At 69.8% G+C, this 53,775-nt stretch carries 60 protein-coding genes, 1 tRNA gene and 2 pseudogenes (2 of these 63 running past the window's edge); 43 read left to right on the top strand and 20 right to left on the bottom strand.

Going from position 1 to position 53,775, the window contains the following annotated elements; genetic code table 11:
* The 7 genes from Leucomu_RS11350 to Leucomu_RS11320 form a co-directional block, all read left to right on the top strand.
* Positions 1–345 carry the end of a CYTH domain-containing protein gene (locus Leucomu_RS11350; protein ID WP_164884548.1) on the top strand. It extends 402 nt beyond the left edge of the window, so only the last 345 of its 747 coding nucleotides appear in the window; its start codon lies beyond the left edge, outside the window; the stop codon is at positions 343–345.
* Positions 342–551 carry an HPP family protein gene (locus tag Leucomu_RS11345; RefSeq protein WP_017883512.1) on the top strand — a complete coding sequence of 70 codons (210 nt, stop codon included), beginning with the start codon at positions 342–344 and terminating at the stop codon, positions 549–551. The genes Leucomu_RS11350 and Leucomu_RS11345 overlap by 4 nt, the downstream gene beginning before the upstream one ends.
* An 84-nt stretch (positions 552–635) precedes the next feature.
* A complete protein-coding gene (locus Leucomu_RS11340; protein ID WP_017883511.1) occupies positions 636–2,054 on the top strand; it encodes an NAD(P)/FAD-dependent oxidoreductase in 1,419 nt (472 codons plus the stop codon).
* Positions 2,051–2,410 (top strand): cupin domain-containing protein, encoded by a 360-nt coding sequence (locus tag Leucomu_RS11335; RefSeq protein WP_164884547.1) that lies wholly within the window; start codon positions 2,051–2,053, stop codon positions 2,408–2,410. Before Leucomu_RS11340 ends, Leucomu_RS11335 begins: the two co-directional genes overlap by 4 nt.
* Before the next feature lie 201 nt (positions 2,411–2,611).
* Complete coding sequence (locus tag Leucomu_RS11330) at positions 2,612–3,973, top strand: uracil-xanthine permease family protein (RefSeq protein WP_128387297.1); 1,362 nt, start codon at positions 2,612–2,614, stop codon at positions 3,971–3,973.
* Positions 3,974–4,147: 174 nt separating this feature from the next.
* Positions 4,148–7,855 (top strand): AAA family ATPase, encoded by a 3,708-nt coding sequence (locus Leucomu_RS11325; protein ID WP_128387296.1) that lies wholly within the window; start codon positions 4,148–4,150, stop codon positions 7,853–7,855.
* Complete coding sequence (locus Leucomu_RS11320; RefSeq protein ID WP_017883507.1) at positions 7,852–8,070, top strand: hypothetical protein; 219 nt, start codon at positions 7,852–7,854, stop codon at positions 8,068–8,070. Before Leucomu_RS11325 ends, Leucomu_RS11320 begins: the two co-directional genes overlap by 4 nt.
* A gap of 118 nt (positions 8,071–8,188) precedes the next feature.
* Here Leucomu_RS11320 and Leucomu_RS11315 read toward each other — a convergent pair whose 3' ends face one another.
* Entirely contained in the window at positions 8,189–8,497 is a 309-nt protein-coding gene (locus tag Leucomu_RS11315) for an FmdB family zinc ribbon protein (protein ID WP_128387295.1), read from the bottom strand.
* Between the two features lie 49 nt (positions 8,498–8,546).
* Positions 8,547–9,143 (bottom strand): 5-formyltetrahydrofolate cyclo-ligase, encoded by a 597-nt coding sequence (locus tag Leucomu_RS11310; RefSeq protein ID WP_128387294.1) that lies wholly within the window; start codon positions 9,141–9,143, stop codon positions 8,547–8,549.
* 128 nt (positions 9,144–9,271) lie between these two features.
* Here Leucomu_RS11310 and galU point away from each other — a divergent pair, with 128 nt between their 5' ends.
* The 4 genes from galU to Leucomu_RS11290 all read left to right on the top strand — a co-directional run bounded on the left by galU (position 9,272) and on the right by Leucomu_RS11290 (position 12,462).
* Entirely contained in the window at positions 9,272–10,198 is a 927-nt protein-coding gene (gene galU / locus Leucomu_RS11305; protein ID WP_128387293.1) for a UTP--glucose-1-phosphate uridylyltransferase GalU, read from the top strand.
* 3 nt (positions 10,199–10,201) lie between these two features.
* Positions 10,202–10,807, top strand: coding sequence for a GNAT family N-acetyltransferase (locus Leucomu_RS11300; RefSeq protein WP_128387292.1), 606 nt, complete (start codon positions 10,202–10,204; stop codon positions 10,805–10,807).
* A gap of 190 nt (positions 10,808–10,997) precedes the next feature.
* Entirely contained in the window at positions 10,998–12,134 is a 1,137-nt protein-coding gene (locus Leucomu_RS11295) for a hypothetical protein (protein ID WP_128387291.1), read from the top strand.
* Between the two features lie 252 nt (positions 12,135–12,386).
* Positions 12,387–12,462, top strand: a tRNA-Ala gene (locus Leucomu_RS11290).
* Between the two features lie 131 nt (positions 12,463–12,593).
* Here Leucomu_RS11290 and Leucomu_RS11285 read toward each other — a convergent pair.
* The 3 genes from Leucomu_RS11285 to Leucomu_RS11275 form a co-directional block, all read right to left on the bottom strand.
* Entirely contained in the window at positions 12,594–13,781 is a 1,188-nt protein-coding gene (locus Leucomu_RS11285; RefSeq protein WP_128387290.1) for a tyrosine-type recombinase/integrase, read from the bottom strand.
* Positions 13,782–13,843: 62 nt separating this feature from the next.
* On the bottom strand, positions 13,844–14,320 hold the full coding sequence (locus Leucomu_RS11280) for a hypothetical protein (protein WP_128387289.1): 477 nt from the start codon (positions 14,318–14,320) through the stop codon (positions 13,844–13,846).
* 78 nt (positions 14,321–14,398) lie between these two features.
* Positions 14,399–14,818 (bottom strand): helix-turn-helix domain-containing protein, encoded by a 420-nt coding sequence (locus Leucomu_RS11275; protein WP_164884546.1) that lies wholly within the window; start codon positions 14,816–14,818, stop codon positions 14,399–14,401.
* A 123-nt stretch (positions 14,819–14,941) separates the two neighbouring features.
* On the opposite strand from Leucomu_RS11275, the gene Leucomu_RS11270 reads away from it, so the two are divergent.
* On the top strand, positions 14,942–15,130 hold the full coding sequence (locus Leucomu_RS11270; protein ID WP_164884545.1) for a helix-turn-helix domain-containing protein: 189 nt from the start codon (positions 14,942–14,944) through the stop codon (positions 15,128–15,130).
* A 134-nt stretch (positions 15,131–15,264) separates the two neighbouring features.
* Here Leucomu_RS11270 and Leucomu_RS11265 read toward each other — a convergent pair whose 3' ends face one another.
* Positions 15,265–15,498, bottom strand: a complete 234-nt coding sequence (locus Leucomu_RS11265) for a hypothetical protein (protein WP_128387286.1) — start codon at positions 15,496–15,498, stop codon at positions 15,265–15,267.
* Between the two features lie 406 nt (positions 15,499–15,904).
* On the opposite strand from Leucomu_RS11265, the gene Leucomu_RS11260 reads away from it, so the two are divergent.
* The 8 genes from Leucomu_RS11260 (at position 15,905) to Leucomu_RS11225 (ending at position 19,814) form a co-directional block, all read left to right on the top strand.
* A complete protein-coding gene (locus tag Leucomu_RS11260) occupies positions 15,905–16,657 on the top strand; it encodes a phage antirepressor (RefSeq protein ID WP_128387285.1) in 753 nt (250 codons plus the stop codon).
* Between the two features lie 77 nt (positions 16,658–16,734).
* The gene (locus Leucomu_RS11255) at positions 16,735–16,995 is read left to right on the top strand and encodes a hypothetical protein (RefSeq protein ID WP_128386356.1); all 261 of its coding nucleotides are present in this window, start codon (positions 16,735–16,737) and stop codon (positions 16,993–16,995) included.
* A gap of 6 nt (positions 16,996–17,001) precedes the next feature.
* Positions 17,002–17,232, top strand: a complete 231-nt coding sequence (locus Leucomu_RS11250; RefSeq protein ID WP_017883493.1) for a hypothetical protein — start codon at positions 17,002–17,004, stop codon at positions 17,230–17,232.
* 395 nt (positions 17,233–17,627) lie between these two features.
* Positions 17,628–18,350: a hypothetical protein gene (locus Leucomu_RS11245; RefSeq protein ID WP_128386357.1), complete on the top strand. Its 723-nt coding sequence runs from the start codon at positions 17,628–17,630 to the stop codon at positions 18,348–18,350.
* Positions 18,351–18,390: 40 nt separating this feature from the next.
* Positions 18,391–18,717 carry a hypothetical protein gene (locus Leucomu_RS11240; RefSeq protein WP_228407082.1) on the top strand — a complete coding sequence of 109 codons (327 nt, stop codon included), beginning with the start codon at positions 18,391–18,393 and terminating at the stop codon, positions 18,715–18,717.
* A complete protein-coding gene (locus tag Leucomu_RS11235) occupies positions 18,714–19,190 on the top strand; it encodes a hypothetical protein (RefSeq protein ID WP_228407081.1) in 477 nt (158 codons plus the stop codon). The genes Leucomu_RS11240 and Leucomu_RS11235 overlap by 4 nt, the downstream gene beginning before the upstream one ends.
* A gap of 9 nt (positions 19,191–19,199) precedes the next feature.
* Positions 19,200–19,598 (top strand): hypothetical protein, encoded by a 399-nt coding sequence (locus Leucomu_RS11230; RefSeq protein WP_128387283.1) that lies wholly within the window; start codon positions 19,200–19,202, stop codon positions 19,596–19,598.
* A gap of 3 nt (positions 19,599–19,601) precedes the next feature.
* Positions 19,602–19,814, top strand: a complete 213-nt coding sequence (locus Leucomu_RS11225) for a hypothetical protein (protein WP_128387282.1) — start codon at positions 19,602–19,604, stop codon at positions 19,812–19,814.
* A 45-nt stretch (positions 19,815–19,859) separates the two neighbouring features.
* Here Leucomu_RS11225 and Leucomu_RS11220 read toward each other — a convergent pair whose 3' ends face one another.
* On the bottom strand, positions 19,860–21,113 hold the full coding sequence (locus Leucomu_RS11220; RefSeq protein ID WP_228407350.1) for an IS256 family transposase: 1,254 nt from the start codon (positions 21,111–21,113) through the stop codon (positions 19,860–19,862).
* A gap of 195 nt (positions 21,114–21,308) precedes the next feature.
* Here Leucomu_RS11220 and dnaN point away from each other — a divergent pair, with 195 nt between their 5' ends.
* The 4 genes and pseudogenes from dnaN to Leucomu_RS11200 all read left to right on the top strand — a co-directional run.
* Complete coding sequence (dnaN, locus tag Leucomu_RS11215) at positions 21,309–22,406, top strand: DNA polymerase III subunit beta (RefSeq protein ID WP_164884503.1); 1,098 nt, start codon at positions 21,309–21,311, stop codon at positions 22,404–22,406.
* A gap of 136 nt (positions 22,407–22,542) precedes the next feature.
* Positions 22,543–22,980, top strand: coding sequence for a hypothetical protein (locus Leucomu_RS11210; protein WP_128386360.1), 438 nt, complete (start codon positions 22,543–22,545; stop codon positions 22,978–22,980).
* Positions 22,981–23,425: 445 nt separating this feature from the next.
* Positions 23,426–23,635, top strand: a complete 210-nt coding sequence (locus Leucomu_RS11205) for a hypothetical protein (protein ID WP_128386361.1) — start codon at positions 23,426–23,428, stop codon at positions 23,633–23,635.
* 182 nt (positions 23,636–23,817) lie between these two features.
* A pseudogene (locus tag Leucomu_RS11200) lies at positions 23,818–24,474 on the top strand (IS256 family transposase); the annotation flags it as partial.
* A 37-nt stretch (positions 24,475–24,511) separates the two neighbouring features.
* Here the strand turns inward: Leucomu_RS11200 and Leucomu_RS11195 are convergent.
* A protein-coding gene (locus tag Leucomu_RS11195) for an IS3 family transposase (protein ID WP_128387728.1) occupies positions 24,512–25,734 on the bottom strand; the annotation gives its coding sequence in 2 pieces (ribosomal slippage) (positions 24,512–25,449 and positions 25,449–25,734; 1,224 coding nt in all).
* A 227-nt stretch (positions 25,735–25,961) separates the two neighbouring features.
* Between Leucomu_RS11195 and Leucomu_RS11190 the strand changes: the two genes are divergently transcribed.
* The 6 genes from Leucomu_RS11190 (at position 25,962) to Leucomu_RS11170 (ending at position 29,463) form a co-directional block, all read left to right on the top strand.
* Entirely contained in the window at positions 25,962–26,432 is a 471-nt protein-coding gene (locus tag Leucomu_RS11190) for a hypothetical protein (RefSeq protein WP_128387281.1), read from the top strand.
* Positions 26,429–26,962: a hypothetical protein gene (locus Leucomu_RS11185; protein ID WP_128387280.1), complete on the top strand. Its 534-nt coding sequence runs from the start codon at positions 26,429–26,431 to the stop codon at positions 26,960–26,962. The genes Leucomu_RS11190 and Leucomu_RS11185 overlap by 4 nt, the downstream gene beginning before the upstream one ends.
* Positions 26,963–26,965: 3 nt before the next feature.
* Positions 26,966–27,214: a hypothetical protein gene (locus Leucomu_RS11180; protein WP_017883455.1), complete on the top strand. Its 249-nt coding sequence runs from the start codon at positions 26,966–26,968 to the stop codon at positions 27,212–27,214.
* Positions 27,215–27,218: 4 nt separating this feature from the next.
* On the top strand, positions 27,219–27,542 hold the full coding sequence (locus Leucomu_RS11175) for a hypothetical protein (RefSeq protein WP_128387230.1): 324 nt from the start codon (positions 27,219–27,221) through the stop codon (positions 27,540–27,542).
* Between the two features lie 192 nt (positions 27,543–27,734).
* Positions 27,735–28,370, top strand: a complete 636-nt coding sequence (locus Leucomu_RS15210) for a hypothetical protein (protein WP_164884540.1) — start codon at positions 27,735–27,737, stop codon at positions 28,368–28,370.
* On the top strand, positions 28,357–29,463 hold the full coding sequence (locus Leucomu_RS11170) for a helix-turn-helix domain-containing protein (protein ID WP_164884541.1): 1,107 nt from the start codon (positions 28,357–28,359) through the stop codon (positions 29,461–29,463). Before Leucomu_RS15210 ends, Leucomu_RS11170 begins: the two co-directional genes overlap by 14 nt.
* Before the next feature lie 88 nt (positions 29,464–29,551).
* Here the strand turns inward: Leucomu_RS11170 and Leucomu_RS11165 are convergent, their stop codons facing one another.
* The 4 genes from Leucomu_RS11165 to Leucomu_RS11150 form a co-directional block, all read right to left on the bottom strand.
* Positions 29,552–30,196: a hypothetical protein gene (locus tag Leucomu_RS11165; RefSeq protein ID WP_128387278.1), complete on the bottom strand. Its 645-nt coding sequence runs from the start codon at positions 30,194–30,196 to the stop codon at positions 29,552–29,554.
* Positions 30,197–30,232: 36 nt separating this feature from the next.
* Positions 30,233–30,478 (bottom strand): hypothetical protein, encoded by a 246-nt coding sequence (locus tag Leucomu_RS11160; protein WP_128387277.1) that lies wholly within the window; start codon positions 30,476–30,478, stop codon positions 30,233–30,235.
* Positions 30,479–30,533: 55 nt separating this feature from the next.
* Entirely contained in the window at positions 30,534–30,809 is a 276-nt protein-coding gene (locus tag Leucomu_RS11155; RefSeq protein ID WP_128387276.1) for a hypothetical protein, read from the bottom strand.
* 418 nt (positions 30,810–31,227) lie between these two features.
* Complete coding sequence (locus Leucomu_RS11150) at positions 31,228–31,839, bottom strand: TetR/AcrR family transcriptional regulator (RefSeq protein ID WP_228407080.1); 612 nt, start codon at positions 31,837–31,839, stop codon at positions 31,228–31,230.
* A 90-nt stretch (positions 31,840–31,929) separates the two neighbouring features.
* Here Leucomu_RS11150 and Leucomu_RS11145 point away from each other — a divergent pair, with 90 nt between their 5' ends.
* The 5 genes from Leucomu_RS11145 (at position 31,930) to Leucomu_RS11130 (ending at position 35,796) form a co-directional block, all read left to right on the top strand.
* The gene (locus Leucomu_RS11145) at positions 31,930–32,787 is read left to right on the top strand and encodes a carbon-nitrogen hydrolase family protein (protein WP_128387275.1); all 858 of its coding nucleotides are present in this window, start codon (positions 31,930–31,932) and stop codon (positions 32,785–32,787) included.
* On the top strand, positions 32,784–33,329 hold the full coding sequence (locus tag Leucomu_RS15760) for an APC family permease (RefSeq protein WP_267128418.1): 546 nt from the start codon (positions 32,784–32,786) through the stop codon (positions 33,327–33,329). The genes Leucomu_RS11145 and Leucomu_RS15760 overlap by 4 nt, the downstream gene beginning before the upstream one ends.
* Positions 33,330–33,354: 25 nt before the next feature.
* A complete protein-coding gene (locus tag Leucomu_RS15755; RefSeq protein ID WP_267128417.1) occupies positions 33,355–34,131 on the top strand; it encodes an APC family permease in 777 nt (258 codons plus the stop codon).
* Positions 34,132–34,246: 115 nt separating this feature from the next.
* On the top strand, positions 34,247–35,065 hold the full coding sequence (locus Leucomu_RS11135) for an ABC transporter ATP-binding protein (RefSeq protein WP_128387274.1): 819 nt from the start codon (positions 34,247–34,249) through the stop codon (positions 35,063–35,065).
* Complete coding sequence (locus Leucomu_RS11130; RefSeq protein ID WP_128387273.1) at positions 35,062–35,796, top strand: ABC transporter permease; 735 nt, start codon at positions 35,062–35,064, stop codon at positions 35,794–35,796. The genes Leucomu_RS11135 and Leucomu_RS11130 overlap by 4 nt, the downstream gene beginning before the upstream one ends.
* Positions 35,797–35,898: 102 nt before the next feature.
* Here Leucomu_RS11130 and Leucomu_RS11125 read toward each other — a convergent pair whose 3' ends face one another.
* Positions 35,899–36,546 (bottom strand): dihydrofolate reductase family protein, encoded by a 648-nt coding sequence (locus Leucomu_RS11125; RefSeq protein ID WP_128387272.1) that lies wholly within the window; start codon positions 36,544–36,546, stop codon positions 35,899–35,901.
* 223 nt (positions 36,547–36,769) lie between these two features.
* Between Leucomu_RS11125 and Leucomu_RS11120 the strand changes: the two genes are divergently transcribed.
* On the top strand, positions 36,770–36,997 hold the full coding sequence (locus Leucomu_RS11120; protein WP_017883051.1) for a hypothetical protein: 228 nt from the start codon (positions 36,770–36,772) through the stop codon (positions 36,995–36,997).
* Between the two features lie 75 nt (positions 36,998–37,072).
* Here the strand turns inward: Leucomu_RS11120 and Leucomu_RS11115 are convergent, their stop codons facing one another.
* On the bottom strand, positions 37,073–37,543 hold the full coding sequence (locus Leucomu_RS11115) for an Hsp20/alpha crystallin family protein (protein ID WP_017883052.1): 471 nt from the start codon (positions 37,541–37,543) through the stop codon (positions 37,073–37,075).
* 252 nt (positions 37,544–37,795) lie between these two features.
* On the opposite strand from Leucomu_RS11115, the gene Leucomu_RS11110 reads away from it, so the two are divergent.
* Both Leucomu_RS11110 and Leucomu_RS11105 read left to right on the top strand, forming a co-directional pair.
* Positions 37,796–40,093, top strand: a complete 2,298-nt coding sequence (locus tag Leucomu_RS11110) for a bifunctional alpha,alpha-trehalose-phosphate synthase (UDP-forming)/trehalose-phosphatase (protein ID WP_194294551.1) — start codon at positions 37,796–37,798, stop codon at positions 40,091–40,093.
* Positions 40,094–40,228: 135 nt separating this feature from the next.
* Positions 40,229–41,335 (top strand): carboxylate-amine ligase, encoded by a 1,107-nt coding sequence (locus Leucomu_RS11105; protein WP_128387271.1) that lies wholly within the window; start codon positions 40,229–40,231, stop codon positions 41,333–41,335.
* 108 nt (positions 41,336–41,443) lie between these two features.
* Here Leucomu_RS11105 and Leucomu_RS11100 read toward each other — a convergent pair whose 3' ends face one another.
* The 4 genes from Leucomu_RS11100 to Leucomu_RS11085 form a co-directional block, all read right to left on the bottom strand.
* The gene (locus Leucomu_RS11100) at positions 41,444–43,069 is read right to left on the bottom strand and encodes an ATP-binding cassette domain-containing protein (protein WP_128387270.1); all 1,626 of its coding nucleotides are present in this window, start codon (positions 43,067–43,069) and stop codon (positions 41,444–41,446) included.
* On the bottom strand, positions 43,056–43,898 hold the full coding sequence (locus Leucomu_RS11095; protein WP_228407079.1) for an ABC transporter permease: 843 nt from the start codon (positions 43,896–43,898) through the stop codon (positions 43,056–43,058). Before Leucomu_RS11095 ends, Leucomu_RS11100 begins: the two co-directional genes overlap by 14 nt.
* On the bottom strand, positions 43,895–44,863 hold the full coding sequence (locus Leucomu_RS11090) for an ABC transporter permease (RefSeq protein WP_128387269.1): 969 nt from the start codon (positions 44,861–44,863) through the stop codon (positions 43,895–43,897). Before Leucomu_RS11090 ends, Leucomu_RS11095 begins: the two co-directional genes overlap by 4 nt.
* A 164-nt stretch (positions 44,864–45,027) precedes the next feature.
* Positions 45,028–46,662 (bottom strand): ABC transporter substrate-binding protein, encoded by a 1,635-nt coding sequence (locus Leucomu_RS11085; protein ID WP_128387268.1) that lies wholly within the window; start codon positions 46,660–46,662, stop codon positions 45,028–45,030.
* 191 nt (positions 46,663–46,853) lie between these two features.
* Here Leucomu_RS11085 and Leucomu_RS11080 point away from each other — a divergent pair, with 191 nt between their 5' ends.
* Positions 46,854–47,426, top strand: coding sequence for a TetR/AcrR family transcriptional regulator (locus Leucomu_RS11080; protein ID WP_128387267.1), 573 nt, complete (start codon positions 46,854–46,856; stop codon positions 47,424–47,426).
* A gap of 299 nt (positions 47,427–47,725) precedes the next feature.
* Here Leucomu_RS11080 and Leucomu_RS11075 read toward each other — a convergent pair whose 3' ends face one another.
* Positions 47,726–49,819 (bottom strand): NADPH-dependent 2,4-dienoyl-CoA reductase, encoded by a 2,094-nt coding sequence (locus tag Leucomu_RS11075; protein WP_128387266.1) that lies wholly within the window; start codon positions 49,817–49,819, stop codon positions 47,726–47,728.
* 223 nt (positions 49,820–50,042) lie between these two features.
* Between Leucomu_RS11075 and Leucomu_RS11070 the strand changes: the two genes are divergently transcribed.
* Positions 50,043–50,603 (top strand): dihydrofolate reductase family protein, encoded by a 561-nt coding sequence (locus tag Leucomu_RS11070; RefSeq protein ID WP_128387265.1) that lies wholly within the window; start codon positions 50,043–50,045, stop codon positions 50,601–50,603.
* Positions 50,604–50,758: 155 nt separating this feature from the next.
* Here the strand turns inward: Leucomu_RS11070 and Leucomu_RS11065 are convergent, their stop codons facing one another.
* Positions 50,759–50,962 (bottom strand): cold-shock protein, encoded by a 204-nt coding sequence (locus Leucomu_RS11065; protein ID WP_017883062.1) that lies wholly within the window; start codon positions 50,960–50,962, stop codon positions 50,759–50,761.
* 305 nt (positions 50,963–51,267) lie between these two features.
* On the opposite strand from Leucomu_RS11065, the gene Leucomu_RS11060 reads away from it, so the two are divergent.
* From Leucomu_RS11060 to Leucomu_RS11050, 3 genes and pseudogenes are all read left to right on the top strand, one after another.
* Positions 51,268–52,260, top strand: a complete 993-nt coding sequence (locus Leucomu_RS11060; RefSeq protein WP_017883063.1) for an NUDIX hydrolase — start codon at positions 51,268–51,270, stop codon at positions 52,258–52,260.
* Positions 52,257–53,673, top strand: a pseudogene (gene nadA / locus Leucomu_RS11055) (quinolinate synthase NadA). Before Leucomu_RS11060 ends, nadA begins: the two are co-directional and overlap by 4 nt.
* A protein-coding gene (locus Leucomu_RS11050) for an L-aspartate oxidase (RefSeq protein ID WP_128387264.1) crosses the window boundary here: on the top strand, positions 53,670–53,775 show its 5' end (the start). It continues 1,394 nt past the right edge of the window; only the first 106 of its 1,500 coding nucleotides appear in the window; the start codon lies at positions 53,670–53,672; its stop codon lies beyond the right edge, outside the window. The pseudogene nadA and the gene Leucomu_RS11050 overlap by 4 nt, the downstream one beginning before the upstream one ends.

Raw genomic sequence — 53,775 nt, 5'->3', positions numbered from 1 at the left:
CACGACGGGAGGGAGGTCGTCGAGTTGGCTGACGATCGGGTGCGCGCTCGCGAGGGGGCGACGGGGGTTCGCCGAGCCTGGCGCGAGTGGGAGGCCGAGCTGTTGCCGGGGGCCGGCATCGGCGCGGACGCCGCCGACCCGGAGGGGGCGGCCCTGCTGGATCGTGTCGAGGCGGTGCTGCTCGCCGCGGGGGCGACGCCGTCGCTGAGCTTCGCCAAGATCGCCCGGGCGACGGGTCAGCTGGTCGCAGTCGCGCGCGCGAAGGGTGCGTCCGAGGAGCTGCTCGCCGCGCTCCAACGACTCGATGCCTCCGACCAGCGTGCGGCGCGTAGTCTGGAACCATGAGCAGCGGATCGAAGTCCCGGAAGCAGCGCGGCGAGCAGGACGGGCCGTCGCCCGCCGCGCGGCGCAAGCAGATCATCGTGGCGCTGGTGATCGGCGCCGTGGTGGGTGCGGTCATCGCGGTGTTCACGCAGTTCTGGCTGTGGGTGCCCGCGGGTCTCGCGATGGGGCTCGCCACGGGGGCCATCATGAAGCCGCCGAGCGACTAGATGCGCGTGATGTAAACGCCATTGACATTCACATTTACATTGTGACGGCGATGTGCGAGGATCAGTGAGGAAATCGAGGATCCCATGCAACCCACCATTTTCGAAACCAACCGCCCCGCCGCGAAGATCATCGACGACTCGCTGGCCGACACGAAGCTCGGAGTCTTCTGGACCGAGGACGCCGCCGACGCCGCCCGCTATCCCGCGCTCGACGGCGATCAGCGCGTCGACGACGCCGTCGTCGGCGGCGGATACGCCGGCCTGTGGACCGCGATCAAGCTGAAGACCGAGCACCCCGACCGCCGCATCGTGCTGCTCGAGGCTATGCGCATCGGCTGGGCCGCGAGCGGCCGCAACGGCGGCTTCTGCGAGGCGAGCATCACCCACGGCGAGCCCAACGCCGAATCGCGCTGGCCCGACGAGACCGGCACCCTGCGCCGCCTCGGCTACGAGAACCTCGACGCGATCGAGCGCTTCATCGACGAGAACGGGCTCGACGTCGACTTCGAACGCACCGGCCAGCTCTCCGTCGCGAACGAGCCCTACCAGACCGAGTGGCTCGGCGAGAGCGAGGACCCGCACGTGGTCGCGCTCGACCGCGAGCAGGTGCAGCAGCGCATCAAGTCGCCGACCTTCCTCGGCGGTGAGTTCTCGCCGCGCGAGAACGCCAACCTGCATCCCGCCAAGCTGGCCGCCGAACTCGCCCGTCACGCCGCCTCGATCGGCGTCGAGATCTACGAGCAGACCCCGGTGAAGCGCCTCGACGGCTCCGCCGAGGCGCCGATCCAGCTCACCACCGACGCCGGCACCGTCATCGCCGAGCGCGTCGCCCTCTGCACCAACGTCTTCCCGTCGCTGCTGAAGCGCTACCGCTTCCACACCGTGCCCGTCTACGACTACGTGCTCATGACCGAGCCGCTGACCGACGAACAGCTCGCCTCGATCGGCTGGGACGGTCGCGAAGGACTCGCCGACATGGCGAACCAGTTCCACTACTCGCGGCTCACCAAGGACAACCGCATCCTCTGGGGCGGGTACGACGCCGTCTACTTCTCGGGCGGCCGCATCAAGCGCGAGTACGAAGACCGCATGGAGAGCCACCGCAAGCTGGCCAGCCACTTCTTCACCACCTTCCCGCAGCTCGCCGGCGTCAAGTTCACGCACCGCTGGGCGGGTGTCATCGACACCTCGACCCGGTTCTGCGCGTTCTTCGGCCAGGCCTACGGCGGGCGCGTGCAGTACGTCGCGGGCTTCACCGGCCTGGGCGTCGGCGCCACCCACTTCGCCGCCGACGTGATGGTCGACCGCTTCGAGGGCCGCGTCACCGAGCGCACCGAGCTCGAGATGGTCAAGCAGGTGCCGCTGCCGTTCCCGCCCGAGCCCGCGGCTTCGATCGGTATCAACCTCACACGCTGGTCGCTCGACCGCGCCGACCACAACGACGGCAAGCGCAACGTGCTGCTGAAGACGCTCGACGCCCTGGGGCTGGGGTTCGACTCATGAGCGGGTTGCTGCCGAACGACATGAACCTGACGGTGAACGGCACCGCGACCGGCGTCGAGCTCGAGGCCGTGCCCGCCGAAGACGTCGTCTCGGGCTCCCCGCAGCAGGGCATCGCGGAGCTCGGCGCGATCGGCGGCGCCGAGGCCGGCATCTGGGAGTTGCGCGGGGGCGTGGTCACCGACACCGAAGTCGACGAGCTGTTCGTGGTGATCTCGGGCAGCGCCCTCATCGAGCTGGTCGACGAGGATCGCACCGTCGAGCTGGGCCCGGGCGACGTGATGCGCCTCGTGGCCGGCACCCGCACGCGATGGACCGTCGAGGATCACATCCGGAAGGTCTACATCGCCGCCGAGTGACCGAGCGGAATCGGGCGCGCCTCGCTCCGGGTGGAGCGAGCGGCGAGCGCGAGCGGAGCGCGGAATCCCAGACGGATCCCGCGCCCCTGGGTCCGCGCCGGACGGGGTCGCTCCACGATCCGGGTGACACAGGCGCGACTCAGCGCATTAAGATAATGCGTTGGCGCGAGCGCGCCGATCCCGAACCCGAAGGAGCCACCGATGGCGCTGCCCTGGAAGCTGCACCGAGACGGCAAGCACGTCTCTCCCGACGCGATCGTGCTGCCAGAGGAGCGCATGAGCTGGCCGCGCACCATCGGCTTCGGGGCCCAGCACGTCGTCGCCATGTTCGGCGCGACGTTCCTCGTGCCGCTCATCACGGGTTTCAGCCCCACCGCGACGCTGTTCTTCTCGGGCCTCGGCACCCTGCTCTTCCTGCTGATCACCGGCAACCGCCTGCCGAGCTACCTCGGCTCGTCGTTCGCCTTCATCGCCCCGATCATGGCGGCGGTCGCCGGCGGCGACGACAGCGCCGAGGGCCTCGCCCGGGCCTCCTTCGGCATCCTCGCCATCGGCGTGCTCATGGCGATCGTCGGCATCATCGTCACCAAGTGGGGCACGGGCTGGATCAACGCCCTCATGCCCCCCGTGGTGATGGGCGCGATCGTCGCGCTGATCGGCTTCAACCTCGGCCCGGCCGTCAAGAACAACTGGAACGCCACCGAGCTCTCGGGCTGGGTCGCGCTCATCACGCTCATCGCGATGCTGCTCATCACCGTGCTGTTCCGCGGCCTCATCGGGCGCCTCTCGATCGTGCTCGGCGTGGTCGTCGGCTACATCGCGGCCGTCGCCATGGGAGAGGTCGACTTCTCGACGGTCAACGACGCGGCCTGGATCGGACTGCCCGCGTTCCACGCGGTCGGCAACCCGTTCGCCGACCCCACGCTCTGGGGGCTGCTGCCCGCGTTCCTGCCGGTCGTGCTCGTGCTCATCGCCGAGAACGTCGGCCACGTGAAGAGCGTCGGACTGATGATCGGCCGCGACCTCGACCCCGTGACGGGGCGCGCGCTGCTCGCCGACGGCGTCTCGACCGTGCTCGCCGGCTTCGGCGGCGGATCCGGCACCACCACCTACGGCGAGAACATCGGCGTGATGGCGGCCACCCGCGTCTATTCGACCGCGGCCTACTGGGTCGCCGGCACCATCGCGGTGCTGCTCAGCTTCTCGCCGAAGATCGGTGCGCTCATCAACACGATCCCCGCGGGAGTGCTCGCGGGCGTGACCGTGGCGCTCTACGGCCTCATCGGCCTGATCGGCGTGAAGATCTGGATCGACAACAAGGTCGACTTCGGCAAGCCCATCAACCAGTTCACCGCCGCCGTCGCGCTGATCATCGGCATCGCCGACTTCACGCTCGAGCTCGGCGCCGTGGTGTTCAACGGCATCGCGCTCGGCACCATCGCGGCGATCGCCGTCTACCACCTCATGAACGGCCTCTCCCGGGCGCGCGGCGGCGAGGTGCAGGTCGCCGATCCGGTGGTGACCGCCGAGACCGGCGCGACCCGGGTGACGGCCGAGCAGTAGCCGCACGGGTCGGGCGGGGCACCGGCCCCGCCCCTCCCGCGAAACACCGCCGACGTTGCGACGTTTTTCGGTCCGGCCGCTTAGGGTGGCCATGTGTGGAGTGTAGATCGGCGACGGCAGAACGGTGCCAATGGTCGCGGCAAGGATGCGCCGGAGGAGGCGGTCCCTGAGACCGTGGCGCCTCAGAACGAGGGCTCCCTCGCCAAGGCGCCCGACTCCGCGCACCCCGTTGAGGACCTCACCGCCCAGCTGACCGGCCCCGTCTCGCTCGTCGACGCCTACGCCGACGAGCACGCCGAGTGGCGCGGCGAGCTCGCCCGCATCGGCGGCCGCAACCCTCTGCTCCACTTCGACGACCGGCCCGCGAACCGCATCGAGCTCTCCACGACGCACCCCGGCGGGCTGCCGCAGTTCATCACCGGCAACAAGATCCTGCTCTCGGCCCTGATCCGCGACGACCTGGCCCTGCGACACGCCCGCGCCGCCGCCGGACGCGTCACCGACAAGGCGATCGAGATGCGCACCGTGCGCGGCCTCGAGACGGTCAACCTCGGTGTGGGCATCGCCAAGTGGAGCTTCGAGGGCGAGGAGTTCTGCGCCCCCATCCTGCTGCGCCCGCTCGCGATCCGCCGCTACGGGCGCGACTTCGAGCTCAAGCTCAAGCAGTTCCCCGTCGTCAACTCCGAGCTGATCCGCGCCCTGCGCGAGCAGTTCGGCATCGTGGTCGACGCCCGCGCCCTCATCGAGCTCTCCCAGTCCGAGGGCGTGTTCAAGCCACAGCCCGTCATCGACCGGCTGCGCCAGATGGCCGCCGGCGTGCCCGGCTTCGTCGTGCAGCCGCGGCTCGTGGTGTCGTCGTTCCACAACGTGTCGCAGCGCATGGTCGCCGACGCCAAGGATCTCGACTCGCCGATCCTCGCCGCCATCTGCGGCAGCGAGCCCGCCGCCCGCCGGCTCGCCGACGCCTACCGCCCGGTGAGCCCGACGCGGCCGGACGAGCGCGCCCCCGACACCGACCGCAACCTCTACGACGCCGACGTCGAGCAGGACGACGTGCTCGCCCAGATCGACGCCGGCCACTCGCTCGTGGTGCACACGCTGCCCGGCACCGGCGGCACGCAGACCGTGGTGAACGCGATCGGCAACCTGGTGCGCGCCGGCAAGCGCGTGCTGGTCGTGTCGCCGCGCCGCGCCGCGCTCGACGGCATCACGCACCGTCTCACGCGCGCCGGGCTCGCCGGTCTCGCGGTGACGCCGCGGCGCCTGCGCCGCAACCTCGTCGAGGCCATCAGCCGCAACGAGAACGCGCGCGGCGAGCAGCTGCGCGACGTCGACGAGGCGCTCACCCGGCTGCGCGGCGTGCTGCTCGACTACCAGCGGGCCCTCGCGACCCCCGACGAGCGCTACGGCGTCTCGCCGCTCGAGGCTCTGCGACGGCTCACCGTGCTCGCCCTCGACGAGCGCCCGCCGAGCACCACGGTGCGCCTCGACGACCAGGCCCTCGGCCAGCTCACGCTCGACCGCTCGTCGGTCGCCGAGGCTCTCACCGAGGTCGCGCGCCTCGGCCAGTTCCAGTACGGGCCCGAGGACTCGCCCTGGTACGGTGTGAGCTTCTCGAGCACCGAGGAGGCGCGCACCGCCTACGGCCTCGCCGTCGACCTCGCCGAGTCGCAGCTGCCCCGCCTCATCTCGATGGCCAACGAGGTCATCGGCCAGACTTCCATGCGCCCCTACGAGACCATCGCCGAGCTGGGCGTCTACCTGCGGCTGCTCATGGGCATCCGCGACACCCTCGACCGCTTCACCCCGGAGGTCTACGACCGCTCGCTCACCGAGGTCATCGCGGCGCACGCCCCGCGCGGCGGCGACGAGATGTCGTCGGCGAACAAGCGCCGCCTGCGCAAGCTGGCCCGCGAGTACGTGCGCCCCGGTGTGCACATCACCGATATGTACTCGCGCCTCGTGCAGATCCAGCAGCAGCGCGTGCTTTGGCAGCGCTACACCACGGTGGTCGGGGCGCGCCCCGAGGTGCCGCTCGGCATCGCCGACGTGGTGGTGGCGTTCCAGTCGGCCTATCAGGATCTCGACGAGCTCGACCGTGTGCTCGGCACCGCGGGCGACGCGGACCGCCTGAAGAACCTGACGCTCGGACGACTCGCGCACCGCATCTCGGATCTCGCCCGCGAATCCGAGGTGCTGCAGAACATCCAGGAGCGCACCACCATCGTCGAGCGCATGCGCGCCGCGCACCTCGAACCGCTGCTCGACGACCTCTCGGCCCGCCACGTGCCCGCCGCCGACGTCGCCTCCGAGCTCGAGCTCGCGTGGTGGCAGTCGGTGCTGGAGCGCATGCTGCAGACCAACCAGGCCCTGCTCAGCGCCAACACGAGTGTGATCGAGCGGCTCGAGGCCGACTTCCGCCTCGTCGACGACGCCCACGCCGGCGCGAACGGCTCGCTGCTCGCGGGCTCCCTTGCCGACGCCTGGCGCGTGGCCGTGCTCGACCACAAGCAGGAGGCCCTCGCCCTGCGCGAGGCGCTGCGCAGCGGCTACGTCTCGCCCGCGGCGCTCGCCCAGCGCTCGCCGAACCTGCTCGGCGTGCTCGCGCCCGTCTGGGTGATGTCGCCCTACGAGGTGGCGCAGCTGCCCGACACGATGCGCTTCGACGCCGCGCTGCTGGTCGACGCCGGCGCGACGACGCTCGTCGAGAACCTCGGTGCGATCCGCCGCGCCGACCAGGTGGTCGCGTTCGGCGACACGATGACGCAGACGCCGTCGCCATTCGAGATCTCGGTCGGCGGGGTACCCGGCGACGGCGACGAGGCCTCGACCGATGTCGACGCGCTGCACCGCAGCTCCGCGTTCGCCCAGCTGGGGGGAGTGCTGCCCACGCTCACGCTCACCCGCAGCTATCGGGCGGGCGGCGAGGATCTCACGAACCTCGTGAACAGCCGCTTCTACAACGGCGCGATCCAGACGCTGCCCTGGGCGGGCAGCTTCCTCGGCCACTCGAGCCTCACCTACGAGTTCGTGCCGGGCGGCCAGGGCCTGCCCGACCAGCAGACGGGCGCGGTCGAGAGCACCGACGCCGAGGTCGACCGCGTGGTGCAGCTCGTGCTCGAGCACGCGAGCGACCGCCCCCGCGAGTCGCTCATGGTGATCACCGCGAGCGAGCGGCACGCGGTGCGCGTGTACCAGGCCGTGCTGCAGGCGTTCTCCAAGTTCCCCCAGTACCGCGACTTCCTGCTGGGGGAGCGCGCCGAGCCGTTCGCCGTGCTCACCCTCGAGCAGGCGACCGCGCAGAGCCGCGACCGCGTGATCTTCTCGATCGGCTACGGTCGCACGCCGCACGGCCGCGTGCTGTCGAACTTCGGCGGCCTGGGGCGCCCGGGCGGCGAGCGTCTGCTCGCGGTCGCGATGACCCGCGCCCGCCGCGCGATGACGATCGTGAGCTGTTTCAAGCCCGAGCACCTCGACACCGCCCGCATCAAGCACGGCGTCGTCGAGCTCGCCGAGCTGCTCGCCTTCGAGCACCCCGAGCCCGAGGCGCCCGCGCTGCCCGCCGAGCGGGACCCGATGATGGGCGAACTCGCCGATCGGCTCGAGGCGATGGGCCTCACGGTCGCGATCGACTACCGCGGCGCGATCCCGCTCGCGGCGTCGCTCGGCGATCGCGCCATCGCGATCGACCTCGACCTGGGCGGGGTCGACGGCGGAGACAGTCTGCGCGACACCCTGCGCCTGCGCCCCGCGGTGCTGCGCCGCCTCGGCTGGCACTACCACCGCGTGCATAGCTTCGACCTGTTCGCCGACCCCGACGAGGTGGCGCTGCGGATCGCCCGCATCGTCGGCTACGACAGCGACGAGGCCGAGCAGGCGTGAGCGGGGAGCGCGGCCCCCACGGGGCCGATCGGGAGGGCGAGGATCGCGACGCCGCCGAGCAGCCGCCCGCCCCCCGCGGACGCGCGTCGCGCCGGGCGAGCCTGCCCGCACCGGAGGGCAGCGATCCCGAACCGTACGATCCGCCCGTCGAGCGGCGCTCGGAGGCAGAGAACGACGCGCGGCTGCTCGGGGATCGCCCGCCCCACTGGGGCTGAAGCGCGAACTCGGCCTGCCGCAGCCGATCTCGAGGCCGACCCGGGCTGTCAGGCGCGACGCTGGGACGCGGGCGGTTTCAACGCCCGGTGCGGGGCGCCGCGCTGCGCGCGGCGCCGGTCAGGAGGCGGCCGAAGACTTCGACGGCGACGACGAGCCGGCCGACGACGCGGACCCCGAGCCGCTCGCCGATCCCGATCCGGAACCGCTCGCCGATCCAGACCCCGATCCCGACGCGGACCCCGAGCCTCCCGAGCGCGAATCGGTGCGGTAGAAGCCCGATCCGTTGAAGGTGACCCCCAGCGAGCCGAAGACCTTGCGCAGCTTGCCGCCGCACTCCGGGCACTCGGTCAGCGCGGAGTCGGAGAAGGACTGGTAGATGTCGAACGCGTGCTCGCAGTCGACGCAGCGGTAGGCATAGGTAGGCACGAGAGACGATTCTACCGCTCGCGGCGAGAAGAGAGCGCGGCGGTTGCGGTCAGCGGGGGAAGAGGCGGACCGCGTCCGGGGTGACCGCGCCGTCGACCGGGATGTCGTGGGGCTCGGCCGGCAGCGCGGGCAGCACATCGGCCTCGTGCACCACCGCGAAGAGGGGCGGCCTGCGAGCGAGTTCGGAGAGGCAGCGGTCGAAATAACCGAGCCCCCAGCCGAGGCGGGTGCCGCGCAGGTCGACCGCGCAGGCCGGGATCAGCATGAGATCGAGCGCCGCGGCCGCCGAAGCGGGCAGCTGCTCACCGCTCGGCTCCAGGATGCCGTGCCGGCCGGGCACGAGCTGCGACCCGTCGGAGTGCGTCCACGCGAGGCGGCTGCCTGTCAGTGACACCGGCAGCAGCACCTCGACCCCGTTGTCGAGGGCCCACTCGAGGAAGGCGGAGGTGTCGGGCTCGTCGGGCAGCGAGGCGTAGCACGAGACCGACGAGGCGCCGCGATCCCGCACCAGTGAGATCAGCCGGTCCGTGAGCGCGTCGCGCGCCCGCAGCCGCTCGTCGGAGCCCATCGCGGCGCGCCGCCGGCGCACCTCCTCCCGCACGTGCCACTTGTGCTGCGCGAGACCCTCGGCATCCCCGATCCCCATGCGAGTCAGCATAGAGGGGCGCCCGCCGAGGGCGCTCGAAAGACACCGCCCCGCGTGTGCGCCGGCTCTCAGGATGTCACCGGCCGGGCGACTTTGCCCCGCTCCGGCGTCGGGCTAGGCTGGCCGACATGACAGATACTCAGCCCGCTCGTAGCTCGGTGACCAAGGCGGTCGTTCCCGCAGCCGGCCTCGGAACGCGGTTCCTGCCCGCCACCAAGGCGACGCCCAAGGAGATGCTGCCGATCGTCGACAAGCCGGCGATCCAGTACGTCGTCGAGGAGGCCGTCGCGGCCGGGCTCGACGACGTGCTCGTCATCACGGGGCGCAACAAGGGCAACCTCTCGAACCACTTCGACAGCGTTCCCGAGCTCGAGCGCACGCTCGAGCAGAAGGGCGACCAGAACAAGCTGCGCAAGGTGCACGAGTCGAGCGAGCTCGCCGAGATCCACTTCCTGCGCCAGGGCCAGCCGCTCGGGCTCGGGCACGCGGTCGCCTGCGCGCGCCGCCACGTGGGCGCCGAATCGTTCGCGGTGCTGCTCGGCGACGACCTCATCGACGCCCGCGATCCGCTGCTCGACCGCATGATCGACGAGCACGACGCCCGGGATGCCACCGTGATCGCGCTCATGGAGGTGCCGCAGGAGTCGATCCACCTCTACGGCTGCGCCGCCGTCGAACCGACCGACGACCCCGACGTGGTGCGCGTCACCGAGCTCGTCGAGAAGCCCTCGGCCGAGGAAGCGCCCTCGAACCTCGCGATCATCGGCCGCTACGTGCTGCGCCCCGAGATCTTCGACATCCTCGACGACCTCGAGCCCGGCCGGGGCGGCGAGATCCAGCTCACCGATGCCCTCAACCATCTCGCCCAGGGCAAGGGCGACGGCCCCGTCTACGGGGTCGTGTTCCGCGGCCGCCGCTACGACACCGGCGACCGCGCCGACTGGATCAAGGCGAACGTGCTGCTCGGCGTCGACCACGAAGAGCTCGGCGAGGAGATCTCGAGCTGGATCATCGACTTCGCCGACCGCCTGCGCGCGCGCCGCTCCGACGGCTGAGGCATGCCGCTCGGCCGCCCCATCGAAGAACCGCCGCCGCTGAGCGCCGGCCGCGTCGAACTGCGGGTGATCCGCACCCGCGACGCCGAGCCGCTGCGGGCCCTGCTCGCCGAGAACCGCGGCTGGCTGCAGCGGTGGGAAGCGACGCACCCCGCGGGAAGGGGCGTAACGCCCGGCACCGTCTCGATGCGGCCGACCGTGCGCCTGCTGCGGCGGCAGCTGCGCGTGGGAAGCGGTCTGCCGTTCGTCGTGCTGCTCGACGGCGACGTCGTGGGCCAGCTGAGCGTATCCGAGATCAGCGGCGGCGCCCTGCAGTCGGCCCAGCTCGGCTACTGGGTGTCCGAGCACGTGGCCGGGCAGGGCGTCACACCCACCGCCGTCGCGCTGGCCATCGACTACCTCTTCGGCGAACTGGGGCTGCACCGGGTCGAGATCTGCATCCGCCCCGAGAACACGGCCTCGCTGCGCGTCGTCGAGAAGCTCGGGCTGCGGTACGAGGGCCGGCGCGCCTCGTACATCCACATCGACGGCGCCTGGCGCGATCACGAGTGCTATGTAGTCACGCGCGAGGAGGCCCCCGGCGGCATGCTCTCGCGCCTGCCCGGGTAGGGCGCCCGCTCAGCCCGCCCGCTCAGCCCGACCAGCTGGGGAATCGGCCCGACTTCGTACCATCAAGACCCTGCTTCTCCGGGGTGCGTATGAGACGAAGTCGGGCCAATTGCCGAAGGGCCCGATTCGGTGAGCCGGATCACGGCGCGCCGGGCGCCGCGGATCGCGCGGACGCCGTACAGTGATGCCCATGACTGGCGGTGTACTGGGGGGCGGCGTGATCTTCGTGGTGGCCGCGCTGCTCTGGGCCGCCGTGCTGGTTCCCGCCTGGATCCGGCGACGGGAGTTCCGCGCCGCCGAGCGCAACGCCGTGCGGCTGCAGCGCACGCTGCGCGTGCTGGCAGAGACCTCCGAGGTGCCGCAGGAGCTGCGCCTGGAGGCCACCGCGCGCGAGGCGCTGGCCCACGAGAAGCTGCTGCGCACCGCCCAGAAGCGGCAGGAGGCCGAGCGCGAGGCTCAGCTCGCCGAAGCCCGCGCCGAGCAGGTGCGCGCCGAGATCCTCGCCCAGCAGATGAACCGCAAGCAGGCCGCCGCGCAGCGCGCCGCCAAGCTGCGCAGACCCGTCGTGCGCCGCGTGCGCGCGTTCTCCGCCCTGGGCGCCCTCGTCGGGCTGCTCGGCGCCCTCGTCGGCATCGGCTTCGCCGTGGGGGGAAGCGGTATCGCGATCCTGATCTGGAGCGGCCTCGTCTTCGTGACGTCGTTGGGCGCGCTCGTGCTGCTCGCCCCCGGCCGGGTGCGAGTGCGCTCGATCGATGCCGAGCGCGTCACCGCCCAGGCCGAGCGCGCGTTCGACACCGCGGCCGCGGAGGAGCCCGTCGCGACGGGGGAGACCGAGCAGGCCGCCTCGGCCCACGCCGCCGCGCAGCGCGCCGCGGCCGAGCGGATCGAACGGGCGCGCGCGCTGGCCCGCGCCCGCGCCGAACGCCCGGCGGCACGCGAGAACCAGACCGACTCGATCCTGCTGCGCGAGGCCCGAGCCCAGGTGCGAGGCGCCCGCTCGGGGGCCGCTCCCGCTCAGGCCGCTGCATCGGGTGCTCCCGCTGCCACGGCTGCTCCCGTCGCATCGGGCGAGGCGTCGCAGCAGGCGGCCACTGCTGCGCAGACGCCTGCAGCGAGCACCGAGATCCCGGCGCGCCCCGCCGCACCCGCCAGTGCGCGGGAGGCGGGCGATGCGCGCCGCGCCGCACGCCGCGCCCCCGGTTCGACGGTGAGCGCGCAGCAGCAGGCCGCGCGCGAACGGCTGCGGCAGATGGGTGTGATCGGCGACACCAGCCAGGGCATGCCCGACCTCGACGCCGCGCTGCGCCGCCGACGCAACGCGGGCTAGCTCGCCGCGCGGGTCAGGCTGCCGGGTGACGGGCCGAGCTGCCCGCGTCACGCTGTGCCACCGAAAGGCGGATATCGCTGGCGGTGTGCCGACGCCGCATGCGATATCCGCCTTTCGTGCCCTCTCATATCTCGCTCGAACACCTCTCGAACGCCCTCGCTTCTCGTTCGCGCACCCGTCGCGACCCCCCTCACGGGACGGGGTGTCGATTTCACTTCCCGGCCCGGCGGCTGCTAGAGTGGATCGCTGTCAGGGTCTGTGGCGCAGTTGGTAGCGCGTCTCGTTCGCAATGAGAAGGTCAGGGGTTCGATTCCCCTCAGATCCACCACGACGCAAGCGGGGCCGATCAGTGAGAAATCACTGATCGGCCCCGCTTTTTGTGTTTCTGGGGTGGGCGTGTTCGGCTGACCTGAGTTCTCCGATGAGAAGGTCACGTGGGGCAGACGTGGGGCAGACCAACTAGCTGACGCCCGGAAACCGGATCACATTGTCGGGCACCTCGGGGCTCGGCGGCGTCGGTATCGCCGGCCTGATCCGCGGGTCGGAGACCGCGTTGGCAGCCTCCTGCCGCACCTTCGAGCGGCGGTGCGCATAGCGTTCGGCGGTGCTCAGCGAGGCGTGCCCCAGCAGGGTCGCGACCTCGGCGATCGTGAACCCCGCGTCGAGCAGCGCGGTCGCGTAGGTGTGGCGCAGCGTGTGGATGGTGGCCTTGTCGTCTTCGGAGTAGCCGTCGTTCAGCCGTGCCCTCTCGACTGCGGGTTCCCAGCTGCGGCGTCGCCAGTTCGAGTAGTCGAGCGGCTGACCGCTACTCGAGGTGAAGAGGAACTCACCCTGCGCAGTCGTGCTCAGCACGGGGTCGATGATGCCGAGCAGCCATTCGGCGATCGGCGTCGTGCGCCGCTTCTTGCCCTTGGTGTACGGCTTCAAGATCCGGTTCTGCGCATCCCACGCGCGCCGCCACCTGATCGACTCCTCGGCCCGGTGGATGTGCTCCGGTCCGAGCGCTACGGCCTCACCCCAGCGCGGCCCAGCACCGAGCAGCACGGCGACGAGCGCCTGATCCCTGCGCACGATCGCCCACTCCTCGTCCGTCGCATCCTCGTGCTGTGGTTCGAACGCCGCGAACAGGCGGTGCTGCTCCTCGCCGCTGAGCGTCCGCTCCGAGAGATTGTCGGGGATGCGGAGGTTCAGGCGAAAGGCCGGGTTCGCCGCGATCACGCCGGCGTCGACCGCTGCGGAGAGCGAGGTGGAGAACGCCGCGATGACGCGCTTCGCGGAAGTCGCGGCGAGCCCGTCGTCCTGCATCTCGAGCGCCCAGATGCGCAGCTGGTGCCGGTCGATCTCGATGAGAGGCGTGTTGCCCCACTTCGGCATGATCCGGCTGCGGATCATGCTCATCGTGCGCGTGTGGGTGGAGCGCTCGACGTAGTGCCCGCGCAGCCATTCCTCGCACCAGTCGCCCCAGGTGCGCTCGGCGGCGCGCGGATCGCGCCACCCGAGCTCTCGCGAATCCTCCTCGAGCGCACTCGCCTTGCGCTGTGCGTCGCGCTCGCGCACGAACGTCTCGGGCGTGTACCGCTTCTCGCCGCCGGGCACGCGGTAGCCGCCGCGCCAGCGGCCGGAGCGTAGTTGCTCGGTCCAGGCCATGATCGTTCCTTTCGGGTATGCGGCGGCTCAGCCCGGGCGGGCTGGGGCGTGCCGGTGAGGTGTTAGGCGGACATGCGCGCGGCCCACTGGCCGGCGCCCATGCGGGGCTCGAGGTAGATGGTGTCCCCGTAGCGCTCGAGACGTCGGCGCGACGCGGCGCTGCGTCGCTCGTGCTCGTGAAGGGCGAGGAACTGGGATCTGGTGATTCCGAGTTCGAGGCAGATGCGGTCGTAGTCGCTGTGGCAGGCGGTGAGCTTCGCCCATTCGGCGGGGTCGGTCATGCGGAGGGCGGAGTGGAGGTTGGCGCGGGCCTCGTGGCGGGGGTGGTGGCCGCCGGGGTCGACGTTCTCGACGTGCACGCACTCGTGGCCGAGCACGGGGCGGATGAGGTCGTTCCTGAGCCCGCGGTCGCGGATGACCATGTTGCGTTCGGGTACCCAGATCGCGGGCAGGCCGATGGAGTGCACGACGAGGCGGGTCTTCATGCGATCGAGGTGCTCGACGGGATCGTATGCGGGGTCGTAGCTGAGGGGTTGCATACTGCTCCTTCCGGAAATTGGGTGCACTGAACCGAGGAGGGGCGCCTGTGCCTCTCCTGGCCCGTGGTGCTGTCGGGTCTAGGGGGTGTGGTCCTCGGGCTCGCCGTCGTCGGGGTGAGCGGCGTAGCGGCCTGCCCACTCCTCGAGGACGTTCTCGGGGATGTCCGGCTCATCTTCGCCGCCACCACTGACATTCGCTCGGCGATCGCTGAGCGAGATGGGCGGAGCGGCCGCGGCGACGCCACCTCTCCCAGTCCGATTCTCCGCCTCGCGAATGACGTCGCTGATCGACTCGTCAACGGCCGAACACACAGCGTCGAGTTGCTCGAGAGAGAAGACCTTCAGCCCTCGTACTGCTCGAGAGTATTGAGCCTCAGACATGCCCGCAGCCTCAGCCACCGCCCTCTGGGTGAGCGACTTCGCGTCCATGATCTCGAAGAGAAGGTCTCCCACGGCCTTGCTGAGCGGTCCGGGAAGTCGGTTGAATCCTGAGGGCATACGCCAATTCTGGCATACGACTTGCCAGGTGGCAACTTGCCATGCAAGCATTGCAGCATGGCAAGTTCACCCATCACTCAGCGCACCGCGGCAAGCATTCGCCGTGCCCTCGAAGCCCGAGGCATGACGCAGGAGCAGCTTTCCGAAGAATCCGGAATCCCCATGCGCACGCTCTCGCGCCGCCTGCATAAGACGAATCCGTCGATCACCAATCTCGAAGAACTCGACGCGATCGCACGTGTGCTCGGTCTGAGCATCGCCGACCTCATTTCCGATGCTCCCGCGCTCGCCGCCGAGGCGGTGGCACGATGAGCGCCGCTGGAATGACGAAGCCGTGCGCCCGTGGAGGGGGCGCACGGCCCGGTGCTGCAGCGTTCTGCGAGATTCACCCTGTCGGCACGATCGGGGCTTGCGGTCCGTGCGCAACGGTACGCCGCATCCATAACCTAGGCGTCAGCGGGGAACAGAATCTCGGGGGCGGCCACGATTCCGATCGGGGTGCCGGGGAAAAGCCAGAGGTTGGCTCCGCGTCCATCGTTCAGGTTGATCCCAAGGGGGAGCGGCACTCCGCCGTCATTGACGGCCTGAACAGTGTCGTCGATGTACTTCACCCAGAAGGCGTCGTCACGGTTCGAGTCGAGATCGAAGACCGAACCGTTGTAGTGGAGCTGAACGGCCATGCTGGAAACCTCTCTGTCGCGGTCAAGTTCGACCAGCCTACTGCGCCGGCGACGCTCGACGCCGATCGGAGGCGGTCAGCATGAGCGCGGTACAGCAGATGGCATGCCTCCCTCAGGCTGTTGATCTGGATGGGGTTAAGCCGGAGTTCGTGAGCGCCGCCGGAGCAGCGGTGATCGCGGGTCGGCACCCCGAGACGATCCGCCAGGCGGCTCGCGAGGGTGACCTGCACGGCACGCAGCGCGAGGGCGTGAATCCTCGGACGCACAAGCCGTTCCGGGGTGCACAGTGGCGGTTCCGTCCCGCGTGCGTGGTCGCCTGGGTCGAGTGTGAGCCGTGCGAGCACCAGAAGCAGATGCTGGCCCCTGTCTCGATGGGGGAGTACAGGTCGAGGAAGGTATCGAAGCGATGAGCGCGGTCGAGTTCTTCAACTACGGGAGCGTGCCGGTTCGCGTGGTGTCGATCGACGGGCAGCCCTGGTTCGTGGCCCGTGATGTCGCGGCGGTGCTCGGCTACGCGGATGCGACGAGCGCGGTGCGGCAGCACTGCAAGGGGGTGGCGAATCACCACCCCCTTCGCACCGCGGGCGGCGTGCAGCAGTTGCGAGTGATCCCGGAGTCGGACGTGATGCGGATGATCGTGTCGAGCCGCCTCCCGGACGCGCAGCGGTTCGAGCGGTGGGTGTTCGAGGAGGTGCTCCCCGCGATCCGCCGCACGGGCAGCTATGGCGCCGCGCAGGTGGACCCGACGACGCCGCAGGGCATGCGCCTCGTGCTCGAGGCCGCTACCGCGGCGCTCGCCGAGCTCGACGTCGCGCGCCCCAAGGCCGAGGCCTGGGACGAGCTCGCGTCCGCGAAGGGCGACTACTCCGTGGCGGACGCCGCGAAGATCCTCGCGCGCGCCGGCATCGACACCGGGCAGCAGCGCCTCTTCAAGACGCTGCACGAGTTCGGGTGGATCTACCGCTCGGCGGGCCGGTGGCAGGCCTACCAGTGGGCCGTCGACGGCGGCGACCTCGCGCACAAGATCCAGGCCCACTACCACCCGAACACCTCCGAGCTCGTGCAGGACACCCCGCAGATCCGCGTGACCGCGAAGGGCCTTCGCAGGCTCCGCGACCGGATCCGAGCCGCCGAACCCCTCCCGGAGCTCACCGGCTAACCCCGGCCTCCCGACCACTTGCCGGCGCCGACCGCGGCCCTGGCCCTGCTACTGCACACCCATTTTCAGGAGTCATCATGCCTATCCCGCCCCGCACCATCGCCCCCGGCACGCTCGTGACGTGCGAGTCCGAGGTCTGCACGCCGCGCGGTGTGCGCCAGGAGCCGCACGCGATCTCGGCCGCGTGCTCGCACCCGCGCCGCGTCGAGCGCCCCGCGCCCGCTGCCCCCTTCCTGCCGGTGCGCCTGGTGGTGTGCGACGCGCACCGTGCGCCCGGCGCCCGCTTCACCATTCACGAGCGGTCGGCCGACTGCGTGGATCCGATCGGTGTGAGGTGAGCCGTCATGGATTGGACCGATCACGCGTGGCGGATCCTGTGCCTGCTCGCGGTCGCCGCGGCGCTCACGGCCTTCACACCTTTGTGGTGGACGAGCCCGATCGTTCAGGGCCTGTCGGTCGTGCCGGGGCTGCTCGTCATGCTCATCCTCGTCATCGCATCCTGCGCGCCTTCCACTGGCTCGTGGACCTCTCGCGCCGGGTCGACCGGTACCTCGCGAGGTGGTCGTGATGAATAGCCGGGTCTATGTCGGCTCGGGCCTGTGGACGGTGTATCTGGTCTGGTGGCCCCAGCTGGGCGTGCTGAAGATCGGGCGCACGCAGCGCACCCGACGCCGCCGCCCCGAGAACCGCACGGGCCTCCCGGATCGGGTGTGGTCGATGGTGACGGCGAAACTCGACGGGCTGATCCCGCTCGATGCGGCCGCCCCGGTCATGGTGCGCGACGTCGTCGCCGACGTCGAGGTCGACGTGCTCGCCGAGCTGCGCGCCCGCTTCCTGCCCGCGTTCTCGACCGAGGCGGAGGGCGCGCGGCTACTCCCCGGCGGGCGGGGGTTCCGTGAGGCGTTCCGGGTCGAGTCCGAAGCCGAGTACCTGGCCGCGCAGCAGATGTTCTTCAGAGGAGTGGCAGTTCATGCAGATCGCTCGGCAGCGGTGGCTGCCACCATCCGACTTCACCGATCCGCAGATCGGGTCTTTGCCGGCCCAGGTGCGGGTGACGGCGGCGGGCCTGCGCCTGTACGTGGACGACTGGGGGCGCGCCGAAGTGCGGTTGCGCCGGATGCTCGCGGAGATCTACGAGCACGACGAGCAGATGACCGAGCAGCTGCTCGCCGAGCATCTCGGCCAGCTCAGCGCGGTGCACTGGCTGCGCCTGTACGTGGACGATCGGGGGCGGAGTCTGCTGCAGATCCGGGTGTGGCCCGCGGTGCAGCACCCCGACCCGCGCGGCTCGGCGTTCCCGCCGCCGGAAGGCTTCATGAAGCCTTCACGAACGTCTCAGGAGACCTTCACGGTAGAGGCGAGAGCGCGGGCGAGCGCGTGCGCGGGGGAGGGCACGTGGGAGCGCGAGAGCGCGAGCGAGCGAGCGGGCGCGGGCGACGGCACCCCTTCACGAACCCCAGACTCCGATGCACCGCGACCCCCGTCCCCGTTCTGCTCACAGCATCAACCGTGGGGGACCGAGGAACCCTGCGGCCCGTGCCGCACGACCCGCATGGCGTTCGAGATCTGGCAGACCGCGTCGAAATACGCCGCACTGTCGACGCCGGCCGCCGCGCCGCCCGGCCCCCGATTCGAGGCCGCCCCCGAGCCCGAGGAGTACCTCACCGACGACGGCCGCATCGAGCACACCTGACCACCACGACGACGGGAGCCCCATCGTGAACACCTTGACCTTGACCCTCTCGACTGAGACGCGCACCGCGCTGCAGGACGAGGCCGACCGCGAGCACGTCTCGCTCGAGCGGCACATCAACTCGATCCTCGCGCGCCGGGTCGCCCGCCCGTCGTGGCCGGACCTGGCCGAGAATGCGGCGCTCGCTGACGAGGTGGAACGCCTCGAGGGTGAGCGGGATCGTGCCCGCGATTCGGCGGTGCTGCATGAGGCATCGGAGCATCGCCTGCGCATGGAGATCGAGGCGTCGCTCGCGTCTGGCGCGCTGGTCGCGTTGACGGGGTTCTCGCACCGCTACGACGAGCTCACGAACGGAGTCGCACTGTGACCGAGAACACGAAGAAGCGGTGGACGTATCGGGCGGCGTGCGAGGTCGTGGATGTTCGGGACATGGATCGCTCGGTGATGTCGGGCGTTCCGAAGACGTCGGGGCCGGCGGGCCGCTACTCGCATCATCACCGGCAGTTGCGGTCTCGTGGCGGCACTGATTCCCCGGCGAACCTGATCCTGTTGACGGGGTCGGGCACGACGGGGGAGCACGGGTGGGTGCATGAGAACCCGGGCCCGGCGACGGTGCTCGGCTACATGGTGCCTTCGTGGGCTGACCCGACGTCGACGCCGATCTACCGGCTCGACATGTTCGGCATGGATTACGGCTGGCACCTGCAGGACGACGACGGCCAGGTCGAGCTGTGTGATCCCCCGACCGACACCCATCCGGCCGAGTTGATCGAGGCGGCTCTGACCGTGTTCGACGCCTTCAAGACGAAGTCGCGCATGGCCGCGATCCGCAACCTGTAGGAGACGACGATGACGAAGCAGAACTCCATCAAGGACGACATCGCGCGGGCCGAAGCTGAGCAGGCTGAGGCTCCCGAGTCGGAGGACATCTGGGGGCCGGGCCACCTGTTCCAACTCGAGGTGCAGCAGACCTACACGCCCGCGCACGTCTTCCTCTTGCAGGATGCGCTCGCTGACCGGATCCGCACGTACACCTCGAAGCTCGGCCACGACCAGGCCCTCGACATCGCCCGCGGCCTGCTCAGCGACGACCTCACCAACCTGCCGACCCTGAACACGCTCGCGCTCGCCGCCGACGCCCGCCCCACCGAGCGGCATGCGTGCGCTGACCCGTCCTGCGACGGCCCCCACGGCCACGAGCACGGCACCCGGTGCGGGCACCTCTGCGCGTGCGGGCGAGGGGAGTAGCTCGTGGCCTCCCGCACCTGCACCACTGTGAAGCCGGGCCGCTGCGTCCAGCCCGGCAAGCCGCGCGCGATGACTCACGTCTGCACGCGCTTCCCGAACCACTCGGTTGCCTGGCACCGCTGCGACTGCGGCCACGTCTGGCCCACCACCAAGACCACCACCGACACCACGAACGACCGCGGCGCTCGCCGCCGAGACCGGAAGGAGACCCCGTGATCACGCGGGTCTGTCCGATAAACGGTGTGTGGGATCCGGCGGTTTTCATTCGTGAGTGGTTTTCTCGAACCGTCCGGCGAAGGTGATCGCGAACGCGTTCAGCGCGGGCTTCCACCTCATCACCCAGCGTGCCCTTCCGCCGCCAGTCGGGTCAAGCGACCGCGTCACGAGGTAGAGACATTTCAGCGCGGCGGCCTCGTTGGGAAAGTGCCCTCGAGCTCTCACGGCGCGCCGATAGCGAGCGTTGATTGACTCGATCGCGTTGGTCGTGCAGATCACCCGCCGGATCTCGACGTCATACTCGAGGAACGGCACGAACTCCGCCCAGCTGTTCTTCCAGAGCTGCACGATCGCCGGATACCGTCCGCCCCACTCGGCGGCGAACTCCTCGAACCGATCCTTCGCCGCCTGCTCCGACGGGGCCGTGTAGACGGGTTTGAGGGAACGGACGATCGCGTCGCGGTGTTGCCGCCCGGCGTAGCGGAAGCTGTTGCGGATCAGATGGACGATGCACTGCTGGACGACCGTTTGCTCCCAAGTGGTGTTGATCGCCTCCGGGAGACCCTTCAGCCCGTCGCAGACCGCGATGAGCACGTCCTCGACACCCCGGTTCTTCAGCTCGGTGAACACCTGCAGCCAGAACCTCGCACCCTCCTGACCGTCACCGGCCCAGATGCCGAGGATGTCGCGTTCCCCGTTCACGGTGACGCCCATCACGACATAGAACGGGGTGTTCCTCACCTGCCCGTCACGGACCTTCACCACGATCGCGTCGACGAAGATCACCGGGTAGAGCGCATCCAACGGCCTGCTCGACCATTCGGCGAGTTCCCCGGCGACCTTCTCGGTGATCCGGCTGATCGTGTCCTTGGAGACCTTCGCCCCATAGACCTCGTCGAAATGCGCAGCGATCTCACCGGTCGTCAACCCCCGAGCGGAAAGGGACAGAACGATCTGATCGATGCCGTCCAGTCGGCGTTTCCGCTTGGGGACGATCACCGGCTCGAACGACCCGTCTCGATCTCGCGGGACTTCGATCTCGACGGGGCCGATCTCTGTCAGCACCGTCTTGACCCGCGTCCCGTTACGCATGTTCTCGCCGATTGGGGTCCCGCCGTGCTCGTGGCCGAGGTGCTCGGTCAACTCGGCATTCAGCGCGGTCTCGAGGACGTTCTTCGTGAGCTGGCTGAGCAGGCCGCCCGGCCCCGTCAGGCTCACGCCCTGCTCCTTCGCCTGCGCGAGCAAGCGTTCTGCGAGTTCTTTCTGATCGATGATCTCCCCGGTCACGGGATCAATCATCTCGTCGTCAACAACGACAGTGGTCGTGTCAGCCACGGCCATCTCCTTTCGGATCAGGCCGGACCCTCACACACCATTATTCAGACAGTCCCGCCGCCAGTCCTGTTACCCGCCCGAGCCTCCCCGCAGTGAGGCGTTCCTGCGCAGCGTGTTCGGTCCTCCGATCTGGGAGCAGGCCGCGAAGGGTGGCTCGAAGTGAAGATCTCGATCGACCGTGCCGACCTGGCCGCCGCGCTCTCGTTCGTGGCCGCGATGTCTCCCGCCTGCCCCCTGCAGCCGGTGCTCGCCGGCGTGCTGCTGACCGCCGCGTCGGGTCGTCTGACGCTCACTGTTTACGACTACGAGGCCGCCGCCGAGACCACGATCGACGCGGATATCTCCGCCGAGGGGGCTGCGGTGGTGCACGCTGCGACGCTGCTACGGATCGTGGGCAAGCTGCCGGCGAAGCCGGTCGTGTTCGAGGCGGGTGAGCGCGAGTTGCTGATCCGATGCGGTTCGGTGCGCGCGTCCCTGCCGCTGATGCCGGTGGGCGAGTGCCCGCAGCCAACGTTCGATGCGGAGCCCCTGTTCTCGATGTCCGGCGCCCGATTCGAGGATGCGGTGGGCCGGGTCGCGTTGGCGGCTGCGAAGTCCGCACCGGAGCGGCCCGTCATCATCGGCGTGCACCTCGCGGTGTCCGAGGGAGGGGTGACGTTGTCGGCGACGGATCGCTACCGGGTCGCGATGTTCGCCGTGGAGTGCGCCACCACTGGCAGCGCGACGGTGGCTGTGCCGGCGTCGGTGATGCGTGAGGCGGCGAAGTCCCTCGGATCGTCGGAGGAGGTTTCGCTCGCGCTCACGTCGTCGGGTGCGGTGGTGTTCGAGGGGGAGCGGGGCCGTCTGATGTCGCAGACGCTCGCGGGCAACTTCCCGCCGGTCGCGGGCCTGTTCCCGCAGCGCGCTCGCTCGACCGCGCTGATCGATGTTGACGCGATGTCTGCAGCGACTTCGCGGGGCGCGTTGGCGCTCGCACCGGAGGATGCGTTGCAGTTCACGTTCTCGGAGTCGGAGTGCTCTCTCACGGGCACGGGGGATGCGTCGAGTATCGAGGACGGCTTCGAGGTCGCGTTCGATGGCGACCTGGATCTGCAGGTGAGGCTCCGCCCGCAACTCGTGCTCGACGGCCTCTCGGCGTGCCGAGCCACCGAAGTGCAGGCGTGGTTCACGCACGAGCCGTCGTCGCCGCGCCCCGGCCCGGTGATGTTCACGGCCGGCGACGGCTACCGCTACCTCATGGTCGCGAACCAGAAGTGAGGCGCCACGTGTTCCCCCGGACCTTCCCCGCATCCGTGGTCGACGTGCTGCAACGCATCGGCCTCACCGAAGACGACTTCCCCAACCCACCAACGACCACCGCGGCGGATGCCGCATCACCGAAAGCGAGGCCCTGATGTTCGAAGCAGGAACGCGGGTAACCGCCCGCATCGAGGGCGAACTCGAGCATGTCGTGCCATCCCGGCAGGGTCTGCGCGCCTCGATCAAGATCGGCAACGGGGTGAGCCTCACGGTCCCGTACCCCGATCTCTCGCCAGCCGGCCCCGCTCAGCCGAAGCCGAATGACGAGTGCCCGGTCGCCGATGAGCACTATCTGATGGAGTCGTGCAGCTGCGGGTACATGGCCTCGCCGATATCGCTCGCGGATGTCGAGCAGCGAACCGAGCGCGCCGCACGAGCGTTCTACGAATCGTTCTTCAGCGCTGGCGAGTGGGCCCGAGAATCTCACTCCTCGCAAGGGCGCTGGATCGACGCGATGCGCACCGCGCTCGCCGCCTACGGCCTGATCGACAGCGGCCAGGCGCTCGCCGCCGAGGAAGGAACGAGCCGATGACGACGAATCGGATCGCGTCCATCGCTGAGGCCGACATCGAGGCGGGCGGCAGGCCCGGCACCCGAACCGAGTATCTATCCGACCTCGCTCGCCGACACCCGCACCGGGACGAGTACGGCCAACTACTCGAGTTCACCGTCACCGTGCCTGACGGACCCTACGAGTTCAGGGGCAGGCGGGGTCCGTTCCCTCTGCGAGCAGCGGCTGAGGCGATTGCTTCGGACATTCCTGGCGCGACCGTCGTCGGGTCGCCTCTGACGACGGCGAAGCGGCGCACGGTGATGATCGTGCCCACCAGAGAGTGCCGACCGCCACGGGACGGCGAACCGAGCTACTGCACTACGCATTGCACCGGCCCGGCCTGCTTCACCCAGAAGTTCGCACCGTGTTGCGGGCTCTGCACCATGCACCGAACGAAGGGCCATTCCGAGGAAGGAACGAACCGGTGACCGAGAAGATCCCGAACCCTGCCGAGGTGGCTGCGCGGCTGCGTGCGGCGGCGGAGCGTGCGCAGGAGGTGGAGCGGGTGAAGCGGGTGCGGCAGCGTCGGCGTGCTCGCCGTGGCGCCCGCATCACGACCCACGTCACGGACGAGACGGCGGCGGCGCTCGCGAAGCTCGCCCGCCCGGATGCGCCGACTGAGAGGAAGAACTGATGACGAAGACGACGATGAGGGTGAACGAGGATCGCATCGTGGGGTGCGACCTCGAGACGACGGGCTTGGAGAAGTCTGGTGATCTGATCCGGGACTGTCTGAATAATGGTGTGTGAGGGTCCGGCCTGATCCGAAAGGAGATGGCCGTGGCTGACACGACCACTGTCGTTGTTGACGACGAGATGATTGATCCCGTGACCGGGGAGATCATCGATCAGAAAGAACTCGCAGAACGCTTGCTCGCGCAGGCGAAGGAGCAGGGCGTGAGCCTGACGGGGCCGGGCGGCCTGCTCAGCCAGCTCACGAAGAACGTCCTCGAGACCGCGCTGAATGCCGAGTTGACCGAGCACCTCGGCCACGAGCACGGCGGGACCCCAATCGGCGAGAACATGCGTAACGGGACGCGGGTCAAGACGGTGCTGACAGAGATCGGCCCCGTCGAGATCGAAGTCCCGCGAGATCGAGACGGGTCGTTCGAGCCGGTGATCGTCCCCAAGCGGAAACGCCGACTGGACGGCATCGATCAGATCGTTCTGTCCCTTTCCGCTCGGGGGTTGACGACCGGTGAGATCGCTGCGCATTTCGACGAGGTCTATGGGGCGAAGGTCTCCAAGGACACGATCAGCCGGATCACCGAGAAGGTCGCCGGGGAACTCGCCGAATGGTCGAGCAGGCCGTTGGATGCGCTCTACCCGGTGATCTTCGTCGACGCGATCGTGGTGAAGGTCCGTGACGGGCAGGTGAGGAACACCCCGTTCTATGTCGTGATGGGCGTCACCGTGAACGGGGAACGCGACATCCTCGGCATCTGGGCCGGTGACGGTCAGGAGGGTGCGAGGTGAATTGGCCTGGTTTGAGTTCCGACCGGTTTTCCTGTCAACCTGTCGGTGACAGAAGTTCCTCGGCCTCAGCATAGTAGGCCTGCTCGACCTCGATCGGGGTACGCATATCGAGCTCCCCGTGAAGGCGCTCATGGTTCCACCACCACACGTATTCGAGGGTCGCGAGTTCGACCTGCTCAACCGTCCGCCAGGGGCCCTGCTGTCGGATCAGTTCGGTCTTGTAGAGGTTGTTGACCGCCTCAGCCATGGCATTGTCAAAACTGTCGCCGACCGTCCCGGTCGAGGGCACTGCTCCGAGTTCCGCAATGCGATCCGTATAGACCATGGCGGTGTAATTCGACCCGTGATCGGCGTGATGGATCAGGCCATCGAGCCTGCCGCCCGATTGCCACGCAGCCATATCGAGTGCCTGCATCGGCAGAACCTCAGATTTCAGCGTCGCAGCGACATTCCAGCCCACGATTCTGCGCGAGTACACGTCAGTGACGAACGCGACATAGGCGAACCCAGACCAGGTGGCGACGTAGGTCACGTCGCACACCCAGAGCTTGCGCGGCCCGTCAGCGGCGAATCTCCGGTTGACGAGATCGGCAGGCAGTGCCGCCGTTTTGTTAGGGCGTGTGGTGAACACGCGCTTTGATTTCCGTACCCCGCGCACGCCGGCGAGCCGCATCAGACGCTCGGTCTGGTCGCGGCCGATCTTCCACCCCTCACGCTTCAGCAGGGCATGCATCTTCCGGCGCCCGTACACGCCATAGTGCTTCGCGTGGAGCCGCCGGATCTCAGGGAGGAGCAACTCGTCGCGCAGCTGCCTGGCTGAGGCCGACCGGGCTTTCGCGGCCCGGTATCCGCGGGAGGTGAGGAACCCACGAACTGCCGCACGCAGCGTACGACAGAGGAACTCGACCCCGAAACGATCACGGTACTCGTCGATGAATCTGATCATTTCGTTCGTGGCCGGTCGAGTTCCTTCGCGAAAAACACGCTCGCGGCTTTGAGTACCTCGTTGGCCTTACGGAGCTCGCTCACCTCGCGGCGTAACCGCCGGTTCTCCTGGGCCATATCGATCGAGGTGCCAGGCTTCGCGCCGGTATCGATGTCGTAGCGGCGCTGCCACACGCGCAGCGTCTCCGGGCTCACTCCGAGGAGCCCACCGACGTGTCGGCAGGCCGCGGTCAGCGACTCGTGCTCGGGACGGGCTTCGGCGAGCATCCGAAGTGCGCGCTGGCGAAGTTCAGGGTCATATTTGCTTGGCATCGTAGTTCCATCCTTGTATAAAGATCGGAACTCAAACCAGGCCAATTCAGTCGCACTACGCGACGAACTTCCTCGGCGTTCCGTCGTGGCCGACATACACGAACGCCGGCGGCACCGGCCCGCACGCGGGCTGGGCCTGCAACGTCTGGCACCACTTCGACCGCTCCGGCCTCGGGCAGTGGTTCGAGAAGATCCCCGCCGGCCAACCCTTCCGCCCGGGCGACGTCGTGATCTGGGAGTACGGGTCGGTCTGGTACCCGCTCTCGCACATCGCGACCCTGCTCGAGGTGCTCGCGAACGGGATGCTGCGCTGCCTCACCCAGAACCCGGGCGCGGTGCAGATCGCGGATCTCATCCCGCGGGGTGTGCTCGGCGCGCTCCGCCCGAAGGCGCTCACCGTGGGCGCCTTCCACACCTCCAAGACGCCGGCGCTCGCCGCGTCTCAGAAGGCCGCGGCGCTCGCGCGTGCGCGACGACGAAAGGACGACCCCATGCATCTCATTGTTCTGACCACTGGCGCCCGGCAGGACGGCTCTCCCGCATACGCGATCTACCGCCCCGGCGTGAAGGGCTCCTGGGAGGAGTACGACAAGAACGGCGCCCGCAAGCAGTACGCGAACGCACTCGCGAGCCAGTTCGGACAGCCGATGGAAGTCACCGTGGAGCGCTGGCTCGAGCTCAAGGAGAAGTACGCGTGAGCCCGATCGCGACCGCGCTCGCCGCAGCTGGGTTCGCGCTGCTCGTGCTCGCGGCGAGCGCGGTCGCGATCGTGTGGGCGCGCGAGCACGGCGCACAGCCTGCCCGCGCCGTGGCGGGGTGGGTGCGGGCGCGCTGGCTGCGCCTCGTCCCCGAACCTCGCTACGCGTCCACGGTGTACGCCTGCGCTTACGCCCTGTTCGTCGCGACGGGGGTGGTGACGCTCGCGTGGCCGCCGCAATCGCTCGAGGGCGTGTTCGGGGCCGGCGGCATGACCGTCGTTGGCCTGATGTTCCTCGTCGGTGGTGCGCTCGGCATGCTCGCGGGCTGGCGGGAATGGTGGGAGCTCGAGCGGTGGGCGATCGTCGCGATGGTCGCCGGTCTCGCCGCGTACGCGTACATCGTGATCGTGCTCCACTTCCAGTCCACCGGGTCGCGACTCACCCAGGCCGGTGTGATCCTCATCGCCTCCTGCGTGCTCGCGCTCCGTCTCGGGATGATCTGGCGGTACCCGTTCAAGCCGAGGGGGTAGCCGGTGGGAATCATCGACAGCCCCGACAAGCTCTGGTACACCCTCGCGGGCGCCCTCCTCGTGTGGCTCGGCCGCATCCTCGCCAACCGCATCCAACAGTCCACCGAGCAGCGCCGCCAGCAAGTCGACGCGCACGCCGCGGCGCTCACTGAGAACCGCAAACTCAAGGAGAGCCTGCACGCGCACCGCGTCGAGATGCTCAAGACCGGCACCTGGACCCAAGACACCCTGCCCCCCTTCATGAAGGAGTAACCCCATGACCACCCAGACCAAGACCGATCGCAAGAACCAGGACCGGCGCACGATCATGGCCGCCCTGATCGCCGTGCTCGTCGCCCGCCTCGTCGCACAGATCCCCGCGCTGGCCGCCGCGCTCGCGTGGGTCGACGGCGTGATCGCGGAGGCCGGCATCGTGTCGGTGCCGGCACTCGCGTTGCTGCAGGCGCTCGTGATCGCGCTCGTGATCCTCGCTTACCAGAGGCTCGCGCAGTGGCTCGGCGATCGCTGGCCGGCCGTTGAACGCATCATGCTCGGATCCGATGCGCGCCCGCACTACGTGCCCCGCTACGCCGTCGACTGACGCTGGTTACGTTGGCTGTCATATTCTGCCAACCGCACCAGTTCTGTCAGAATATGACAGCAATTGAAACGCGACCCCGCTGCTCTTCGGAGCGGCGGGGTCGCGTTTCTGCGTTTCACGCAAGGCTGTGCCACAGCCTTGGAGTTGGAGGATTCCAGGAGGTGTGTAATACATTGTGATATTATCACTCGCATGGACACACCCTTGCATGAGCGGGTGCGACTGGCACTCGCACCCATCGCCGGAACCCTGGCCAAGATCAGCGAAGATGCTGTAACGACCGCCGAATCTGCCGCCTCAGTGCTTGAGATCCCTCACACCGACCATTATCAGCCGACTCGCGTGCATATGGCTCGTGCCCGCATGCACAAGCGCCTGTGCGGTGTGGATCTGGGGCCATGGGCGCTGGATCTAGGGCAGCGCAACAATACGCCGATCCACCTGCGCACCGAAGGCCTCGCGCTTCGATTCCTGCACACTTCGGGAGTCGTACCGGCCCCGGGTACGAACCTTGCGCGGCAGTACTGGTATTCGAATCAAGGCCTGTTCGATGATGAGGCACTGGTGGCTCGCAGTGTTGAGATGCTTCTCCTGCTCTGGACCGCGGACTTCGCGGCCGGTACGGCTTTCATGCGTGTTGTGCATCCAGTCGGGACCTGGAAGTACGGCGAAAAGGCCCAGACGGACCTCTCGATTCCGCTCAATGATCTCGAGTTCTTTGAGGATGGCGGGTTCGATACGCGCGATGACGAGGAGGATCTGGTTATGCCCAGTAAGCGTGAAGCGGCTGAGGAAACGCAGGAAGGGGCCGGCAGTGTTTCTGCCTGAGCGCCTCATTTCCGCTCGCGCACTCACCGGGGTGACTCAGACTGCGCTCGCGGAGACGGCTGGCGTAGCGCAATCGATGGTCTCGATGGTGGAGAAGCATCAGCGAGATTTCACGGAGCAGCTCGCGGTGGCATTCTCTTCGGCGTTGGCACTTCCGCTCGAGTACTTCACGGTAACTCCGCGTTCAATTCCCCGCGATAGCTTGCATTATCGCAAGCAGTCGGGCGCGCGGGTGTCTGATACGGCGCGCGTCCATGAGCTCTTCTCGGAGGCGTTCCGAGTCACAGAATCGCTGCTTGATGGCTCTGGTTATCCCCGCCAGCAGCTACTGGCAGTTCAGGATGATGCTGAACTGCTCGATGTAGCCCGCATCGATGAACTTGCGCAGCAGACTCGTGAGATTCTGGGAATCGCTGCAGACGCTCCGATCTCCAATGTCACACGTGCGCTTGAGCGTGCAGGGGTGGCGGTGGCGACTATGAATGGCCATGATGACGGCTTCGTCAAGCACTCTGGGGTCTCTTGGTCCGCAGGTCGCGGCGAGGCCGCCCTGATCGGTGTGATGCAGGTTCGAGGAGACCGCGATCGATTCACGCTTGCGCATGAACTCGGGCATCTCGTGTTGCACAGCTTCCGGCGTTCCTCAGACCCGGAGCGTGAAGCTAACCTGTTCGCTGGCGCGTTCCTGATCCCTGCCCCGCAGGTTCGAGAGCATGTCGCCCACGATGCGACGTTAGTAGATTTGCGCCGGGTGAAGGCCACTTGGGGGCTTTCGATTCAGGCGATCTTGATGCGAGCCCAGGCGGTCGAGCAAATTGACGCAGCCCGGTCGCAGACACTGTGGAAACAGCTTTCTGCGAGGGGTTGGCGAAAGAACGAGCCGGTCGAGGTGGGCGCGGAGTCACCCCGCTTGCTCTTCAGGCTTTTGCAGGAGCGCTATGGCCCATCACCTTACAGTGCGCCCGAGATCGAAAATGAGATGGCACTCCCTGTGATGATGCTTCGTTCGCTCGCACCGTCTCCATCGACGCGTAAGCCTTCCTCGAGCACGCCACGCCCAGTCGCCCAACTCCCCTGGGCGGGTCACGGCTAGCTCTTACTGAGTACGGTTGCCCGCCGACGCTGACTCTACGCACTGCGCCCCCGCTGCTCTTCGGAGCGGCGGGGGCATTATTGCTGTTCTAGTCAGGGGTGTCTGAGGCCGTGTTGCCCGTGCCAGAGATAGTCATGATTGGTGGCAATGTCTTGCTTGCCTTCACGGCAGATCCAGTCCAGAGCGTGCGCGGGACGACGGTGCTGGTGTGATGTCTGGCGGCCTTCGAAGCAATAGCCGCCAAGCGGTCGTACCCCATGCCGCTCAGTGCGGTGGGGAGGACCGTGATTTCATGCCCGGTCCCTTCTAGGATGACGCGAGAGGTCACAGCGAGATGTTCTCCGAAATCTGAATGCAGCTCCGATTTGATTGCTTCTGTCAGGTCGAGCAGGTGTGTAATCAACGCGGCCCGTTGCGCCGCGGTGGACGCGATTTCTGGAACCGTGAGGCGATAGGTCAGAGACCAGCCTGCATCCTCAGCTGCTTCTGATGAACGACGAATCTTCCTGGCTCGCTGGATCTTAGACCATATAGATCTCAGCATGGCGAGGGCGAGCGAAACCACTATCTCCGAGACGCCGCCGAGCTGAGGTCTTACGAATTTCACGCTGATTCCTCGCTTTGCAAGCACAGCTTTGATGGCACCTTCGGCAACTAGCTCTAGATCTTCGTGAGTTCCGAGAACGCTGCTTGGTAGAGACTCAATGGAAGCCGTAAGTTGGTGTTGCGTCATGCGGATAGGGTAACGGCACCGAAGAAGCCACTGACGTCATGAGAGGCTGTGCCTCTCGACTGGCTTGTGCCGCTGATCCCAGGATCGCCACGTCACCGCGGCCGCCATCTGCACGCTCGGGAAGTACCCGACGAGGGCGCGCTGGTCGGGGTTCTCGTCGCCGGTCACCGAGCGCCATAGCAGCGCAGACGGCCGCCCGATCCTCACGCGACGGATGATCGCGACCCGGATCGAGCCGTCGTACATCCACGCCTCTTCATCGTTGATGCGCGTCAGTGTCATCATCGGGCTCCACGGCATTCCTCCCATGCGGGCGAGAGTAGCCGCGACCCCGACATCAGACCCGACGCACGCTGAGCATCTGCCACCCCGCGGGCACCGCGGCCCGCAACTCGGCGTAGCTGGGGGCCTCGATCTCCTGTACCTCGTCGCGCCGTGCATAGGTGCCGGTCGCAGTGATCGCCGTCGACGCCTTCGCCATCGAGACGGGCGCCAGCGTCAGCACGAACCCATCCGGGCATTGCTCCCGGAGGTGCTGCTGGATCTCGCCGAGCGATTCCCCCTCGACGGTGACCTGGTGAGTTTCAGCGAGACGAATCGTGGCATGCAGCATGAGGCGAGCGTACCGTGCGCGCCGAGATCGGTGACCGCAGATGGCGTGCGAACGACCCAGGGGATCAGACCCGCACGAGGCGGCGCAGGGCGAGCTTCCGGCCCCGCGAGTAGACACGTTTCAGACACGATGGCGCTGATGGCTCGCGAGTCACCTGATATCGAAACTGGCCCATAATGGCATCATTTTGCCTGATCGGAGGCCAGAAAGCGGAGCGGGTGATATCTCGTGCGATTCGATGGAATTTGCGGCCGGCACACGACGGGGTCGCAGGTTCAAATCCTGTCATCCCGACGAAGAACCCCCGGTGAGGTCATGAATCTCACCGGGGGTTCCGTCGTATGGCCCTCATGAACGCCGATGGGTTCCCCGCGACCTCGCCGGTTGTGGCACGCGGCAGTGCGGATGACCCTCGGCGTCAGCCCGCGACGAGTGCGCGGGTTCCGGTGAGCGATGCGGCGGTTCTCAGGGTGACGCGCAGCGCCTCGGCCGGGTCGAGGCGCCCTGCCACCACGGGAATGGCGATACCGTCCTCGACCGCGAGAAGCGCGCGAGCGATGTCTCGCGAGCTCATGGACAGCTCCATCACGCCCGCCCGCGATCCCGCATCGAGGATCTCCTGGAAGAGGTCGAGTTGTTCCGCCTCGAACCTGCGGCCCGAAGCGGCGATGCGTTCCTGGCGGATCGCCAACGCCGAGAGCTCGATCAGCAGCACCGTCGCCGCGCGCGAACTCGAGTGCTCCTGGGGCACCCCGAGTGCGAGGCACTGGCTGAGCTGCTCGACGGGCTCGGAGATGCTCTGCACGCGCTCGCGGCGCCGCACGAGGTACTGCTCCACGGCGCTGGCGTACGTGTCCGCGTAGAGATCTGAAAGGTCGGGGTAGTAGTAGCTCACCGCGGCCGGCGTGACCCCTGCGGCCTCGGCGATGTCGATCAAGCGCGCCCCGCCCTGCCCGTGTCGCACGAGGAGCCCCGTGGCGACTGCCACGAGTTCTCGTTTGCGGCCTTCTTGGTTGCGGGGACGTGCCATGCAGCCATTGTTTCAGAGCCGTGCGGTCTCGTCGCGTTGACATCGTCGAATTAGTTATTTAAAGTATCATTAATTAATGAAAGGAAGGCTATGAGCCGATCACTCGGTGTTGCGCTGGTGCAGCACCCCGCAGCTTCTCTCCCGCAATTCGAGGCACAACTCAGAAGGGGGGTGGCTGCCCACCCCGAGATGCGACTCTGGGTGTTCCCCGAACTCCATCTCGATACCCCTGCCGGCACTATCGATGTCGAACAACTGGCGCGCCCGATCACCGACGATCGCTTCGCCGAGTTGGGCGCGATCGCGGCCGAACTCGGCATCTGGCTGGTGCCCGGCACGTTCGACGAGCGCGGAGTCGGCGGGCGAGTGCACAACACCGCCGTGGTGTTCGGCCCGGACGGCGCCGTTCGGGCGAGTTATCGAAAGATCTTCCCCTGGCGGCCCGCCGAGGTGTGCGCCCCCGGAGAGGCCTTCACCGTCTTCGAGATCCCGGGATACGGCAACGTGGGGCTCTCGATCTGCTACGACATCTGGTTCCCGGAACACACGCGGCAGCTGGCGTGGCAGGGCGCCGACGTGATCCTCAACCTGGTGCAGACCAACACGAGCGATCGTGAGCAGGAACAGGCGATCGTGCGCGGCAACGCCATCATGAACCAGGTGTGGATCGCCTCCGTCAACGCGTCCGCGCCGACCGGACGCGGACGCTCTCTCCTGGTCGACCCGGATGGCGCCGTGCGCATGTCGTCCGGTACATCGGGGGATGAGATCCTCACGACGGTCATCGACTTCGAGCAGGTGGACGCCGTGCGCCGATTCGGCACCGCCGGCGTCTCCCGACCGTGGGCGCAATTCAGGCGAGAAGACGAGCCCGTGGAACTGCCTCTCTACTCGGGGCGCATCACCCCGAGTGCCTGGGCCCCCCGCACGACGGAGGTCCGCGCATGAGCGCCGTCATGGAGACCACGAGTGCTCCCGCCACGAAGCTCCTCCCGCGCCTCGGACTGCTCGGGGTCGTGTTCTTCGGGCTCGCCTACATGTCGCCGAGCATCGTCACGTCGACCTTCGGCGTCGTCTCCGAGACGAGTCGCGGGGCTGCGCCGACCGCCTACCTCGTCGCCACCGCAGCAATGCTGCTCACCGCGGTCGCATATGCGGTGCTCGCCCGCGAGTATCCGACGGCTGGATCGGCCTACACCTATGTGGGGCGCACTCTCGGCCGGGTGGTGGGCTTCTTCGCCGGGTGGGTGATCCTGCTCGACTATCTGTTCCTGCCCATGGTGGCCTGGCTCATCCAATCCACCTATCTGCATGCGCAGTTCCCGGGGATCCCGCTGTGGGTGTGGCTGCTCATCAACGTCGGGGCGACGACGACCATCAATCTCCTCGGGATCGCGCTCGCCGACCGCGTCAACATCGTGCTCACGATCACGGCGATGGCCTCGGTCGCCGCGCTCGTCGTGGTGCTGCTCCTCTTTCCTCGGTCGTGAGGGCGGAGGGCCCGCCTCGAGCGCCATGTGGAACGAAGAGACGAATCTCGTCGCGGTGAGTTCGGCGGCGGCCGTCGCCGCCTACTCCTTCCTCGGCTTCGACGCGATCTCCACGCTGAGCGAGGAGACCAAGCAGCCTCGACGCGACATTCCGCGGGGCATCGTGCTCGCCGTACTGCTCGGCGGGTGCATCTTCGTCGGCGTCTCCTTCCTCATGCAGCTCGTGCACCCCGGCGGCGTGTTCGAGAACGCGGACACCGCGGGCTACACCCTCTCGATCTTCGCGGGAGGTGAGGCGTTCACCAACGTGAACAATCTGGTCAGCGTGATCGCGGGCTTCGGTTCCGGTCTCGCGATCCAGGCGACCTCGAGCCGGCTGCTGTACGTGATGGGGCGCGACGGCGTGCTGCCCAGGTCGGTCTTCGGTCGCCTCAGCTCGGTCTTCCGCGTGCCGTGGATCAACATCCTGCTGATCGGGCTCATCGGCATGCTCGGGATGCTGCTCGACATCGGGAAGGCGACCGCGTACATCAACTTCGGCGCATTTCTCGCGTTCGCGCTCGTGAACGTCGCATTCCTCGTGTGGATCTGGCGCAGCTTCCGTGCCCGCAGTAGCATGGCGCGCGCGGCTCTGCTCAGCCTGCTGCCGATCGCGGGTTTCGCGGTCGATCTGTACCTCTTCTCGAAGCTGCATCCCGAGGCGTACGCGATCGGGGGCGGCTGGCTGGTCCTCGGTCTCGTGATGCTCGGGATCGCCACCCGCGGATTCCGTCGTCCGGTGCCGGTGCTCTCCGAGCGCTAGACGCGTCGCTCGGCCGCGCTGCGAGCATGGTCGGGCGGCGAGGCGCGCCCCGGGGGCGCGGCAGTTGTCGGCCTCCGGGGCGGGCATCGACCGTCGGGGCGAGTACCCTGAGGGCATGGACGACGGCACCGATGCCCGGCCCGCGATTCAGGTCGCGGGGCTGACGGTGCGGCGCGGCCGGCGCACGGTGCTCGACGACGTTGGGTTCGAGATACCGCGCGGGCAGGTCACTGGTCTGCTCGGCCCCTCGGGCTGCGGCAAGAGCACGCTGATGCGCTCCGTGGTCGGGGTGCAGGGCGGGGTCGCGGGCGAACTGCGCGTGCTCGGCGAGCCGGCGGGATCGAAGCGGCTGCGTCGCCGGGTCTCCTACGCCACACAGGCCGCGTCGGTGTACGACGACCTCACCGTGCAGCAGAACCTGCGCTACTTCGCCCGCGTGCTCGGCGCACCCGGCGGCGATACCGAGCGCGTGATCGAGCTGGTCGGTCTGGGCGACCACGCGAAGCGACGAGTCGAGGCGCTGAGCGGCGGGCAGCGCAACCGGGTGTCGCTGGCCGCAGCGCTGCTCGGGTCGCCCGACGTGGTCGTGCTGGACGAGCCCACCGTCGGCCTCGACCCCGTGCTCCGGGTCGAGCTGTGGGATCTCTTCCGAGAGCTCGCGGCCACCGGCACCACCCTCCTCGTCAGCAGTCACGTGATGGACGAGGCGCTGCGCTGCGACCGCCTGCTGCTGATGCGCGAGGGCCGCATCATCGCCGACACCTCGCCCGCCGACCTGCTCGAGCGGACCGGCACGACCGACCCCGAGGCCGCGTTCCTCGCGATCGTCGCGACGCAGGGCGGCGCGCCCGCGCGGCCTCCGGCTGCGGCGTCCCACCACGGGAGGCACGAGGCCGCCGACCCCGCAGAGGCTTCGAAGGAGGGTACGCGATGACCCTCACCCGCACCCTTGCCACCGCCGGCCGCGTGCTGCGGCAGCTCGGTCACGACCCGCGATCCATCGCTCTGCTGCTGCTCATGCCGAGCCTGCTCGTCGGCCTCTTCGCGTGGCTGCTCGACGAACAGGAGGGGGCGTTCGAGCAGCTCGGCGGGCCGATCCTGGCTCTGTTCCCCTTCATCCTCATGTTCATCATCACGTCGGTGACCACCCTGCGGGAGCGCCGATCCGGCACGCTCGAACGGCTGATGACCACACCCCTCGGCAAGGGCGACTTCATCGCGGGCTACGCGCTTGCGTTCGGCCTCGCCGCCGCCGTGCAGGCGGTGATCACGGTCGGCTTCGCGGTGGTCGTGTGCGGGCTCGAGGTCGACGGTCCGATCTGGCAGCTGGGGCTCGTCGCCGTGCTCGACGCCCTGCTCGGCACCGGGCTCGGGCTGCTCGCCAGCGCCTTCGCCCGCACGGAGTTCCAGGCGGTGCAGTTCATGCCGGTGCTCGTCTTCCCGCAGATCCTGCTCGGCGGACTGCTGATGCCGCGAGATCGCATGCCCGACCCGCTGCACGCGGTCTCGGACTGGCTGCCCCTCAGCTACGCGATCGACGCGGTAAACGCGGTGACCCGCGGCGACGTGGGCTGGGAGCTGGGCGGGCCGCTGATCGTGATCGGCGCAGTGACGCTGGTCGCGCTCGGTCTGGCCGCGCTGACCCTGCGCCGACGCACGCCGTAGAGCGAGCGGCACTGCGGCACGGCGGCGCGGCCGCGCTGCAGCTGGGCGCCCCGGCGGACCGCCCAGCAGCGCCCTGCGCAGCCGGGTCCCCGAGGCGCCGGGTTACGACCCCGTGCTCCTCCGGTTCCAGAGCTGATGCGTGAGACCGCTCGAACTGCTGACCGACTCGAGGGCGAAGCGATCCTCGAAGCCCGTGACATCGTGCCACAGGCTCACCCCGCGCCCCAGTGTGATCGGCACGATCACCAGGTGCATGAAGTCGATGAGATCTGCGCGCAGGAACTGCCGCACGGTGGTCGGGCCGCCCCCGATGCGCACGTCGAGGCCGTCCGCGGCCTCCTTCGCCCGGCGCAGCACCTCTTCGGGGGTGTCGTCGACGAAGTGGAAGCTCGTGCCGTTCTCGAACACCATCTGCTCGCGCGGGTGGTGGGTGAGTACGAAGCAGGGCGTCTTGAAGGGCGGTTGCTCGCCCCACCAGCCGCGCCAGCCGTCGTCCGGCCATGGCCCCTGCTGCGGGCCGAACTTGCGGCGGCCCATGATCTCGGCGCCGATGCCCTGTCCCCACATGCTGAACAGCGCCCGGTCGAGGGTGACCGGCTCCTGCACCCGGTGCACCCCCTCGATGACGCGGCCGTCGAACCACCCGAAGAGACGGCTGGCGTCTCCGATCGGCTGATCGAACGTCACGTACTCTCCGGCCGAGTAGCCGTCGAGCGATACGAACTGATTGTGCACGCGAGTGCGGACCATGACCCCTCCAGAGGCTCGTGCGATCCCGAGCCGATCCCGGGTCGTGGGTGTCGGGCGGTTGCCGTCGCCAGGCGAATCCTCGAAGCCCGGTGCGAACCGGGGGTCGTGTGCTCGGGTGGCGCACTCGCAGGTTAGATGATCGTGCCCGGTCGCGCCACCCCTGGAAGGCCCGGCGCCGCGGGCGCAGTCTGGAGAGACGACGCATCATGAGGAGGAGGGCACCATGGACGAGCAGATGCCGCGCGCGGTCGAGGAGGGCGCCGAGCGCGCCGAGGAGGTCGTCGAGAAGACGAACACCGGATCGGACGCCGAGTCCGCGGCCGGGGCGGGCGGTGAGCCCGGTGGCGAGCCGTCCCAGGAGACGGGGCGGGGCGAGGTGGACGCCGCCCGCGACGTCACCGACGACGAGCGATGGCAGCAGCCGCAGGAGCCTCGGACCACCGTCGACTGACCGCCGCTGAACGACGAGGGCTCCGCGTCCGCTCGAAGAGAGCGGGCGCGGAGCCCTCGTTCGTGTGCCTCGCGCTTAGGCCGGACTGTTCTCCAGCTGCGCGGGGGTGGGATCGGAGGCCTGAATGGTCTGCGGCGTCTCGCCGGCTCCGCCGGTCATGACCTCCACCTTGCGCGGCTTCGCGCGCTCGCTGACCGGGATCGTGACGCACAGGACCCCGTTGTCGTAGCTGGCGCTGATGCGTTCGGTGTCGATGCCCTGGCCCAGGCTCAGCTGGCGCAGGAAGCTGCCGGCGGTGCGCTCGCGGGTGATCCACTTCACGTTCTCGGCGTCGGGCAGGGTGCGCTCGGCTCGGATCGTGAGGAGCTGCCCGTCCACGTCGATGTCGACGGAGCCGGGATCCATGCCGGGGAGGTCTGCCGTCAGCAGGTAGTGGTCGCCATCGCGATAGAGATCCATCGGCATCTGCCGGGGGCCGCGGAGCGGTTCGCTGAGCAGCACGTCGGCGAGGCGTTCCACGTCGCGGAGGGGGTTGTAGCTTGCCATGTTCGCACCTTTCTCTCATCTGGCGATACGGAGTTCGAAAGTTGAGTCGATGCGACTCAACCTGCTTGTAGATTAGCACTCTCGAGGTGGGAGTGCTAAGAGGCGTTCGCTGAGGGCAAACGAGCCGGCGGGTGAGGACGGATCCTCTCCCGGGTGCGTGGGCGCCTATCATCGCGCGATCCCGAGCCGCAATGGGCAGCGAACCGTGACCCGCGCTCGTTAGACTGCGAACACAGAGTCGCAGGGGGTGCCATGACCGAAATGCAGGACATGACGGGCGGTCGCGAGCTCGTCATGGTTTCCAATCGACTTCCCGTCGACCGCGTGGTCGCGAGCGACGGATCGACCTCCTGGCGCACCTCGCCCGGGGGGCTCGTCACCGCCGTCGCGCCCATCGTCGAGCAGCTCGGCTGCCTCTGGGTCGGGTGGGTCGGCGCCGCCGACGAGCAGCTCGAGCCCTTCGAGATCGGATCGATGCGCCTCGCCCCCGTCGAACTCAGCGAAGACGACATCGAGCTCTACTACGAGGGCTTCTCGAACGGCACGCTGTGGCCGCTCTACCACGACGTGATCGCGCGCCCCGACTTCCACCGCGTGTGGTGGGACCGCTACCGTCGGGTGAACCAGCGGTTCGCGGAGCGCGTCGCCGAGCAGGCCGCGCGGGGAGCGATCGTGTGGGTGCACGACTACCAGCTGCAGCTCGTGCCCGCCATGCTGCGCGAACTGCGCCCCGACCTCACGATCGCGTTCTTCCTGCACATCCCGTTCCCGCCGAGCCGCCTCTTCGCACAGCTGCCGTGGCGCAAGAGCGTCGTCGAGGGGCTGCTCGGCGCCGACGTGATCGGGTTCCAGCAGGTCACCGACGCGGTCGCCTTCCGCATGACCGCCGAGCGCTTCACCCGGGTGCCCGCCCTCGGCAATACGATCGTCGTACCCGGCACCGCCGACCATCCGTCGCGCACGGTGCTCGCCCAGGAGTTCCCGATCTCGATCGACGCCGCAGCCTTCGCCGAGGTCGCCGCCCGCCCCGAGATCCAGCAGCGCGCGCGGGAGATCCGCGCCGAGCTCGGCAACCCCAAGACGGTCATGCTGGGCGTCGACCGGCTCGACTACACGAAGGGCATCCGCCACCGCCTCAAGGCGTTCGACGAGCTGCTCGGCGACGGTGAGATCGACCCCGCCGACATCGTGTTCGTGCAGGTCGCGAGCCCGAGCCGCGAACGCGTCGACGCCTACCGGCAGCTGCGTGACGAGGTCGAGCTCACGGTGGGGCGCATCAACGGCGAGCACGGCTCGATCGGGCACGCGCCGCTCGTCTACCTGCACCGCGGACACACCCGCGACGAGATGGTGGCCCTCTACCTCGCGGCCGACGTGCTGCTCGTCACACCGCTGCGCGACGGCATGAACCTCGTGGCGAAGGAGTACGTGGCGTGCCGGGCCGACGAGCAGGGGGTGCTGGTGCTGAGCGAGTTCGCGGGCGCGGCCGACGAACTGCGCGACGCGCTGCTCGTCAACCCCCACGACATCGAGGGGCTCAAAGCCGCGATCGTGCGCGCCGCGCACATGCCGCGCGAGGAGCAGCGCCGACGGATGCGCTCGCTGCGGCGCACCGTCTACGACAACGACGTGGCGCACTGGGCGACGGGCTACCTGGGCGCGGTTCGCGCGGCCGCCGAGTCGCAGCGCCCCAGCCAGACCGGGCACCGCACCGAGCCGATCCAGGTCAGCACGGCGTTCGTGCCGCGCAGCATCGACGACCGGGTGCGGCGCCTCGCCGCGCTCCCGCAGCTCATCGTGGCGAGCGACTTCGACGGCACGCTCGCGCCCATCGTGCCCCGGCCGCAGGACGCGCGGATCCTGCCCCGGGCGCGTCAAGCGCTCGAGGTGCTGCGCAGTGCGCCCGACACCTACGTCGCGGTGCTGACGGGCCGCTCGCTCGAGGGGCTCGCCGAGACCGGACTGCAGAGCGAGGGCTGGATCGTGTCGGGCTCGCACGGCTCCGAGCTGACGGGGCTCGACGTCGGCGCCGTCGCCGGCGCCGGGGAGGCGCCGCCGCTCGGCAGCCCGCTCACCGATGAGGAGCACGAGCGCCTGCAGCGGATCGCGCGCCGCTTCGAGCGCGTGCTGGGCGGCGAGCCGGGGGTGCGTCTGGAGCGCAAGCCGTTCGGGATCGCGGTGCACACGCGCCAGGTGGCCGATTCCGAGCAGGCGGACGAGCTGATGGCCGCCGCCGTCGAGCTGGGGCTCGCGGCCGAGATGCACGTGCGCGAGGGCAAGCAGGTGCGTGAGTTCTCGGTGCGCGACTCGAACAAGGGATCGGTGCTGCGCAGCATCCGCGCGGCACTGCCGAACGCGCCCGTGCTGTTCCTCGGCGACGACGTCACCGACGAGGACGTGTTCACCTCGCTGGGCCACGACGACCTGGGCATCAAGGTGGGAGACGGCGCGACGGCCGCGGTGGAGCGCGTGCCGGATCCCGAGACCGCCACGGCGGTGCTCGCGCTGCTCGCCGAACTGCGCACCGGCATCATCATCGGCTCCGAGTAAGCCCGGCTTCGGGTCACGGCCGCCTATCGGTTGCCCGCCTGCGAAATCAACCCCGGTGACACCGCGCCCCGGACGCTCTACGCTCGAACTCCAAGCCGGGGCGCGCCGCGCCGGCTGAACGCGAAGGAGGGCCACATGGCAGCCGATGAGTTCCGCAGCTTCGGGGTCGAGGAAGAATACCTGCTGCTCGACGTCGAGCACGGCGCCCCGACCGACCTCGCCGCCGAGCTCGTGCGCTCGGCCCCGAACTCGGTGGCCCCCGCCGAGCGCGAATTCTTCTCGAGTCAGCTCGAGACCGCCACCCCGGTGTGCCGCACCGCCGAGGAAGCGCTCGACACGCTCACGGGCTTTCGCAGCGCGCTGTCGCGTGAGGCCGCGGATCGCGGCATCGTGCTGGCAGGCAGCGGCCTGCCGCCCGTCGGCGGCGACGCGGCCGGAACCGTCACGCCGAAGTCACGGTACCGCGAGCTCGACGCGCAGCTGAGGAACGCCGCGGCCTACCAGTACGTCACCGGCACGCACGTGCACGTCGAGATCCCGTCTCCCGACGCCGGGGTCGAGGTGCTCGCCCGGCTGGCGCCGTGGGCGCCGGCGCTGCTCGCGATGACCGCGAACTCCCCGCTCTGGTGCGGCGAGCCGACGGGCTTCGCGCGCTGGCGCCACATCATGAACATGTCGTGGCCGGTGGCCGGGTTCCCGCCCGACTTCGAGAGCGGCGACGACTACGCCCGTGCCGTCGAACAGCTCGTCGACAGCGGCGTGCTGCTCGACTCTGGGGTGGTGACCTGGCTGGCTCGGCTCTCCCAGAACTACCCGACGATGGAGCTGCGCATCGCCGATGCGCAGCTGGAGGCCGAGGACGCCGTCTGCTTCGCGGTGCTCGTGCGCGCCCTCGTGGAGCGCGCCCTGAGCGACGCCGAGGCGGGCACGCCGCGGCCGCGCGCGACCCCGGGGCTCGTGAACGGCGCGATCTGGATGGCGGCGCGCGACGGCCTCGGCGCCGACCTCATCGACCCGACCACCGCGCGCTCCGAGCCCGCCTTCGACACCCTCGAGCGCATGGTCTCGGGGGTGGAAGCCGAGCTGCGCCGCACCGACGACCTCGAGTGCGTGCGGGGCTACGTCGAGCGCCTGCGCCGCACCGGCGGCCCGGCCCGCCGCCAGCTCGAACGGTTCGAGGACGACGGCCTCGAGGGCCTCATCCGGCTCTACCGGGACAGCTCGCGCGTCGAGCCGGCCTGAGGGTCCGGGCACCCGCCCGCCCCTCTTCGAGATGCGGGGCGCTGAACCGCTGCTCGTCGAGATGATGAACCGGCAATCCGACGCTCCGCATCTCGGAAGCACGGGTCTCTAGTCGGCGGTCGCGCTCGCGATGAGCTCCCGCGTGAAGGGGTCGCCCGGATCCGCGAACACCCGCTCCGTCTCACCCGACTCGACCACGCGCCCGTCGCGCATGATGAGCACGCGGTCGCACACGGTGCGCACCGCCGCGAGATCGTGCGAGACGAACACGAGCGAGACGCCGCGCCGCTCCTGCAGATCCCGCAGCAGTCGCAGGATGCCGGCCTGCGTGGTCACGTCGAGCGCCGACACCGGTTCGTCGCAGACGAGCACGTCGGGTTCTGCGGCGAGGGCTCGCGCGATCGCGATGCGCTGTCGCTGACCGCCCGAGAGCGTCGCGGGTCGGCGATGCAGGTACTCGGGGCCGAGCCCGACCTGCGCGAGCAGTTCGACGGGCGAGCGGCCGGCGTCGCGCAGCGAGGCGGTGAGGATCCTGCCGACCCGCCAGCGCGGGTCGAACGTGGAAAGGGGGTCCTGTGGGATGAGCCGCACGCGGCACCCGGGATCGACGCGCTCGACCGCCCCCGCGTCCGGCTGCTCGGCGCCCACGAGGATGCGCGCGAGTGTGCTCTTGCCCGCTCCGGACTCGCCGACCACGCCGACAGCCTCACCGCGCCGCAGCACGAGGTCGACCCCGTGCAGACCCGTCGTGCCGCCGTCGGGAGCCGGGAAGCGGCGAGCGGCGCCGTGCAGCGCGAGCAGCGCGGGGGAGTCGGGGGAGCCGGGGGCTTCGGCGGTGGTTCGGCTCGCCGACCGGGGCTTCGGGCCGCGCGGGATCGCGTCGACGAGCGCGCGGGTGACGGGGTGGGCGGGCCGGCGCAGGATCTGCTCGGCGGCGCCCTGCTCGACGACGCGGCCCCGGTCGAGCACGGCGATCCGATCGGCGACGCGGGCGACGCTCGCGAGATCGTGGCTGATGAGCAGGATCGCCGTGCCCCGCCGCTTCACCTCGTCGAAGAGGCGCAGCACGCGGGTCGCCGTGGTGGGGTCGAGCGCGGTGGTCGGCTCGTCGGCGACGAGCAGCTCGGGCTCGTGCACGAGCGCCGATGCGATGAGCGCCCGCTGTCGCATGCCGCCCGACAGCTCGCCCGACCGTTGCCGCAGGCGGGATGCGGCGTCGGGGAGCCCGGCCCCCTCGAGCGCGCGGATCACGGCGGCGCGCCGCTCGCTGCGGCCGATCCCGCGCGCCGCGAGGGCCTCGCCGACCTCGGCCTCGATCGTGCGCAGCGGGTCGAGCGACTGCAGCGCGTCCTGCAGCACGAGCGACATGGAGCGCCCCCGCAGGCCGCGCCACTGGCGGGGCGTGAGCCTGCGGGCATCGCGGCCCGCCGCTTCGAAGGCGTCGGCGCGCACCGTCCAGCGGGGGTCCGCCTGGGTCAGCCCGAGCAGGGTGCGGGCGAGCACCGATTTGCCGGCGCCCGATTCGCCGACCACCGCCACGCACTCGCCGGGGCGCACCCGCAGATCGATGCCGTCGAGCACGGGCCGGTCGCCGGTCGGGCCTCCCGCATCGCGCGTGCCCCGGGCGCTCGCGCCGAAACCCGCCCGCGGGCCGCGCAGCGCCGCACTGAGCCCCTCGACCTCGAGCACGGCCGTCGCGCCGTCCCCGGTCGGAACCGACCTAGTCACGAGCATTCCCCAATCGTCGCCCCAGCACCGTGAGCGCCCCCGCGACCAGCACGATCGCGAGGCCCGGGCACACCGTCATCCACCAGGCCGTCGTGAGGTACACGCGCCCCGCGTTCAGCATCGCCCCCCACTCGGGCGAGGGAGACAGGGCCCCGAGACCGAGGAAGCCGAGCGCCGACACCCAGACGATGGCCTGGCCGATCCCGAGCGTCGCGGCCGAGGCCAGCGGCCACAGCGAGTTCGGCGCGATGTGCCGCACGAATACCCGCGCCGGGCCCACCTCGTCGAGTCGGGCCCACTCCACGTAGCCGCTGGCCGCGATGCCGCGCACACGAGCGCGCAGCATGCGCGCGTAGCCGGGGATCGTGGCGAGGCCGATCGCGAGGATCGACGCGGTGGGGCCGGATCCCATCACCGAGATGAACAGCAGCGCCATCACGAGCGTGGGCAGCGCGAACAGCACCTCGAAGACGCGGCCGAGCGAACCGTCGAGCCAGCGCGGGCCGAGCCCGGCGGCGAAGCCGAGCGCCGCCCCGACGCCGATGCCGATGCCGGTCGCCGCGAGGCCGATGCCCACCGACGCGGCGGCGCCGTGCACGACGCGGGTGAAGAGATCGCGGCCCGACTCGTCGGTGCCGAAGAGGTGCGCTGCCGAGGGCGGCTGGAAGCCGTCGGCCGGGTGCACCGCGAGCGGGTCGCCGGGGGCGAGCAATCGCGGTGCGCAGACCGCGACGAGGGCGAGCAGCAGGATCGCCGTGCTGATCCATCCCGACCATCCGAGGCGCAGGCCGAGCACGACCCCGCCCTCGCGTCCTCCGAATCGCCGAGCACTCATGCGGGGATCACCCCTCGGCGGCGCAGCCGCGGATCGACCAGGTGCTCGAGCAGATCCGAGAGCAGCATGATCGCCACGTACAGCAGTGCGATCACCACGACCGCCCCGATCACCACCGGCACGTCGCGCACCGTCGCCGCCTCGAGCAGCATGCGCCCGATGCCCTGCCGGGCGAAGAGCGCCTCCACCACTACGGCTCCGCTCAGCAGCGAGCCGTACGCCCACCCCGACAGCGCGAGCGCGGGCAGCGCGGCGTGGCGCAGCGTGTGGCTGAACAGCACCCGCGCCTCCGACGCCCCCCGCGAGCGGGCCGTCACGGCGAACGGGGCGTCATCGGCCTCGACGAGGGATCCCTGCAGCACGTGCGCGAGATAGCCCGCGATCGGCACGGCGAGCGTCACGACGGGCAGCACGAGGCCGGTGGGCGACGATCCGCTCGTCGCGGGCAGCAGGCCGAGGCCGCTCGCGAAGACGAGGATCAGCACGGCTCCCACGAAGAACTGCGGGGCGACCGAGGCCACCGTCTCGAGGCCGGCCAGCGCCGAACGGATCGCGCGGCCGACGCGGCCGCGGCCCGCGACCGCGACGACGAGCGCGCCGAGCACCACGAGCACCCAGGCGAGCAGCAGCGCGAGCGTCGCGATCACGAGCGTGGGCGGCAGGTTCGCGGCGAGTAGCTCGGCCACCGGCTGTTTCCGGGAGTAGGAGTCGCCGAACTGCAGCGTCGCCGTGTTCCACAGCTGCGCGAGGTACTGCACGACGAGGGGCCGGTCGAGCCCGTAGGCCTCTCTCGCCCGGTCCGTCGCCTCGGCACCGGCCTGCGATCCCGGTCCGCCCATGATCGCCTCGAGCGGGTCGCCCGAGAGTCGCAGCGCGAAGAACACGACGGTGGCGGTCAACCAGACCACGAGCAGGGCTGCACCGATCCGCGTCGCGAACGCGCGCGCGATCCCTCTGGCTCTCACGTGAACTGCTGCCCCTCGGTCGAAGCGGTGCGCGCGGCTCGCCCCCCCGGCGCGCCGATCCGCGGAGCGGCGTCCCGCGCCGGTCGGGCACGGGACGCCGCTGCGGGTCGGCCCATCGGGGCGAACGCCTCGCACTCGGATACGCCTATTCTGCCGGTCGCCGCTCAGGCGATCCGTGCGTTGACGAACGTGGGGGTGGCCACCGTGCCGAGGGTGGTCACGCCCTCGACGCCGTTCACCAGGAAGTGATTCTGCTGGTCGTAGAGCGGCAGCACGGTGTAGCTCTCGAGAATGCGCTGCTGCGCCTCGGCGTAGAGCTTCGTACGCTGCGCCTCGTCGAGGGTGGCCGAGGCCTGCTCGAGGATCGCGTCGAGCTCGGGATCCTTGAGCTGCGCGTTGTTGGCGAAGTAGCCCGACGGCGCCGGGATGGTGCCGTCGGAGTGGTACAGGACGCGCAGCACGTCGGGGCCGACCTTGGTGTAGGGGGCGCTGACGGCCTCGTACTCGTGCGCGGCGAGCGCGCCGTACCAGCTGCTGAGGTCGACCGGTTCGAGGATCACGTCGAAGCCGACGACCGCCGCGTTCGCCTGGATCTGCTCGAAGAGCGACTGCTCGGCGGCGGTCGACTGGTTGGTGCTGACCGGGAAGCGCACGTCGAGGCGCTCGCCGTTCTTCACGCGCACCCCGTCGTCGCCCTTCTCGGTCCAGCCCGCCTCGTCGAGCAGCGCGTTCGCGGCATCGGGGTCGGTCTCGAACAGCGACTCGTCGCCGGCCGCGGTCGGCTCGGTGCTCGAGAGCGGCGAGTACGAGCGCGTCGCGACGCCCCGGAACAGGGACTCGACCCCGGGGTTCGGATCGGCGACGCGGATGAACGCCTCGCGCACGCGGGCGTCGTCGAACGGCGCCTGACCCGAGTTCAGCTCGATGCGGTTGACGGCGCCCGGACGGGGGGCGTCGATGTGCTCGATGCCGTCGCCACCGTTCTCGGCCGCGACGATGTCGGCGGGAAGCGGGTTGTCGATGACGTGCACCTCACCCGAGGTGAGCGCCGCATTGCGGGTCGCCGCATCGGGGATGAAGCGCCACTCGATGCGCTCGAGGTGCGCGGGGCCCTCGTGGTCGGCCTCGGGACCGGGGGTGCGGTAGTCGTCGTTGCGCACCAGGTCGACCTGCTGCTGCGGCGTCCAGCCCTCGACGATGAACGGGCCGGTGCCGATCGGGGCCTGGCAGTTCTCCTCCATGCCGCGCTCGATGCCGGCGGGCGACTGGATCGCGGTCCACTGCTGGCTCAGCGACTCGAGCAGGGCCGAGTCGGGGGAGGAAAGGTGGAAGCGCACGTGCGTGTCGTCGACGACCTCGATCTCGGCGATCTTCTGCACGGCGAGGTAGCCGGTGGAGGACTGCGTGTCCGGATCCTGCAGGTGCTCGATGTTCGCCTTGACCGCGGCGGCGTCGAGCGGAGTGCCGTCGGTGAAGGTCACGCCCTCCTGCAGCGTGAAGTCCCAGGTGAGGCCGTCGTCGCTCGGCTGCCACTCGGTCGCGAGCCACGGCTGGATCTGGCCGCTCGCGTCGCGGCCTACCAAGGGCTCGAGGTACTGGGTCGAGATGAGGGCCTGCGGGTAGTTGCCGCCCACGTGGGGATCGAGGCAGGTCGGCTCGGCGTCGCCGGTCGCATAGATCAGCGTGCCGCCCTCCTGCGGGGCGGCGTCGCCGGCGTCGGCGCTGCACGAGCTGAGGGCGAGGGCGCCGGCCGCGGCGAGCGCGATCAGCGAGAGCGGGCGGGCGGAGTGTCGGGACATGGGTGCGTGAAGCTCCTCGGGTCGGGGCTGGAGAGGGGTCGGATTCGAATCCTCAGGATTTATTAGATCCGGTTCAACAAATCGATACTAGCGCACACCGCATGCACCGGGTCCCGTCTCACGCGCACGACGCGCGCTGCGTCCTGCCCCGCGGCCGAAGCGGGAGCCGGCCGGCTGAGTAGGGTATTGGCATGAGCTCTCCCACGCGCGGGCGCCCGCCCGCCTCCTCCCGCGAGGTGCTCGCCGACGCGGCGTGCGAGCTGTTCCTCGAACAGGGGTACGAGGCGACCTCCATCACCGAGATCGCCCGCAGGGCCGGGGTGAGTCGGTCGAGCTTCTTCAACTACTTCGCGGGCAAATCTGAGATCCTGTGGTTCGGCTTCGACCGCCGCGTCGACGCGCTGCTCGACGCACTCGCCGATCCCGCGCCGCCCCTCGCCGACGCCCTCGCGGTCTTCGCCCTCGGCGACACCCCCGACACGCTCGCCCTCGCCATCGTCGACGCCCGCACGATGGGGGTCGAGCCCGAACTCGAGGCCGGCCGCGCCGCGCGCCAGCTGCGCATCGGCACCGCGATTGCGGCTCGGCTCGAACGCGACGGCGTCGAAGCCGTGCGCGCCTGCGTGGCGGGAGCCGGGTACGCGGCCGCGCTCGTCTCCGCGGTGTGGCGCTGGGCCGACCGGGGTGCGGGGCGCAACCGCCTCGATCTCATGCTGCTCGACGCGCTCGCGACCGCGCGAGCCGTGCTCGAGCCTCGCGGCTGACGGCTCGCCCCGGCGCGATCGGAGGTGCGCTGGTAGGGGCTCCTGGCGGGACGCTGCTGGTGGGGTGGCGCTGGTGGGGTGACGCTGGTGGGGTGGCGCTGGTGGGGGTGACGCTGACGCTGACGCTGTCGAGTGGTCGATAAGTGCTGCCTCTCGCCGCTGCGGGCGCGCTTTTCGACCATTCGCGGCCGGGAAGCGGAAGGGGAAGGGAAGGGAGAAGCAAGAATGGGGGAAAGGGCCCGGGCTGCGGGCGCGGTGCGGGGGAGGCGCCCCGGGCGACGCGCCAGGGAGGCCTCGCCCTACAGCGCGGCGGCGACCCTGGTGCCCTGCGCGATCGCGCGCTTCGCGTCGAGCTCGCCCGCCATGTCGGCGCCCCCGATGAGGTGCGCGTCGATCCCGAGCCGCGCGAGTTCGCCGTGCAGCTCCCGCGCGGGCTCCTGCCCCGTGCACAGCACGATCGTGTCGACCGCGATCGTGCGCTCCTCGGCGGCCCCGCTCTCGGGCGCGCCCGGCGCGGCCTCGCCGTGGGGCACCCGCACCCGCAGGCCCGCGTCGTCGATGCCGAGGTACTCGGCGCCCGGCACCATGCGCACGCCGCGGCGGGCGAGTTCGGTGCGATGGATCCAGCCGGTGGTCTTGCCGAGGCCGGCCCCGAGCTTGCCGGCCTTGCGCTGCAGCATCACCACGCTGCGGGCGGGCCGCTCCTCGACCGGGGTCCGCAGACCGCCGGCTCGCGCGTAGTCGCGGTCGACGCCCCAGTGCTCGAGGAAGGCGTCGAGGGCGGCGGGATCCTGCGCCGCGGCGTCGCTCCAGCCCGGATCGTCGGCGGGCGCCGTCAGGTACTCGGCGACGTCGAAGCCGATGCCGCCGGCGCCGAGGATCGCGACGCGATCGCCCACGGGCGCCTTCTCGCGCAGCACGTCGAGATATCCGAGCACACTCGGGTGGTCGAGGCCCGGGATCTCGGGGCGGCGCGGCACGACCCCCGTGGCCACGACGACCTCGTCGAAGTCGTGCGCCGCGAGCTCCTCGGCGGTGACCCGGTGCCCGAGCCGCAGCTCGACCCCGGTCTCCTCGATGCGCACCCCGAAGTAGCGCAGCGTCTCGCGGAACTCGCTCTTGCCGGGCACCTGCAGCGCCACGTTCAGCTGCCCGCCGATGCGATCCGCGGCCTCGAACAGGGTGACCTCGTGGCCGCGCGACGCCGCCGTGGTCGCGCAGGCGAGCCCGGCCGGTCCCGCGCCGACGACCGCGATGCGCTTCCGGGTGATGGCGGGCGCGATGATCAGCTCGGTCTCGTTGCCGGCCCGCGGGTTCACGAGGCACGACGCCGGCCGGCCCGAGAAGGTGTGGTCGAGGCACGCCTGGTTGCAGGCGATGCAGGTGTTGATGCGCTCGGGCGCGCCCGCCGCGGCCTTGCTCACGAACTTGGGATCGGCGAGGAACGGGCGGGCGAGCGAGACCATGTCGGCGCCGCCCTCGGCCAACAGCCGCTCGGCCGTGCGAGGGCTGTTGATGCGGTTGGTGGTGATGAGCGGGATCGACACGGCGCTCGCGAAGCGCTGCGTCACCCAGGCGAAGGCCGCCCGCGGCACCGAGCTCGCGATCGTGGGCACTCGCGCCTCGTGCCAGCCGATGCCGGAGTTGATCATGGTCGCGCCCGCCGCCTCGACGCGTCTCGCCAGCTCCGTCGCCTCGTCGAGGGTGGCTCCTTCGGGCACGAGCTCGAGCATCGAGAGCCGGTAGATCACGATGAAGCGCTCGCCCACGGCCTCGCGCACCCGCCGCACGATCTCGACGGGGAACCGCAGGCGGTTGTCGAGGGAACCGCCCCAGCGGTCTTCGCGATGGTTGGTGCGCCGGGCCGTGAACTGGTTGATGAGGTAACTCTCGGAGCCCATGATCTCGACCCCGTCGTACCCGGCGAGCCGGGCCAGGCGGGCCGTGCGGGCGAAGTCGTCGATGGTGCGCTCGATCTCGGCGTCGTCGAGCTCGCGCGGGGTGAGCGGCGAGATGGGGGCCTGGATCGGGCTGGGGGCGACGATGTCGGGGTGCGCGCCGTAGCGGCCGGCGTGCAGGATCTGCAGCGCGATCCTGCCTCCCTCCTCGTGCACGGCGTCGGTGACGGTGCGGTGGTGGGGCAGCTGCTCCTCATGCTCGAGCGTCGCGGCGCCCGGGGTGAGCCGCCCCGCGGCATTGGGGGCGATGCCGCCCGTCACGATGAGTGCGGCCCCGCCGCGGGCTCGCTCACGGTAGAACGCGGCGAGGCGCTGGGCCCCGTCGGGCGCCTCCTCGAGGCCGAGGTGCATCGATCCCATGAGCACGCGGTTGGGCAGCGTGACGAAGCCCAGGTCGAGGGGCGCGAAGAGGTGCGGGTAGGTCGACGTTGACATGGATCCCCAGTTTCGATTCGGACGCGGTGCCCCGAATGTAGTGCGGCGTCCGAAGCACTGTCGAGCCGGGTGTGGCGAATGCACAAAAGGGGCGCCCGCGCCGGTTCGCTCCCGCGAGGCCCGCGCCAGGCGGAGCCGGTTCGGAGGATCCGCGCAGCCGGGCGGGCGCGCCGCGGGGCGATACTGGAGTCGTGACCGCGCGCGGCGAGCGAAGGAGACGCTGATGGGTGCACTGATCTACTCGATGATCGTGACGGCCGACGGCTACGTCGCCGATGCGCACGGCGCCTTCGACTGGGGAGTCGCGAGCGAGGAACTGCACGAGTTCGTCGCCGAGAGCACCCGGTCGGTCGGCACCTATCTCTACGGGCGGCGCATGTACGACACGATGGTCTACTGGGAGACCGCGGGTCTCGACGAGGAGCTGCCCGCGGGGATCGCCGACTATGCGCGACTGTGGCGGTCGTGCGACAAGATCGTCTTCTCCACGAGCCTCCACGAGCCCCGCAGCGCGCGCACGACGCTGCGCCGATCCTTCGATCCCGACGAGATCCGGGAACTGAAGCTGAACCTCGACCACGACCTCACGATCGACGGGCCGATGCTCGCCGCCCAGGCGCTGCGGGCGGGCCTCGTCGACGAGATCGGGCTGTTCGTGACCCCGGTCGTGGTGGGCGGAGGCAAGCGATTCTTCCCTGAGGGGGTTCGCTGCGAACTGCGGCTGCTCGAGCAGCGCGGCTTCGACAACGGCACGGTCTATCTGCGCTACCGGGTCGCGGACTGAATGCCGCGGCGGGTGGCGGGCTGAGCGCCGCGCGGGTGGCAGGTTGACGGGCGCGCCGGGCAGCGGGGTGTCGGATCCCGGGTTCGGGGTCGGCCGAAACAGCAGCGGGGGTGCGGGGCCGAAGCCCCGCACCCCCGCCGGGTGTCGCGCTGTGCTTAGAGCGCGCGGATGTTGCTCGCCTGCAGACCCTTGGGGCCCTGCTCGACGTCGAACTCGACGCGCTGGTTCTCGAAGAGGTCGCGACGGCCGTTGCCCTGGATCGCGCTGAAGTGCGCGAAGACGTCGGAAGCTCCGTCGTCGGGGGTGATGAAGCCGAAGCCCTTTTCGGAGTTGAACCATTTCACGGTGCCGATGGCCATAGTGTGTTTCCTTCGTGTGTTGCTGGCCGCGTGATGCGACCCGGGTGCCACGGCGACGGCGCCGACGTGGAGACTGGTGGTGCGTGCTGCGGCGGGCCGCAGCGATAAAACGTGTCTGGAGTGCTCCAACGTTCGGCATTACTGGTCTTGCGGCGAGCCTATCCCAGATACCGGCATTGCGACAGCTTCGTGACCTTCTTGTGTCCTGGGTGGGATTGCGCTGGGAGCGAATTGACTTATAGTCATTGTGACTATAAGTTGGCGGAACCGGGTGCGAACCCGCTGCCGCCCCGACGAGGAGAACCGTGCCGTACGAGAACGCGAGTGTGAGCGAGCGACGCACCCTGCCTCCGGCGGTGGCGGTCTCGACGGTCGCCTTCGCGCTGCGACCGCCGGAGGACGCCCTCATCGGCGATCAGCAGGGGCGCACCGGCGGGGCCGACGCCGCCATCACGCTCTGGCTGCCCCTCGTGCGCCGCACCCGGGCGCCGTTCCTGGGGTGCTGGGCGCTGCCCGGCGGCCCCACCCAGTGGGACGAGACCCTCTCGGACACCGCGCTGCGCACCCTGCGCGCGGCCGTGCTGCGGGATCCCGGGTATCTCGAGCAGCTCTACTCCTTCGGCGGCGTCGAGCGCTCCGCGGAAGCACAGCGGCTCGTCACCATCGCCTACTGGGCGCTGTACGGGGAGCGCGACCTGCTCGCGCCGACGGCTCCCGCATCCGGCGAGGCGGTCGACCCGCGCAGGGATCCCGAGCGCCCCCGGCGCTGGGACGACCCGGATCCAGGCGAGACGACGAGCGGCGCACCCGGTGCGGCCCCCGAGGCCGAGGCCGGGCGCACCGGCGAGGCCCGCACGGATCGGCGGACACCGCCCGGCGACCCCGACCCGAACGTGGTCTGGTTCTCGGCCGACCGGCTGCCCGAGCTGGCCTTCGACCACGCCGAGATCGTCGCCTACGCGCTCGCGCGCCTGCGCTCCAAGACCGAGTACGAGGCGGTCGCGCACCGATTCCTCGGGCCCGTCTTCACCCTCGGACGGCTGCGCGCCGTGACCGAGGCCGTGCTCGGCGAGACCGTCGACCCGGCGAACTTCAGGCGCCAGGCCCTCGCGCAGGGCAACCTCGTCGACACCGGCGAGGTCGAGACCGGCGCTCGGCACCGGCCCGCCCGCCTCTACCGCTTTCGGGACGAGCCGCTCACGGCGCCTCCCGGCCGCCCCGACCAGCCGACCCGTGCCGCAGCCCGGTCACGGGAGACGGCCGAACCCCAAGACCCGACACCGAGGAGCACACCATGACGAGCGTGCACGAACTCATCCGAGCGGCCGCCGAGCGCGAGAGCGCCGCGCGACCTCCGCAGAAGCCCGCGAGCGGCCCGGCGTCGCATCGTCGGCCCATCGCGCTGCGGGCGACCGGCGTCTCGAGCTGCGATTCCGGTCTCGCCAGCGACCCCTGGGCGATCGACCGCTCCGCGGGCTACGGTCCGGGCGCTTCGGCGCCGGACGCGATCCCGGGCGACGCCCCGCGCCAGGGCCCGCTGCCCTCGCGGTACACCGACGCCTCCGACGAGCAGCTGCACGACTGGATCGTCGCCGCCAAGCAGCGGCTCGGCGACCGCGTGCAGATCCTCGGCCACTTCTACCAGCGCGACGAGATCGTGCAGCACGCCGACTTCGTGGGCGACTCCTTCATGCTGGCGCAGGCCGCGAAGGCGCACCCCGAGGCCGAGGCCTTCGTGTTCTGCGGCGTGCACTTCATGGCCGAGACCGCCGACATCCTCTCCGGGCCGTCGCAGGCGGTCGTGCTGCCGAACCTCGCCGCGGGCTGCTCCATGGCCGACATGGCGACGATCGAGCAGGTCGAACGCTGCTGGGAGGAGCTGACGGGCGCGCTGCGCGCCGAGAGCGAGAACGGTCTGCACCCCGCAGGCGAAGACCGAGAAGACGCAGCGTTCGAATCTTCGACTGGTGCCGTCACAGCGTCAGCCCCCGGAGCGAAGCGAGGGGTGATCCCGGTGACCTACATGAACTCGTCGGCGGCGATCAAAGCGTTCTGCGGGCGCAACGGGGGCATCGTCTGCACCTCGTCGAACGCCCGAACGGTGCTGGAGTGGGCGTTCGAGCGCGGTCAGCGCGTCGTGTTCTTCCCGGATCAGCACCTCGGCCGCAACACCGCGAAGGCGATGGGCATCTCCGAAGAGCTGATGCCGCTGTGGCGGCCCCACCTCCCGCTCGGCGGCAACACGGTCGAGCAGTTGCGCGACGCTCGCGTGATCCTCTGGAACGGGTTCTGCTCGGTGCACAAGCGCTTCACCGTGCAGCAGATCGAGCGCGCGCGCCGAGTACCCGGGCGTGCGCGTGATCGTGCACCCGGAGTGCCCGGCCGCGGTCGTGGAGGCCGCGGACGGTGCGGGATCGACCGAGTACATCCGCAGGGAGATCGAGGCGGCGGCGCCCGGCGACGTGATCGCGGTCGGCACCGAGATCAACCTCGTCAATCGTCTGCAGGAGCAGCACCCCGAGCTCACGGTGTTCTGCCTCGACCCCGTCGTGTGCCCCTGCTCCACGATGTACCGCATCCACCCGGCATACCTCGCCTGGACGCTCGAGTCGCTGCTCGACGGCTCTGCGCCGAACCGCATCCGGGTCTCCGACGACGTGGCGGGCGACTCCCGGGTCGCCCTCGAGCGGATGCTCGCGGCCCGCCCGTGATCCTCGTCATCGGCTCGGGGGTCGCGGGGCTCTCGTGCGCACTCGCCGCGGCTCGGGCCGGGGCGGCGACGACGCTCGTGGTGCCCGGCCGCCTGGGCGGAG

The sequence above is a fragment of the Leucobacter muris genome (assembly GCF_004028235.1).
GTDB classification, from domain to species: domain Bacteria; phylum Actinomycetota; class Actinomycetes; order Actinomycetales; family Microbacteriaceae; genus Leucobacter; species Leucobacter muris.
This window is presented reverse-complemented; position numbering and strand designations above follow the sequence as displayed.

Bases quoted from the DNA above. Each gene is read 5' to 3' on its own strand.
- Leucomu_RS11345 (WP_017883512.1), top strand. From the start codon at position 342: ATGAGCAGCGGATCGAAGTCCCGGAAGCAGCGCGGCGAGCAGGACGGG.
- Leucomu_RS11340 (WP_017883511.1), top strand. From the start codon at position 636: ATGCAACCCACCATTTTCGAAACCAACCGCCCCGCCGCGAAGATCATC.
- Leucomu_RS11335 (WP_164884547.1), top strand. From the start codon at position 2,051: ATGAGCGGGTTGCTGCCGAACGACATGAACCTGACGGTGAACGGCACC.
- Leucomu_RS11330 (WP_128387297.1), top strand. From the start codon at position 2,612: ATGGCGCTGCCCTGGAAGCTGCACCGAGACGGCAAGCACGTCTCTCCC.
- Leucomu_RS11310 (WP_128387294.1), bottom strand. From the start codon at position 9,143: ATGGGGATCGGGGATGCCGAGGGTCTCGCGCAGCACAAGTGGCACGTG.
- galU (WP_128387293.1), top strand. From the start codon at position 9,272: ATGACAGATACTCAGCCCGCTCGTAGCTCGGTGACCAAGGCGGTCGTT.
- Leucomu_RS11300 (WP_128387292.1), top strand. From the start codon at position 10,202: ATGCCGCTCGGCCGCCCCATCGAAGAACCGCCGCCGCTGAGCGCCGGC.
- Leucomu_RS11295 (WP_128387291.1), top strand. From the start codon at position 10,998: ATGACTGGCGGTGTACTGGGGGGCGGCGTGATCTTCGTGGTGGCCGCG.
- Leucomu_RS11285 (WP_128387290.1), bottom strand. From the start codon at position 13,781: ATGGCCTGGACCGAGCAACTACGCTCCGGCCGCTGGCGCGGCGGCTAC.
- Leucomu_RS11280 (WP_128387289.1), bottom strand. From the start codon at position 14,320: ATGCAACCCCTCAGCTACGACCCCGCATACGATCCCGTCGAGCACCTC.
- Leucomu_RS11275 (WP_164884546.1), bottom strand. From the start codon at position 14,818: ATGCCCTCAGGATTCAACCGACTTCCCGGACCGCTCAGCAAGGCCGTG.
- Leucomu_RS11270 (WP_164884545.1), top strand. From the start codon at position 14,942: ATGACGCAGGAGCAGCTTTCCGAAGAATCCGGAATCCCCATGCGCACG.
- Leucomu_RS11265 (WP_128387286.1), bottom strand. From the start codon at position 15,498: ATGGCCGTTCAGCTCCACTACAACGGTTCGGTCTTCGATCTCGACTCG.
- Leucomu_RS11260 (WP_128387285.1), top strand. From the start codon at position 15,905: ATGAGCGCGGTCGAGTTCTTCAACTACGGGAGCGTGCCGGTTCGCGTG.
- Leucomu_RS11255 (WP_128386356.1), top strand. From the start codon at position 16,735: ATGCCTATCCCGCCCCGCACCATCGCCCCCGGCACGCTCGTGACGTGC.
- Leucomu_RS11250 (WP_017883493.1), top strand. From the start codon at position 17,002: ATGGATTGGACCGATCACGCGTGGCGGATCCTGTGCCTGCTCGCGGTC.
- Leucomu_RS11245 (WP_128386357.1), top strand. From the start codon at position 17,628: ATGCAGATCGCTCGGCAGCGGTGGCTGCCACCATCCGACTTCACCGAT.
- Leucomu_RS11230 (WP_128387283.1), top strand. From the start codon at position 19,200: ATGACGAAGCAGAACTCCATCAAGGACGACATCGCGCGGGCCGAAGCT.
- Leucomu_RS11220 (WP_228407350.1), bottom strand. From the start codon at position 21,113: ATGATTGATCCCGTGACCGGGGAGATCATCGATCAGAAAGAACTCGCA.
- Leucomu_RS11210 (WP_128386360.1), top strand. From the start codon at position 22,543: ATGTTCGAAGCAGGAACGCGGGTAACCGCCCGCATCGAGGGCGAACTC.
- Leucomu_RS11175 (WP_128387230.1), top strand. From the start codon at position 27,219: ATGACCACCCAGACCAAGACCGATCGCAAGAACCAGGACCGGCGCACG.
- Leucomu_RS15210 (WP_164884540.1), top strand. From the start codon at position 27,735: ATGGACACACCCTTGCATGAGCGGGTGCGACTGGCACTCGCACCCATC.
- Leucomu_RS11165 (WP_128387278.1), bottom strand. From the start codon at position 30,196: ATGACGCAACACCAACTTACGGCTTCCATTGAGTCTCTACCAAGCAGC.
- Leucomu_RS11160 (WP_128387277.1), bottom strand. From the start codon at position 30,478: ATGACACTGACGCGCATCAACGATGAAGAGGCGTGGATGTACGACGGC.
- Leucomu_RS11155 (WP_128387276.1), bottom strand. From the start codon at position 30,809: ATGCTGCATGCCACGATTCGTCTCGCTGAAACTCACCAGGTCACCGTC.
- Leucomu_RS11150 (WP_228407080.1), bottom strand. From the start codon at position 31,839: ATGGCACGTCCCCGCAACCAAGAAGGCCGCAAACGAGAACTCGTGGCA.
- Leucomu_RS11145 (WP_128387275.1), top strand. From the start codon at position 31,930: ATGAGCCGATCACTCGGTGTTGCGCTGGTGCAGCACCCCGCAGCTTCT.
- Leucomu_RS15760 (WP_267128418.1), top strand. From the start codon at position 32,784: ATGAGCGCCGTCATGGAGACCACGAGTGCTCCCGCCACGAAGCTCCTC.
- Leucomu_RS15755 (WP_267128417.1), top strand. From the start codon at position 33,355: ATGTGGAACGAAGAGACGAATCTCGTCGCGGTGAGTTCGGCGGCGGCC.
- Leucomu_RS11135 (WP_128387274.1), top strand. From the start codon at position 34,247: ATGGACGACGGCACCGATGCCCGGCCCGCGATTCAGGTCGCGGGGCTG.
- Leucomu_RS11130 (WP_128387273.1), top strand. From the start codon at position 35,062: ATGACCCTCACCCGCACCCTTGCCACCGCCGGCCGCGTGCTGCGGCAG.
- Leucomu_RS11125 (WP_128387272.1), bottom strand. From the start codon at position 36,546: ATGGTCCGCACTCGCGTGCACAATCAGTTCGTATCGCTCGACGGCTAC.
- Leucomu_RS11120 (WP_017883051.1), top strand. From the start codon at position 36,770: ATGGACGAGCAGATGCCGCGCGCGGTCGAGGAGGGCGCCGAGCGCGCC.
- Leucomu_RS11115 (WP_017883052.1), bottom strand. From the start codon at position 37,543: ATGGCAAGCTACAACCCCCTCCGCGACGTGGAACGCCTCGCCGACGTG.
- Leucomu_RS11110 (WP_194294551.1), top strand. From the start codon at position 37,796: ATGACCGAAATGCAGGACATGACGGGCGGTCGCGAGCTCGTCATGGTT.
- Leucomu_RS11105 (WP_128387271.1), top strand. From the start codon at position 40,229: ATGGCAGCCGATGAGTTCCGCAGCTTCGGGGTCGAGGAAGAATACCTG.
- Leucomu_RS11100 (WP_128387270.1), bottom strand. From the start codon at position 43,069: ATGCTCGTGACTAGGTCGGTTCCGACCGGGGACGGCGCGACGGCCGTG.
- Leucomu_RS11095 (WP_228407079.1), bottom strand. From the start codon at position 43,898: ATGAGTGCTCGGCGATTCGGAGGACGCGAGGGCGGGGTCGTGCTCGGC.
- Leucomu_RS11085 (WP_128387268.1), bottom strand. From the start codon at position 46,662: ATGTCCCGACACTCCGCCCGCCCGCTCTCGCTGATCGCGCTCGCCGCG.
- Leucomu_RS11080 (WP_128387267.1), top strand. From the start codon at position 46,854: ATGAGCTCTCCCACGCGCGGGCGCCCGCCCGCCTCCTCCCGCGAGGTG.
- Leucomu_RS11075 (WP_128387266.1), bottom strand. From the start codon at position 49,819: ATGTCAACGTCGACCTACCCGCACCTCTTCGCGCCCCTCGACCTGGGC.
- Leucomu_RS11070 (WP_128387265.1), top strand. From the start codon at position 50,043: ATGGGTGCACTGATCTACTCGATGATCGTGACGGCCGACGGCTACGTC.
- Leucomu_RS11065 (WP_017883062.1), bottom strand. From the start codon at position 50,962: ATGGCCATCGGCACCGTGAAATGGTTCAACTCCGAAAAGGGCTTCGGC.